The sequence below is a fragment of the Methylobacterium jeotgali genome, from assembly GCF_022179345.1.
In the GTDB taxonomy this organism is placed as follows: Bacteria; Pseudomonadota; Alphaproteobacteria; order Rhizobiales; family Beijerinckiaceae; genus Methylobacterium; species Methylobacterium jeotgali.
In genome coordinates this window covers 1-43,173 of the sequence record NZ_BPQR01000017.1, presented here as the reverse complement: position 1 = coordinate 43,173, position 43,173 = coordinate 1, and the positions used below count along the sequence as shown (strand labels likewise).

General features: G+C 72.1%; 44 protein-coding genes and 1 pseudogene. 9 read left to right on the top strand and 36 right to left on the bottom strand.

Annotated elements, in window-relative coordinates; genetic code table 11:
• Positions 1–56: 56 nt before the first annotated feature.
• The 9 genes from MFF04_RS05560 to MFF04_RS05520 form a co-directional block, all read right to left on the bottom strand.
• Entirely contained in the window at positions 57–860 is an 804-nt protein-coding gene (locus MFF04_RS05560) for an MBL fold metallo-hydrolase (protein ID WP_238274455.1), read from the bottom strand.
• Positions 861–903: 43 nt separating this feature from the next.
• Complete coding sequence (locus MFF04_RS05555) at positions 904–1,710, bottom strand: TatD family hydrolase (protein ID WP_238274454.1); 807 nt, start codon at positions 1,708–1,710, stop codon at positions 904–906.
• A gap of 20 nt (positions 1,711–1,730) precedes the next feature.
• Positions 1,731–3,323: a methionine--tRNA ligase gene (metG, locus tag MFF04_RS05550; RefSeq protein ID WP_238274453.1), complete on the bottom strand. Its 1,593-nt coding sequence runs from the start codon at positions 3,321–3,323 to the stop codon at positions 1,731–1,733.
• Positions 3,324–3,379: 56 nt separating this feature from the next.
• Complete coding sequence (locus tag MFF04_RS05545; RefSeq protein WP_238274452.1) at positions 3,380–4,423, bottom strand: DNA polymerase III subunit delta'; 1,044 nt, start codon at positions 4,421–4,423, stop codon at positions 3,380–3,382.
• Positions 4,413–5,114 (bottom strand): dTMP kinase, encoded by a 702-nt coding sequence (gene tmk, locus MFF04_RS05540; RefSeq protein ID WP_238274451.1) that lies wholly within the window; start codon positions 5,112–5,114, stop codon positions 4,413–4,415. Before tmk ends, MFF04_RS05545 begins: the two co-directional genes overlap by 11 nt.
• The gene (locus tag MFF04_RS05535; RefSeq protein ID WP_238274450.1) at positions 5,111–6,322 is read right to left on the bottom strand and encodes a D-alanyl-D-alanine carboxypeptidase family protein; all 1,212 of its coding nucleotides are present in this window, start codon (positions 6,320–6,322) and stop codon (positions 5,111–5,113) included. Before MFF04_RS05535 ends, tmk begins: the two co-directional genes overlap by 4 nt.
• A gap of 125 nt (positions 6,323–6,447) precedes the next feature.
• Positions 6,448–7,776, bottom strand: a complete 1,329-nt coding sequence (locus MFF04_RS05530) for a septal ring lytic transglycosylase RlpA family protein (RefSeq protein ID WP_238274449.1) — start codon at positions 7,774–7,776, stop codon at positions 6,448–6,450.
• 411 nt (positions 7,777–8,187) lie between these two features.
• Positions 8,188–8,529, bottom strand: coding sequence for a ribbon-helix-helix domain-containing protein (locus tag MFF04_RS05525; protein WP_238274448.1), 342 nt, complete (start codon positions 8,527–8,529; stop codon positions 8,188–8,190).
• Positions 8,513–9,151: a division plane positioning ATPase MipZ gene (locus MFF04_RS05520; protein ID WP_238274447.1), complete on the bottom strand. Its 639-nt coding sequence runs from the start codon at positions 9,149–9,151 to the stop codon at positions 8,513–8,515. The genes MFF04_RS05525 and MFF04_RS05520 overlap by 17 nt, the downstream gene beginning before the upstream one ends.
• Before the next feature lie 373 nt (positions 9,152–9,524).
• Between MFF04_RS05520 and MFF04_RS05515 the strand changes: the two genes are divergently transcribed.
• Complete coding sequence (locus tag MFF04_RS05515; protein ID WP_238274446.1) at positions 9,525–10,097, top strand: diguanylate cyclase; 573 nt, start codon at positions 9,525–9,527, stop codon at positions 10,095–10,097.
• A 38-nt stretch (positions 10,098–10,135) separates the two neighbouring features.
• On the opposite strand, the gene ntrC is transcribed toward MFF04_RS05515, so the two are convergent.
• The 3 genes from ntrC to dusB are packed head-to-tail and all read right to left on the bottom strand — an operon-like array spanning position 10,136 to position 13,775.
• Positions 10,136–11,599: a nitrogen regulation protein NR(I) gene (gene ntrC / locus MFF04_RS05510; protein WP_238274445.1), complete on the bottom strand. Its 1,464-nt coding sequence runs from the start codon at positions 11,597–11,599 to the stop codon at positions 10,136–10,138.
• An 8-nt stretch (positions 11,600–11,607) separates the two neighbouring features.
• Positions 11,608–12,753, bottom strand: a complete 1,146-nt coding sequence (locus MFF04_RS05505) for a two-component system sensor histidine kinase NtrB (RefSeq protein ID WP_238274444.1) — start codon at positions 12,751–12,753, stop codon at positions 11,608–11,610.
• A complete protein-coding gene (gene dusB / locus MFF04_RS05500; RefSeq protein WP_238274443.1) occupies positions 12,750–13,775 on the bottom strand; it encodes a tRNA dihydrouridine synthase DusB in 1,026 nt (341 codons plus the stop codon). The genes MFF04_RS05505 and dusB overlap by 4 nt, the downstream gene beginning before the upstream one ends.
• A gap of 168 nt (positions 13,776–13,943) precedes the next feature.
• On the opposite strand from dusB, the gene MFF04_RS05495 reads away from it, so the two are divergent.
• The 3 genes from MFF04_RS05495 to MFF04_RS05485 are packed head-to-tail and all read left to right on the top strand — an operon-like array spanning position 13,944 to position 16,991.
• Complete coding sequence (locus MFF04_RS05495; RefSeq protein WP_238274442.1) at positions 13,944–15,236, top strand: bifunctional 2-C-methyl-D-erythritol 4-phosphate cytidylyltransferase/2-C-methyl-D-erythritol 2,4-cyclodiphosphate synthase; 1,293 nt, start codon at positions 13,944–13,946, stop codon at positions 15,234–15,236.
• A 10-nt stretch (positions 15,237–15,246) separates the two neighbouring features.
• A complete protein-coding gene (locus MFF04_RS05490; protein WP_238274441.1) occupies positions 15,247–15,738 on the top strand; it encodes a CinA family protein in 492 nt (163 codons plus the stop codon).
• Between the two features lie 38 nt (positions 15,739–15,776).
• Entirely contained in the window at positions 15,777–16,991 is a 1,215-nt protein-coding gene (locus tag MFF04_RS05485) for an FAD-dependent oxidoreductase (RefSeq protein WP_238274440.1), read from the top strand.
• A 4-nt stretch (positions 16,992–16,995) separates the two neighbouring features.
• On the opposite strand, the gene MFF04_RS05480 is transcribed toward MFF04_RS05485, so the two are convergent.
• The 6 genes from MFF04_RS05480 to bla all read right to left on the bottom strand — a co-directional run bounded on the left by MFF04_RS05480 (position 16,996) and on the right by bla (position 22,099).
• On the bottom strand, positions 16,996–17,454 hold the full coding sequence (locus MFF04_RS05480; RefSeq protein ID WP_238274439.1) for a type II toxin-antitoxin system RatA family toxin: 459 nt from the start codon (positions 17,452–17,454) through the stop codon (positions 16,996–16,998).
• A 22-nt stretch (positions 17,455–17,476) separates the two neighbouring features.
• Positions 17,477–18,466 (bottom strand): lipoyl synthase, encoded by a 990-nt coding sequence (gene lipA, locus MFF04_RS05475; RefSeq protein ID WP_238274438.1) that lies wholly within the window; start codon positions 18,464–18,466, stop codon positions 17,477–17,479.
• Positions 18,467–18,620: 154 nt separating this feature from the next.
• The gene (locus MFF04_RS05470) at positions 18,621–19,283 is read right to left on the bottom strand and encodes a cell wall hydrolase (protein ID WP_238274437.1); all 663 of its coding nucleotides are present in this window, start codon (positions 19,281–19,283) and stop codon (positions 18,621–18,623) included.
• Positions 19,284–19,431: 148 nt separating this feature from the next.
• Complete coding sequence (locus MFF04_RS05465; protein WP_238274436.1) at positions 19,432–20,208, bottom strand: fumarylacetoacetate hydrolase family protein; 777 nt, start codon at positions 20,206–20,208, stop codon at positions 19,432–19,434.
• A 45-nt stretch (positions 20,209–20,253) separates the two neighbouring features.
• Positions 20,254–21,144, bottom strand: coding sequence for a bestrophin-like domain (locus MFF04_RS05460; RefSeq protein WP_238274435.1), 891 nt, complete (start codon positions 21,142–21,144; stop codon positions 20,254–20,256).
• Between the two features lie 79 nt (positions 21,145–21,223).
• On the bottom strand, positions 21,224–22,099 hold the full coding sequence (gene bla / locus MFF04_RS05455) for a class A beta-lactamase (RefSeq protein WP_238274434.1): 876 nt from the start codon (positions 22,097–22,099) through the stop codon (positions 21,224–21,226).
• 242 nt (positions 22,100–22,341) lie between these two features.
• On the opposite strand from bla, the gene MFF04_RS05450 reads away from it, so the two are divergent.
• Both MFF04_RS05450 and MFF04_RS05445 read left to right on the top strand, forming a co-directional pair.
• Positions 22,342–22,788 (top strand): GAF domain-containing protein, encoded by a 447-nt coding sequence (locus MFF04_RS05450; protein WP_306308064.1) that lies wholly within the window; start codon positions 22,342–22,344, stop codon positions 22,786–22,788.
• Between the two features lie 156 nt (positions 22,789–22,944).
• Positions 22,945–23,100, top strand: coding sequence for a hypothetical protein (locus MFF04_RS05445; protein WP_238274433.1), 156 nt, complete (start codon positions 22,945–22,947; stop codon positions 23,098–23,100).
• A 119-nt stretch (positions 23,101–23,219) separates the two neighbouring features.
• Here the strand turns inward: MFF04_RS05445 and lpdA are convergent, their stop codons facing one another.
• From lpdA to MFF04_RS05410, 7 genes are all read right to left on the bottom strand, one after another.
• Positions 23,220–24,659: a dihydrolipoyl dehydrogenase gene (lpdA, locus tag MFF04_RS05440; RefSeq protein ID WP_238274432.1), complete on the bottom strand. Its 1,440-nt coding sequence runs from the start codon at positions 24,657–24,659 to the stop codon at positions 23,220–23,222.
• Positions 24,660–24,726: 67 nt separating this feature from the next.
• Entirely contained in the window at positions 24,727–26,145 is a 1,419-nt protein-coding gene (locus MFF04_RS05435; protein WP_238274431.1) for a pyruvate dehydrogenase complex dihydrolipoamide acetyltransferase, read from the bottom strand.
• A 50-nt stretch (positions 26,146–26,195) separates the two neighbouring features.
• The gene (locus tag MFF04_RS05430) at positions 26,196–26,474 is read right to left on the bottom strand and encodes a DUF5076 domain-containing protein (RefSeq protein WP_238274430.1); all 279 of its coding nucleotides are present in this window, start codon (positions 26,472–26,474) and stop codon (positions 26,196–26,198) included.
• A gap of 10 nt (positions 26,475–26,484) precedes the next feature.
• A complete protein-coding gene (locus MFF04_RS05425; RefSeq protein WP_238274429.1) occupies positions 26,485–27,936 on the bottom strand; it encodes a pyruvate dehydrogenase complex E1 component subunit beta in 1,452 nt (483 codons plus the stop codon).
• A gap of 71 nt (positions 27,937–28,007) precedes the next feature.
• Positions 28,008–29,090, bottom strand: a complete 1,083-nt coding sequence (gene pdhA, locus MFF04_RS05420) for a pyruvate dehydrogenase (acetyl-transferring) E1 component subunit alpha (protein ID WP_238274428.1) — start codon at positions 29,088–29,090, stop codon at positions 28,008–28,010.
• A 149-nt stretch (positions 29,091–29,239) separates the two neighbouring features.
• Positions 29,240–29,551 (bottom strand): FtsB family cell division protein, encoded by a 312-nt coding sequence (locus tag MFF04_RS05415; RefSeq protein WP_238274427.1) that lies wholly within the window; start codon positions 29,549–29,551, stop codon positions 29,240–29,242.
• A 67-nt stretch (positions 29,552–29,618) separates the two neighbouring features.
• Positions 29,619–29,999, bottom strand: coding sequence for a winged helix-turn-helix transcriptional regulator (locus MFF04_RS05410; RefSeq protein ID WP_238274426.1), 381 nt, complete (start codon positions 29,997–29,999; stop codon positions 29,619–29,621).
• Positions 30,000–30,130: 131 nt separating this feature from the next.
• Here MFF04_RS05410 and MFF04_RS05405 point away from each other — a divergent pair, with 131 nt between their 5' ends.
• Positions 30,131–31,192 (top strand): SDR family oxidoreductase, encoded by a 1,062-nt coding sequence (locus tag MFF04_RS05405; RefSeq protein WP_238274425.1) that lies wholly within the window; start codon positions 30,131–30,133, stop codon positions 31,190–31,192.
• Between the two features lie 26 nt (positions 31,193–31,218).
• On the opposite strand, the gene eno is transcribed toward MFF04_RS05405, so the two are convergent.
• Positions 31,219–32,508, bottom strand: a complete 1,290-nt coding sequence (eno, locus tag MFF04_RS05400) for a phosphopyruvate hydratase (protein WP_238274424.1) — start codon at positions 32,506–32,508, stop codon at positions 31,219–31,221.
• A 114-nt stretch (positions 32,509–32,622) separates the two neighbouring features.
• Here eno and queF point away from each other — a divergent pair, with 114 nt between their 5' ends.
• The gene (gene queF / locus MFF04_RS05395; protein WP_238274423.1) at positions 32,623–33,087 is read left to right on the top strand and encodes a preQ(1) synthase; all 465 of its coding nucleotides are present in this window, start codon (positions 32,623–32,625) and stop codon (positions 33,085–33,087) included.
• A 6-nt stretch (positions 33,088–33,093) separates the two neighbouring features.
• On the opposite strand, the gene MFF04_RS05390 is transcribed toward queF, so the two are convergent.
• From MFF04_RS05390 to MFF04_RS05365, 6 genes are all read right to left on the bottom strand, one after another.
• Positions 33,094–33,612, bottom strand: coding sequence for a hypothetical protein (locus MFF04_RS05390; RefSeq protein ID WP_238274422.1), 519 nt, complete (start codon positions 33,610–33,612; stop codon positions 33,094–33,096).
• 130 nt (positions 33,613–33,742) lie between these two features.
• Positions 33,743–34,051, bottom strand: a complete 309-nt coding sequence (locus MFF04_RS05385; protein ID WP_238274421.1) for a hypothetical protein — start codon at positions 34,049–34,051, stop codon at positions 33,743–33,745.
• Positions 34,052–34,518: 467 nt separating this feature from the next.
• Entirely contained in the window at positions 34,519–35,382 is an 864-nt protein-coding gene (kdsA, locus tag MFF04_RS05380; protein WP_238274420.1) for a 3-deoxy-8-phosphooctulonate synthase, read from the bottom strand.
• Positions 35,383–35,391: 9 nt separating this feature from the next.
• Positions 35,392–35,910, bottom strand: a complete 519-nt coding sequence (locus MFF04_RS05375) for a hypothetical protein (protein WP_238274419.1) — start codon at positions 35,908–35,910, stop codon at positions 35,392–35,394.
• Positions 35,911–35,950: 40 nt separating this feature from the next.
• Positions 35,951–36,355, bottom strand: a complete 405-nt coding sequence (locus tag MFF04_RS05370; RefSeq protein WP_238274418.1) for a hypothetical protein — start codon at positions 36,353–36,355, stop codon at positions 35,951–35,953.
• A gap of 117 nt (positions 36,356–36,472) precedes the next feature.
• Positions 36,473–38,020: a Do family serine endopeptidase gene (locus tag MFF04_RS05365; RefSeq protein WP_238274417.1), complete on the bottom strand. Its 1,548-nt coding sequence runs from the start codon at positions 38,018–38,020 to the stop codon at positions 36,473–36,475.
• A gap of 207 nt (positions 38,021–38,227) precedes the next feature.
• Between MFF04_RS05365 and sugE the strand changes: the two genes are divergently transcribed.
• On the top strand, positions 38,228–38,560 hold the full coding sequence (gene sugE, locus MFF04_RS05360; protein WP_238274416.1) for a quaternary ammonium compound efflux SMR transporter SugE: 333 nt from the start codon (positions 38,228–38,230) through the stop codon (positions 38,558–38,560).
• On the opposite strand, the gene MFF04_RS05355 is transcribed toward sugE, so the two are convergent.
• The 4 genes and pseudogenes from MFF04_RS05355 to MFF04_RS05340 all read right to left on the bottom strand — a co-directional run.
• Positions 38,557–39,273 carry a DUF2459 domain-containing protein gene (locus tag MFF04_RS05355; protein ID WP_238274415.1) on the bottom strand — a complete coding sequence of 239 codons (717 nt, stop codon included), beginning with the start codon at positions 39,271–39,273 and terminating at the stop codon, positions 38,557–38,559. The genes sugE and MFF04_RS05355 overlap by 4 nt on opposite strands.
• A complete protein-coding gene (locus MFF04_RS05350; protein WP_238274414.1) occupies positions 39,270–41,993 on the bottom strand; it encodes a valine--tRNA ligase in 2,724 nt (907 codons plus the stop codon). Before MFF04_RS05350 ends, MFF04_RS05355 begins: the two co-directional genes overlap by 4 nt.
• A 117-nt stretch (positions 41,994–42,110) precedes the next feature.
• Positions 42,111–42,674, bottom strand: coding sequence for a PopZ family protein (locus MFF04_RS21915; protein WP_283206348.1), 564 nt, complete (start codon positions 42,672–42,674; stop codon positions 42,111–42,113).
• Positions 42,675–42,787: 113 nt separating this feature from the next.
• Positions 42,788–43,173, bottom strand: a pseudogene (locus MFF04_RS05340) (TolC family outer membrane protein); the annotation flags it as partial.

The window sequence follows — 43,173 nt, the reverse complement described above, 5'->3', positions numbered from 1 at the left end:
CAGAACCGAAGGGTCAACACCGTTTTTGACAAGGACGTGAAAAAACCGGCGCCCGCTCAGCAGGCGACCTCTGCGACGAGACCGTCATAGGCGGGCTCCACCCCGGCCGGCAGGCGGCGCGCGAGGCTGCGGTAGTCGAGATCGGTGTGGAGATTCGTGAGGATGGCCCGGGCCGGTCGCACCCGCTCGACGAGCGCCAGCGCGTCCGAGACCGAGTAGTGGGTCGGATGGGGGATATCGCGCAGGGCGTCGATCACGAGGAGATCGAGCCCGTGGAGCGCGTTCTCGCTCGCCGGCGGGATCAGGCTGACATCCGGCACATAGGCGACGGCTCCGAACCGGAAGCCCAGCGCGGCCTCGTTGCCGTGCTCCAGCGGCAGCGGCAGCGCCTCGATCCGGCCCCCCTCTCCGTCGAGGCGGACGCTCGTGCCCTCGGGCAGGTCGCGCATCTCGAGAATCGGCGGGTAGTCGCTCGTCGGCGCCTGGGTGAAGCAGTAGCCGAACCGGGCCTCGAGCAGGCTCCGTGTCAGGCCGTCGGCGTAGACAGGGATGCGCCGGCGCATCTGGATGACGAGGGGGCGCAGGTCGTCGATGCCGTGGGTGTGGTCGGCATGGGCGTGGGTGAAGAGCACCGCGTCGAGCCGGTCGACGCCCGCGTCGAGGAGCTGCTCGCGCAGGTCCGGCGAGGTGTCGACGAGAAGCGTGGTGGCGCCCCCCTCCCCGCGCCGCTCGACGAGGACCGAGCAGCGCCGGCGGCGGTTCCTCGGCTCGGCCGGATCGCAGGCGCCCCAGCCGGAACCGACCCGCGGCACCCCTCCCGAGGAGCCGCACCCGAGAATGCGCAGGCTCAGCGTCGCCATCCAGACCTCCGGTCCCGTTGGTACGGGAGAGGCGCCCGCCCTGTCACGCCCCTTCGCTCGACGGCCCGCTCGCCAACCGTGCCTTGGAGAACAGCCGAAAGAAGTTCTCCGTGGTGAGGCGGGCGAAGGCCTCGGGCTCGAGCCCGAGGGTCGCGGCGAGCGAGCGGGCGGTGTCGGCGGTATAGGCCGGCTCGTTGGTGCGCCCGCGATGGGGCTCCGGCGCCAGGAAAGGCGCGTCGGTCTCGACCAGGATACGGTCGTGCGGCACCGCGCGGGCGATCTCGCGCAGTTCGTGCGAGCGCCGAAAGGTGACGATGCCGGAGAAGGAGACGAAGAGACCGAGCTCGACCCCGACCTCGGCGAGCCGACGCCCGGAGGAGAAGCAGTGCAGCACTGCCCGGAAGGGTTTTCGGCTCATCTCGTCGGCGAGCACCCGCTCCATGTGCGCGTCCGCGTCGCGGGCGTGGATGACGAGGGGCAGGCCGCTGAGCCGGGCCGCCTCGATATGGGCGCAGAGCACCTGCTCCTGCACCTCCGCCGGGGCGGCGTCGGCGTAGTGGTAGTCGAGCCCCGCCTCGCCGATGCCGACGCAGCGCGGGTCCGTGGCCAGCGCCGCGATGGTCTCGGCCGGCACGTCGGGCTCCTCGGCGGCCCCGTGCGGGTGGGTCCCGACCGTGTGCCAGACTTGGCGGTGCGCGTGCGCGATGGTTCGGTAGGTCTCCGCCTTGGCGACGCGGGTCGAGATCGTGAGCATGCCCGCGACGCCTGCGGCCTCCGCGCGGGCGATCACGCCGGGCAGGTCCCCCGCGAAGTCGGGGAAGTCCAGGTGGCAGTGACTGTCGACGAGCATCTCGGGTCCGGTCGCGTGTCTCAGGCGGCGGGCGGCGCCTCGGGCCGCTCGAAGCGCGGGAAGACGGGGCTCGGCGCCGGGAGTTCAGTGCCCGGCACGAGGCGCCCGCCCTCTCCGACATCGGCGAGCATCCGCGCGTCCTCCGGCACGGCCAGGAGATCGAGGAGGCGGCCTGCCGCCTCCGGCACGAAGGGCTGCACCAGGATCGCGACAGCGCGCACCGTCTCGATGGTGACGAAGAGGACGGTCTCCATCCGCGCCGGATCGGTCTTGCGGAGCTTCCAGGGCTCCTCGCCGGCGAAGTAGCGGTTGGCCTCGGCCACCACGGCCCAGATCTGCGCCAGCACCGTGTGGAGGGCGAGGTCCTTCATGGCCTCCCGGGCCCGCTCCGGCAGGGCGTCTGCCGCCGCGAGCATGGCGCGGTCGGCCTCGCTGAGGGGGCCGGGCCGCGGCACCCGGCCCTCGCCGTTCTTGGCGATCATGGAGAGCGAGCGCTGGGCGAGGTTGCCGAGATCGTTGGCGAGGTCCGCGTTGATGCGGGTGATGATCGCCTCGTGGTCGTAGTTGCCGTCGCCGCCGAAGGGCGCCTCGCGCAGCACGAAGTAGCGCAGGGCATCCGCGCCGTAGGTCGCGACGAGGTCCATCGGGTCGACGACGTTGCCGAGCGACTTCGACATCTTCTCGCCCTTGCTGAGGAAGAAGCCGTGGGCGAAGACGCGCTTCGGCAGCGGCAGGCCCGCCGACATCAGGAAGGCCGGCCAGTAGACCGCGTGGAAGCGCACGATGTCCTTGCCGATGACGTGCAGGTCCATCGGCCAGAAGCGCCGGCGCGGGTCGGATTCGTCGGGAAAGCCGCAGACGGTGAGGTAGTTCGTCAGCGCGTCGACCCAGACATACATGACGTGGCCCGGCGCGTCGGGCACCGGCACGCCCCAGTCGAAGGTGGTGCGGCTGACGGAGAAATCCTTCAGCCCGGAGCGCACGAAGCTCGCGACCTCGTTGCGGCGTGTCTCGGGGCCGACGAAGTCCGGCTGCTCCTCGTAGAGCTTGAGCAGGCGGTCGCCGTAGGCCGAGAGGCGGAACAGGTAGTTCTCCTCCTCGGTCCACTCGACGGGGGTGCGGGTCTCGCGGGCGCGGCGCCCGCCGTCCGGCCCGATCTCGGTCTCGTCCTCGCCGTACCAGGCCTCGTCGCGCACCGAGTACCAGCCGACGTACTTCGACAGGTAGATGTCGCCGTTGGCCTGCATGCGCCGCCACAGCGCGCGGGCGGCGTCGTAGTGCTCGGGCTCGGTGGTGCGGATGAAGCGGTCGAAGCGGCAGCCCAGCGCCGCGACCATGGCGCGGAATTTTTCCGACATGGCGTCGACCAGGGCGCGGGGCGTGGTGCCGTCGCGGGCTGCCGTCTGCTGGATCTTGAGGCCGTGCTCGTCGGTGCCGGTGGTGGCCAGCACCTCGTAGCCGTCGAGGCGGTGGAAGCGGGCGATGGCGTCGGTGGCGATCGCCTCGTAGGCGTGGCCGATATGGGGGGCGCCGTTGGGGTAGGATATCGCCGTGGTGAGGCTGTAGGTGCCGCGGTGGCCGGCGCGGCCCTCGGCGGGAGTGTCGGCGCTCACGTCAGGGCATCCCCGGATCGGCGGTTCATCGGATCCCGGGTTCCTGTGATCCCGGGTCAGGCTCCTTGGAGCGCCTCGGCGAGATCGCCGAACAGGGACAGGACCACCGGACGGCGATCGAGGTTGTAGATCGCGGCCTCCCGGGCGGCACGGCCGGACTTCTCACACACCTCCGCCAGCGCCGCAAGGCGAGCGGGGGGCTCGTCCCGGCGCCGGTCGATCTCGGCGGAGACGAAGCGGAAGGCGGTGTCGAGGGCTGTCTCGAACAGGGCCTCGGCGTCGCGGCCGGAGAGCCGCTCGGCGAGCTTCAGGGCACGCCGCCGGTCGGGCCGGGCGAGCAGGCTCTCGACCTCGCCGACGACCTCCAGGGTCTTCGGATCGAGCATGGCGAGCGCGCGGGCCACCGAGCCCTCGGAGAGGGCGAGCGCGCGGGCCAGGCGCTCCGGCTCCGGCTGGCGGAAGGGCGCCGGCAGTCCGGCGATGGCCTCGGCGACGGCGGCCTCGGGGAGCGGGCGCAGAGGCAGCATCCGGCAGCGGGAGCGGATGGTCGGCAGGAGGCGGCCCGGCGCGTGGGAGACGATCAGGAACAGGGCCCGCTCCGGGGGCTCCTCGATCATCTTCAGGAGGGCGTTGGCGCTGTTGGCGTTGAGGTCCTCGGCGCTGTCGACGATGCAGACGCGCCAGCCGTCGTTCCCGGCGGTGGTGCCGAACAGGTCGAGGGCCGCGCGGGCGGCCTCGACGCCGATGCGCGTCGGCATCGCCTTGGCGCCCGCCGGCCGGTGACGGCGGAGCACGAGGAGATTCGGATGCGACAGCGCCGCGACCTTGCGCGCGCCGGGATCGGCAGGGTCGACCTCGAGCCCCTCCCCCGAGGGCCGGACCGCGAGGAGCCGGCGGGCGACCCGGTAGGCCAGCGTCGCCTTGCCGATGCCGCGGGGGCCGCCGATCAGCCAGGCATGGTGCAGGCGCCCCTCCCCGATCGCTCCCGCGAAGGCGCGCTCGGCCGCCCTGTGGCCGATGAGACGGGTCTGCCTGCGGGGACGCGGCACGTCCGGCAGGTCGCCGGGCTCGGCGTCGTCGGGCTCGATCTCAGGCGGCATTGTTTCGGACTTCGCCGGGGTTTCTGGTCTCGCCAAGCGCCAGCAGGGCCGGCAGGCGATCCGCCACCGCCTCGCGCACCGCCGCCTCGACGGCGTCGGGGGGGAGGCCCGCGTCGATCACCGCGCAGCGCGCCGGCTCGGCGGCGGCGATCGCGAGGAAGGCCTCCCGCAGCCGCGCGTGGAAGGCCAGCGCCTCGGCCTCGAAGCGGTCGGCCTCGGCACCCTCCCCGCCCGTATCGGCGGCGCGGGCACGGGCGCGGGCGAGGCCCGTCTCCGGGGGAAGGTCGAGGATCAGGGTCAGGTCCGGGGAGAGGCCCCCGAGGGTGACGCGCTCCAGCGCCGCGATCGTCCCGGCGTCGAGCCCCCCGGCGGCGCCCTGGTAGGCGCGGGTGGAATCACTGAAGCGGTCGCAAAGCACCACGGCGCCGCGCTCCAGGGCGGGCCGGATCAGCCGGTCGAGATGGTCGATGCGGGCGGCGCTGAACAGGAGCGCCTCGGCGAACGGTCCGTAGGGCTTGGCCGCGCCCGAGAGGAGCGCCGCGCGGATCGCCTCGGCCCGCTCGGTGCCGCCGGGCTCGCGGGTCGCGACCACCTCGCGGCCCGCCGCCCGCAGGGTGCGGGCGAGGCGCTCGACCTGCGTCGACTTGCCGACCCCCTCCCCGCCCTCGAAGGTGACGAGGCGGCCCCTCACGAGGCGCTGCCGCCCTTCTTGAAGGCGCGCCGCACGAGACCGGTGCCGACCTCCAGCGCGGCGTCCAGCGCCCGCTGCGGGATCGAGCCGGCCTCGACGGTCTCGCCGGCATAGAGCGGCTGGTCGAGGGCGAGGGTGTCGCCGCGCATCACCCGGAGGCGCCCGACCTCGCGGCCCTGCTCGACGGGGGCGGTCAGCGGCCCCTGGTACACGACCTTCGCGGTGACGCGCTCCTGGGAGCCCCGGGGCAGCAGGAGCCGCACCGGCTTCTTGGCGACCACGGGAACGGAGCCCTTCTCGCCGCCGTAGACCGAGACCTCGGCCACGGTCTCGCCGGCGGCGAAGACCTGCCGGGGCTCGAAGGCGCGGAAGCCCCACTCCATCAGCTTGCGGGCCTCCGCCGCCCGGTCGCGGGCGGTCTTGAGGCCGGAGACCACCATGATGAGGCGCTGGCCGTTCTGCACCGCCGAGGCCGCGAGCCCGTAGCCGGACTCTTCGAGATAGCCGGTCTTGAGCCCGTCGGCGCCGATGTCGAGGGTGAGCAGCGGGTTGCGGTTCTGCTGCTTGATCTTGTTCCAGGTGAACTCGCGCTCGGCGAAGATCTTATACAGGTCCGGGTAGCCGTCGATCAGGTGCAGCGACAGCTTGGCGAGGTCGCGGGCCGTCACCTTCTGGTCGGGGGCCGAGTAGCCGGTGGCGTTGCGGAAGGTCGAGCGGTCGAGCCCGAGCGCCTTCGCCTTCTGGTTCATGAGGCCGGAGAAGGCTTCTTCCGAGCCGGCCATGTTCTCGGCGATGGTGATCGCCGCATCGTTGCCCGACTGCACGATGAGGCCGCGCAGCAGGTCCGACATCTTGATGCGGCTGTTGACCTGCGCGAACATCGAGGAGCCACCGCCCCCTGCCCCGCCCCGCTTCCAGGCGTCCTCGGTGACGGTGAACTCCGTGTCCATGGAGAGCCGCCCGCTGGTGAGGGCGTCGAAGACGACCTCGGTCGTCATGAGCTTCGCCATGCTCGCCGGGGAGAAGGGCTCGTCGGCGGCCTTCTCGTAGAGCACCGAGCCGGAAGCGGCGTCGATCAGGATGGCGTGGGGCGCGGCGGTCTGGAAGACCTGGGCGGCGGCCGGCAGCGCCAGCGCGGCCAGCACCAGCAGGGAGGCGGCGGCGCGGCCCGGCAGCGAGAGGGCTCGGGCAACGGATGGCACGCGCATCGGGTCTCTCGTCACTGCGCCGGCCGCCGCGGAGGGCGCCGGCCTCGCTCCCACGCGGACGAGCTTACCCCGGTGCGCGCCTGAAATCGAACGCGAATTCGCCGCGGACCGGCCGAGGGCCCCGCTCAGTTGTCGATCCCGGCGAAGCGCGAGCGGCGGGCCGGCGCGGGCTTCGTCTGGGAGGCGGAGTCGCGGAGGGCGGGCCGGCGCGGCGGCTCGGCCGGCAGGGAGGCCAGACGGGCCATCTGCTGGCGGGCGGCGGCGGGCATCGCGGGGGCCTTCGATGCCTGGGCCTGGGATGCCTGGGCCTGGGATGCCTGGGCCTGGGATGCCTTCGACACCGCCTTGGCCGGCTCTCGACCCGAAAGGCCCGGATTGAGCCCGGCGACCTTGATCGCCTCGCCCTGAATCCCTCGGGCCTTCGCGCCGGTGGCCTTTCCGGAAGCCGCACTGCGGGACGGCGGCGCGAGGGCGGCGACGCGCGACGGCTCGGCCCCCTTCGTCTTGTCCGGAGCACCGGATCTGCCGAGCTCCGCCACGGCGAGCGGGCGTCCCGTCGCGTGCGGCAGCACCGGCTTGAACGCGCCCTCCCGGCGGGCGCCGGGCTGGAGCGCGGGGGGCACCGCCACGGTGGCTCCGGCGAGCTGGATCGGCGCGGCGCGGCGCGGGGCCGGCGCCGCCTGGGCGGGCTCGGCGGATTCCCCTGGCTGGAAGGCGAGCGGGGCGCGGCCGCGGGCGAGTCCGTCGCCGGCCCCGGTGTCCCGGTCCGGCCCGAGATCGGCCAGCATCACCGGCGAGGCGCCGCCGATCGGGGCCGGGCGGCCGTCCGTGCGCAGGGTGGCCAGCAGCTTGCGGTCGTCGCTGCCGGCGACGGAGGCCTTGCCGACATACTCGACGCGCACCTTAGAAGTGCCGCGCCGGTGGAACTCCAGCGCCTCGGCCACGGCCTCGGACACGTCCATCACCCGGTCGGCGTGATAGGGGCCGCGGTCGTTGACGCGCACCACCATCGAGCGCCCGTTGGCGAGGTTCGTGACGCGGGCGTAGCTCGGCAGCGGCAGGGTCGGGTGGGCGGCGGCGATGGAGTGCCGATCGAAGACCTCGCCGTTGGCGGTCATGCGGCCGTGGAAGGCGCTGCCGTACCAGGAGGCGAGGCCCTCGCGGACGTAGCCGCGACCCTCCTCGCGGGGGACGTAGGTGCGTCCGGCGACCACGTAGGGCTTGCCCGAGAAGCGCCGGCCGCCCCCCTTCGGAATGACGTCGCCCTCGTTGTAGAGGCGCGGGCTCGCCTTGACCCCGTATTTCGGATCGATGCCGCTGCCATTGGCGGCGAGCTTCTGGGCGGGGTTGGTGCTGCAATTGGCGGTGGCGAGCGCGATGCCGGCCACGGCGAGGAGGCGCCCGATCGGGAAGCCCTCCCGGCCCGCGAAACGGGCCCTGGTCGAACGCAGCATACGCGGACCCAACCGGCGCCCCTGGAACGCAACAGGCCCGGACCGGCGGGGGAGGCGCCGGCGGGGCACGCGGGAGGCGGGACCTGACCCGGCCCCATCCCCCCGCGACGCTTAAGATCGTCGGGGTCGCGTAAAGGAAAGCTGAACGCTGCGGAGCCTGTGGGGCGCGGATATGCGAGAAGCCATCCGCCTGCCCTCCCATCGCACATGAGAGAGCCTGCGCAAAACATTCTACAGAAAGGATTTTCTCCGTCTGGACCGGCACTCGCCACGTTGCGGGTGGCGCCTCGTCCTCATGCGGCGCCTGAGGGCCGGCCGGATCCGATGCAGGCTCTCAGCGTCCGCGCGCAAGCCTCGGATCGGCCTCGCGAAAAGGCCGCCGGCGATGGATCCGGCGGCCTTGAGAGGCGGTCAGCGCTGAGCCGCCTCGTTGAGCTGCTCGATGGAGCGGGCGCCCCGCTGCTTGAAGAGCAGGTCGAGCGCCTCGAGCATCAGCCCGTGCATCTTGGCGCGCTCGGCGTAGGCGAGGTCCCGGAGCTGGTCGTAGACCGGCGGCTCCAGGTAGACCGACATCTGCCGGGCGCGCTCCTTGAGGGTGGCGTTGGCGCGCCGGGGCGTCGCCGCGGAGCCCTGGGGCGGGGCCTCGAAGGGCACCACCTCGCCGGCCGGGACCCTCGCCGGCAGCGTCCCGCGGACCGGAGGGGCTGCGGCGGCGACGATCGAGGCGAGGCTGAGCTTAGGCGGCTTTGACATGCCGGGCCACCTGCGTGCGCTTCTCGATCCAGGTCCACAGGCGGCGGATCTCGCCGGCGGCCTGGCCCTTGGGGTTGAACTCGGTCACGCCCTGGCCGAGGCCGATGGCGTCCTGGTGGTCGGTGCGGGCGACGATGTTGACGTCGGGCAGCACGCCGAGCACGGCGAGGCCGTCGGCGGCGTCGCGGATGCGGTAGGAGCGCGGCGGCGTCTGGTTGAGCACGAAGGCGAACTTCTTCTCGAGGCGGTAGATCGCCGCCAGCGTCGGCTTGAAGGCGCGGAGATCCGCCGGGGTCGGCCGGCAGGGGATGACGCAGAGGTCCGCCGCCCGGATCGCCGAGAGGGTGCCGGTCGAATCGACGCCGGGGGTGTCGATGAAGACGTAATCGTAGGCCGATTCGCGCAGGCGGGCCATCACGGCGTCGATCTGCGTGGCGTCGATCTGGGCGACCTCCGGCCCCTCGGCGGTGCGGTGGTCGAGCCAGTCGGAGATGGTGGCCTGGCGGTCCATCTCGAGGATGCAGACCGAGCGGCCCGCTTCCTGGGCGGCGACGGCCAGCGAGATGCACAACGTGCTCTTCCCGCTGCCGCCCTTCTGCGTGACGAAGGTGATGGCTTTCATCGGAGCGTCCCTTGCGGCGAAATGGGCGTGGACGTGGCGTGAGGACATTCGGGTGCCTGGGGCATCCGGACCCGTCGGAGGGCGATCCTGTGACCCAGGGATGCGCTGATCCCGTTCTCGGCCAACATGGTTAACGGCCCGTAAACGCTCCCCCGATCCGTCGATCCTGTGATGCCGGGACGACAGGAGTGCCCCTCCTAATCCAGCAGAAAGTCTCATGGCGGCGGAGCAATCTGACGTTGCCCGATCGTCTCGCGAATGCTTAATTGCCGGCGAATCGTGCCTTGTTCGAAGCGTGCCGCGTACCGGATTGGCCAACCTCAGGTGTCCGGCGCGGACCACGACGGCTCTGGCTACGGTCCTCAGGCCAGCCATGGCGGACGGATTGATCCACTTCCTCTCCGAAGACCCCCACAGCCCGCTCGACGCTTCCGGAATCGTGGGCGACTGGGTGCACGACGCCCCGTCGAGCCGCATCGCCCTCTCACGGGGATCGGCCGCGCGTCTGGGCCTCGAGGAGGAGGCGTCCGCCCACGGCGTCCCCCTCGCCGTCTTCCTCGACCGGCTGCGGCCACAGGACCGCCCCCTGGTCGAGGCGGCCCTCGCCGCGGCCGGCGGCATCGTCGAGATGCGCTTCGAGACCGGTCCCTCCGACGGCGGAGGCGGCCGCAGCCTCGTCATGCGCGGGCGGATCGAGACGGACGGGGCGGGCGGGCCCACGAGCGGCAGCGGCGTCGTGATCGACGTCACCGAGGAGCGGGACGCCGAACGCCTTCACGAGCAGAGGCGGATCAACCGCCTCGCGGACCACGCCATCGCCATGCGCGGCATGGTCGAGGGCATGCAGCGCCCGCGCCTCGGCGACCTCATCGACGAGATGCTGACCGAGATCGCCTTCGAGATCGCCCGCCTGCTGCGCGCCGAGCACGAGCAGAGCCAGGCCTGAGCGCGGATCATAGGATCGCAGGATCCTAGGACGCCCCCTCAGCGGGCCGAGCGGAAGACCTGGAGGTCGAGGTCGCGGACCTTCTTGCGCAGGGTGTTGCGGTTGACGCCGAGGAGCTCCGCGGCCCGGATCTGGTTGCCGCGGGTCGCTGCCAGCGCCGCGCCGATCAGCGGCCCCTCGATCTCGCGCAGCACCCGGTGATAGAGGCCGGGCGGCGGCAGGGTGTCCCGGTAGCCCGAGAAATAGTCGCTCAGGTGCCGCTCCACCGCCGCCGACAGGCTCTCGCTCTCCCCAGCTCCCTTGCGGGGCTCGGCCCCGGCGGACGCCGGAGCCTGCGCCAGGGGCAGGGTGTCGAGCTCGGCCTCGATCACCGGGCCGGTGATGGTCTCCTGCGGGTAGAGGGCGGCGAGCCGCCGGACGAGGTTCTCCAGCTCGCGGACGTTGCCGGGCCAGCGGTAGCGCTTCAGGCGCTCCATGGCGTCGGCGTCGAGAGTCTTGCGGGTCAGCCCCTCGCGCTCGACGAGAAGGAAGAAGTGCCGGGCGAGGTCGGGCACGTCCTCCGAGCGCTCGCGGAGCGCCGGGAGGCGCAGCGGCACGACGTTGAGGCGGAAGAACAGGTCCTCGCGGAAGATGCCCTGCTGGATCGAGACCCGCAGGTCCTTGTTGGTCGCCGCAATGATGCGGACGTTGGTCTTGATCGGCACCCGCCCGCCCACCGTCGTGTACTCGCCCTGCTGGAGGACGCGCAGGAGGCGGGTCTGGGCCTCCATCGGCATGTCGCCGATCTCGTCGAGGAAGAGCGTGCCGCCCTCCGCCTGCTCGAAGCGCCCGGCCGAGCGCTGGAGCGCGCCGGTGAAGGCGCCCTTCTCGTGGCCGAACAGCTCCGACTCGATCAGGTCGCGGGGGATCGCGGCCATGTTGACGGGCACGAAGGGCCCCGCGCGGCGGCGGCCGTAGTCGTGGAGCGCCCGGGCGACGAGCTCCTTGCCGGTGCCCGACTCGCCGGTGATCATCACGGTGAGGTCGGTCGGCATCAGCCGGGCGAGCGCCCGGTAGATCTCCTGCATGGCCGGCGAGCGCCCGACCAGCGGGATGTCCTCGTTCTCCGGCCCCGCGCCGGGCGCGGGCGCCCCGCGGGGACGAGACAGCGCGCGCCCGACGATGGCGGTCAGCTCCTTCAGGTCGAAGGGCTTGGGCAGGTACTCGTAGGCGCCCTTCTCCGAGGCGCGGATCGCGGTCATGAAGGTGTTCTGCGCGCTCATCACGATGATCGGCAGCTCCGGCCGCACCCGCTTGATGCGCGGCAGCAGGTCGAACACGTTCTCGTCGGGCATCATCACGTCGGTGATGACGAGGTCCCCCTCCCCCTGCGCCACCCAGCGCCAGAGGGTGGCGCAGTTGCCCGTTGAGCGCACCTCGTAGCCCGCCCGCGACAGCGCCTGGTTAAGCACGGTGCGGATCGCGGCGTCGTCGTCGGCGACGATGATGTTGCCGTTGGGCATGGCTGGGCTCAGGGCTCCACGACCGATTCGCGCCCGTCCCGGGCGCTCGACATGGGAAGGAGGAGGCGGAAGGTGGTCCGGCGGGGGACGGGATCGCACTCCACGATCCCGCCGTGGTCCCCAACGATCTTGGCCACCAAAGCAAGTCCCAGGCCGGAGCCCGAGACCTTGGTGGTCACGAAGGGGTCGAACAGGTCCGGCAGCAGCTCGGCGGTGACGCCGGGCCCGTTGTCGCGCACGCCGACCTCGATCGGCAGGCTCACCCGCTCGCGAGAGCCCGGCACCTGAAGGCGCAGGCCGGTGCGGAAGGCGGTCGACAGGGTGATCTCGCCATCGACCGCGTCGGCGCCGATCGCCTCGGCGGCGTTCTTCACGAGGTTGAGGATGACTTGGATCAGTTGATCCCGGTTTCCAAGGACAGGCGGCAGCGAGGGGTCGTAGGCCTCCACGAAGCGGATGCGGCGGGCAAATCCCGACTGCGCCGAGCGCTTCACCTGGTCGAGGACGCCGTGGACGTTGACGGGCCCGCGCTCCACGGGGCGCTCGTCGCCGAACAGCTCCATGCGCTCGACGATGCGCACGATCCGGTCCGACTCGTCGCAGATCAGCCGGGTCAGGAGCCGGTCCTCCTCGGCCCCGGACTGCTCGAGGAGCTGGGCGGCGCCGCGGATGCCGGCGAGCGGGTTCTTGATCTCGTGGGCGAGCATGGCGCCGAGCGCGACCATCGAGCGGGCCGCGCCGCGATGGGTGAGCTGGCGGTTCATCTTGTCGGCGATGGTGCGCTCCTGGAGCATCAGCACCACCGCCTCGCTGTCGTCGGCGAGCGGGGTCGCGAACACGTCGACGCTGCGCTCGGTGCCGGAGCGGGGCTGCACCAGCTCCACCCGGTACTCGCTGACGCTGGCGCGCCGGCGGCGCACCTCGGCGACGAGCGCGATGATCGGCGAGGCGAAGGGGATGAAGTCGCGCAGCCGCCGCCGCTGCATCAGCCTGGCGGAATGATCGAAGAAGCTCTCCGCCGCGTGGTTGCAGTGGAGGATGTGCTCGTCCGGACCGATGGTCAGCACCGGCAGCGGCAGGGCGTTGAGGACCGCCTCTGAGGTCGGAAGCGCGGACGGTCCCGTCCCCGTGCCGCCGTGCCGCTCCCCGCTCATGCCGCGGCTCCGATGGCGGCCGGGGCCGCCGGTGCGAGTAAGGCCCGGCGCAGGAGATCGCGGGCGAGGCCCGGGTCCTGCGTGGTGAGGAGCCGCGTCTGGTCGGCGGGCCCGAGGCCGGAGCCGGCCGCCTCGACATAGGCCGCGAGATGCTTGCGGGCGTGCCGGATGCCGATCGCCGGCCCGTAGAGGGCGAGGAGCCCGGCGTAATGCTCGAGCGCGATCTCGGCCCGCCGCTCGGGCGCGAGCGGCGGCACCACCCGGCCGGCGAGGCCGGCGGCGATCTCGCCGACCAGCCAGGGCCGGCCGACCGCCGCGCGCCCGATCATCACGCCGGCCGCGCCGGAGACGGCCAGGCATTCGCGCGCCTCGGCGAGGCTGCCGACGTCGCCGTTGGCGATCACGGGGATGCGCACCGCCTCGACGACGGCGCGGATCGCCGCCCAGTCGGCCCGGCCCTTGTAGAACTGCTGGCGGGTGCGGCCGTGGACGGTGACGGCCGACAGGCCGAGACCTTCCGCCCGCCGGGCGAGCTCGGGGGCGTTGAGGCTGGCGTGGTCCCAGCCGAGGCGCATCTTGACCGTCACCGGCACCGCGACGGCGCCGCGCACCGCGGCGAGCAGACGCTCGGCATGGTCGAGATCGCGCATCAGGGCCGAGCCCGACTCGCCCCCGGTGACGGTCTTGGCCGGGCAGCCCATGTTGACGTCGATCACCCCCGCGCCGTTGGCCTCGGCGAGGCGGGCGGCCTCCGCCATCGGCTCGGGGGCGCAGCCGGCGAGCTGGACCACGTGCGGATCGACGCCGGAGCCCTCCGCGCGCAGGCGCGCCTCCGCGCCGCCGCGGGCGAACTCGGCCGCCGCCACCATCTCCGAGACCACGGCGCTCGCGCCGAGGCGCCGGGCGATCCGGCGCATGTGCAGGTCTGTCACGCCGGAGAGCGGTGCCAGCAGCACCGCTGCCGCGCCGGCCGGAGCGGGCTTTCCCTCGCGGAGAAAGCTCAAATAATCATCACTCGACATTCTGCACAACAAATAGCCAATTCGCGCCGCGACGCAAGCGGCGCCGCGATTTGATTTCGCAGTCTCCCCCCCTTAAACGGCGAGCCTGGGGCGACGCCTGCCCGCGCCACCCGCCCGCGCTGCCAGCCCAGGCCGGTCGATGGCCGTGGGCGCGGAAATAGGGACTTCATGTCGAGCACCGGCTTCACCGTCGCCGCCGTCGTCGTAGCGGCCGGACGCGGCATTCGCGTCGGCGGCGGCCTGCCGAAGCAGTACCGCCGGGTCGGCGGGCGCACCGTCCTCGCCCGCACGCTGGCCGCGCTCGCCGCCCAGGAGACGATCGACCGCATCCAGACGGTGATCGCCGCCGATGCCGGCGCCTTCTTCCGGGAGTGCCTGGAGGACCTCGATTCGGCTGCCCGCGCCAAGCTCGCCGAGCCCGTCGCGGGCGGCGCCACGCGCCAGATCTCGGTGCGGGCCGGGCTCGAGGCGCTGGCGGCCTCGGCCCCCCCCAAGGTGGTGCTCGTCCACGACGCGGCCCGGCCCTTCATCGACGCCGCTCTCGTCGCGCGGGCGATCGAGGCCGGCCGCGCGCACCGCGCCGCGGTGCCGGGCATCCCCGTCACCGATACCGTCAAGCGGATCGAGCCGCTCGGCGATGGCATCGGCCGCGTGATCGAGACGCCGCCCCGCGAGGCCCTGCGCGCGGTTCAGACCCCGCAGGCCTTCGTCTTCCCCGCTCTCCTCGACGCCCACCGCGCCGCGGCCGAGGCCGGGCTCGACGGCTTCACCGACGACGGGGCGCTCGCCGAGTGGGCGGGCCTGCCCGTCGTCGTGTTCGAGGGCGACGTCGCCAACCGCAAGATCACCCAGGCCTCCGACCTGATCGAGGCCGACCGCGCCCTCTCCGGGGACGCCCAGCCGGCCGGGAGGGCCGCCATGACCCAGTACGTGACCCGCCTCGGCACCGGCTTCGACGTGCACGCCTTCACCGAGGGCGACCATGTCTGGCTCGGCGGCGTGCGAATCCCCGCCGACCGCGGCGTGCTCGCCCATTCCGACGGCGACGTGGCGCTGCACGCGCTCACCGACGCTCTGCTCGGCGCCATCGCCGACGGCGACATCGGCACCCACTTCCCTCCGTCGGACGAAAAGTGGCGCGGCGCCTCCTCCGACCAGTTCCTGGCGCATGCCTGCGGGCTGGTGCGGGCGCGGGGCGGGCGCATCGACCATCTCGACATCACCGTGCTCGCCGAGGCGCCGCGGATCGGCAAGCACCGCGAGGAGATCCGCGCCCGCATCGCCGCGATCGCCGGGGTGCCGCTCTCGGCCGTCTCGATCAAGGCGACGACCACGGAAAAGCTCGGCTTCGTCGGCCGCGCCGAGGGGCTCGCCGCCCAGGCCGCGGCCACGGTGCGCCTGCCGGAGGAGACCGAGGACACGCTCGACGCCCAGGCCGAGACGGCCATGCGCCAGGGCTGAGCCGGCGGGCATGATCGAGGACCCCGTCCTCCTCGCCCAGGCCGAGGCGCTCGTCGCCCGCTACGCGGCGGCGGGCCGGCGGATCGCTACCGCCGAATCCTGCACCGGCGGCCTCGTCGCCGGGCTGTTGACCGCAGTGCCGGGCTCCTCCGCCGTGCTGGAGCGGGGCTTCGTCACCTACTCGAACGCCGCCAAGGTCTCGATGCTCGGCGTGCCCGAGGCGACGCTCGCCGCCCACGGCGCCGTCAGCGAGGCGACCGCCCGCGCCATGGCCGAGGGCGCGCTGGCCCGTTCCGAGGCGGATGTCGCCGTGGCGATCACCGGCATCGCCGGCCCCGGCGGCGGCAGTGCGGAGAAGCCCGTCGGCCTCGTGCATTTCGGTCTCGCCCGGTACGGAGGTCTCGTTGGCCATCGGGAGTGCCGCTACGGCGACCCGGGCCGCGGCGAGATCCGCCGCCTCGCCGTCGCCGAGGCGCTGGGGCTCCTCGAAGCGGCGCTGTGAGCGGGTTCGCCGCCCGCTCCGACCGGGAAGGTCATGCGATGAGCGGGAATGCGCAGAAGGTCTGCATCGTCGGCGGCGGCCCGGCGGGGATGATGGCGGGCTTCCTGCTCGCCCGCGCCGGCATCGAGGCGACGGTCCTCGAGAAGCATGCCGACTTCCTCCGGGATTTCCGCGGCGACACCATCCATCCCTCGACGCTCCAGGTGATGGAGGAGCTCGGCCTTGGCGAGACGTTCCTCGCCCTGCCGCATCGGCGCGTCGAGACGCTCTCGGGCGTCGTAGACGGCCGAAGCTTCCGGATCGCCGACTTCCGGCACCTGCCCGTGCGCCACCGCTTCATCGCGATGATGCCACAGTGGGACTTCTTGAATTTTCTTGCGACCGAAGGACGTCGGCACCCGAAGTTCATGCTTCGGATGAGCACGGAGGCGACCGGGCTCGTCGAGCGGGACGGCCGCGTCGACGGGGTGCGGGCGCGGGGCCCGGAGGGCGAGACCACGGTCGAGGCCGATCTCGTCATCGCCGCCGACGGCCGGCACTCGGTCTTGCGCGGCGCCTCCGACCTCCCGCGGAAAAGCTTCGGCGCGCCGATGGACGTGCTCTGGTTCCGTCTCTCCCGCCGGCCCGACGACCGGGAGGAGACGGCCGGGCGGTTCGGGCGCGGCGGCATCCTCGTCGCCATCGACCGGGGCGAGCACTGGCAATGCGCCTTCGTGGTGCCGAAGGGTGGCGAGGCGGCGCTGCGGGCCCGGGGTCTCCCGGCCTTCCGCGAGGCGGTGGCGGCGCTGGCGCCCTACCTCGCCGACCGCGTCGACGAGATCGCGAGCTTCGAGGCGGTGAAGCTCCTCACCGTCGCCGTCGACCGGCTGACCCGCTGGCACCGGCCGGGGCTTCTCTGCATCGGGGACGCGGCGCACGCGATGTCGCCGGTGGGCGGCGTCGGCGTGAACCTCGCCGTGCAGGACGCGGTGGCCGCCGCCAACCTCCTCGCAGCCCCCCTGCGCGAAGGGCGCCTCACTGATGGTGACCTCGCCCGCGTCCAGGCGCGGCGGATGCCAGCGGTGCGGGCGACGCAGCGTCTGCAGCGGATGATGCAGGACCGGGTGATCGCCGGGGCGCTCGACGCCACGGCGCCGCTGAAGCCGCCGCTGGCGCTACGGCTCCTCGACCGGGTGCCGCTCCTCCAGCGTCTGCCCGCCCGCATCGTCGGGCTCGGCTTCCGTCCCGAGCATGTCGCCGCGCCGGCGGCGTGAGCCCTCAGGCCGCGCCGTAGATGCGCTCGGCGCGGGCCTCGAAGGCGTCGGTGAACTTGCGGAAGGCGTGGTCGAACATGCGGCCCATCAGCAGGCCGAGGGCGAAGCTCTTGAACTCGTAGTTGATGAAGAAGTCGACGAGGCAGCCGCCGTTCTCGGCCTCCTTGAAGGCCCAGCGGTTCTCAAGGTGGCGGAAGGGCCCGTCGATGTACTCGGCGAGGATCCTGCGCTCGCCGGGATCGAGGGTGACGCGGGTGGTGAAGCGCTCGCGGATCGCCTTGTAGCCCACCGCCATCTCGGCCACGAGCACTTCGGCCCCCTCCTCCTTGCCGGGCTGCCGGCGCAGGACGCGCAGGGCCTCGCAGAGCGGCAGGAACTCCGGGTAGCGCTCCACGTCCGCCACGAGGTCGTACATCTGCTGCGGCGTATGGCGCACCGCGCGGGTGATCCGGAAGGAGGGCATCGGGCGCGGGGTCAGCCGAGGGTCAAACCCCGGCGGGCTCCTTCGCGAGGCGGGCGAGACGGGCCGCCCTCAATCGCGAAAAATCCTCGCCGGCGTGGTGGGACGAGCGGGTGAGCGGCGTCGCCGAGACGAGCAGGAAGCCCCGGGCGTAGGCCGTGGTCTCGAAGCCCTTGAACTCCTCCGGGGGCACGAACCGGACGACTTCATGGTGCTTCTTGGTCGGCTGGAGGTACTGCCCGATGGTGAGGAAGTCCACATCGGCCGAGCGCAGGTCGTCCATCAGCTGGACCACCTCGTTCCGCTCCTCGCCGAGACCGACCATGATGCCGGACTTGGTGAAGATCGTCGGGTCGAGCTCCTTCACCCGCTGCAGCAGCCGCAGGGAGTGGAAGTAGCGGGCGCCGGGGCGCACGGTGAGGTACTTGCCCGGCACCGTCTCGAGGTTGTGGTTGAACACGTCGGGCCTGGCCGCGACCACGACCTCCAGCGCGCCGTCCTTGCGCAGGAAGTCGGGGGTCAGGATCTCGACCGTGGTGCCGGGGCTCGCCTCGCGGATCGCACGGATCGTGCGGGCGAAGTGCTCGGCGCCGCCGTCCTTGAGGTCGTCGCGGTCGACCGAGGTGACGACGACGTGGTGCAGCCCGAGCTTGGCCACCGATTCGGCGACCCGCTGCGGCTCGTCGGCGTCGAGGGGGCCCGGCAGGCCGGTGCGCACGTTGCAGAAGGCGCAGGCCCGCGTGCAGGTGTCGCCCATGATCATGAAGGTGGCGTGCCGCTTCTCCCAGCACTCGCCGATGTTGGGGCAGCCCGCCTCCTCGCAGACGGTGACGAGCCCGTGCTGGCGCACGATGCGGCTGGTCTCGGCATAGGCCGGCGAGCCCGGCGCCTTGACCCGGATCCAGTCGGGCTTGCGCTGCACCGGCGTGTCGGGACGGCGGGCCTTCTCCGGGTGTCGCGGGCGGACCGCCGCCGGGCGGCGGTCGTTGTTCAGGAGATCGAGGACGACGGCCATCGGGGCCCTGGCGCGGCGGAGCGGGCTTTCGAGGACATCCGGCGGCGCGGCCGGAGGCTCCCATCCGACTTAAGGACTCGGCCACGGCACCGCAAACCCCGAGGCCCGCTCGCCTTGTCGCGGGGACGACAGGCGCGCCCGAGTGTCGCCCGGCCTAGCGGAACGAGGCCGAGGTGAAGCGGGTCGTGGCGTCTGCGGGCAGGGTCAGGGCGACGGCCTGCGTCGCGGCCGTGAAGGGCACCAGCGAGCCTTCCGCCGTGCGCACCACGGCGTGGGGCACGGGCGCGGGCAGGTAGCCCTCGCGGTCGCTCTTCTCGTAGAAGGCGTTGCCGCCGGCCTTGGCCACGTAGTGCATGTTGTCGTAGCCGAAGGTCAGCCCGGCGGTGTGGAAGTGCAGCGCCTGCCCGACCTCCGGGTGGCGGTGGCCGGCGAGGAGCAGGTTCGCCACGCGCTCGATGCGGGGCCTGTCGGCCTCGCGGACGGGCTTCGTGAGGACGCCCGGCGCGAACTGGCGCTTCTGGCCGACGACCTCGCAGATGCGGCCGGGATAGGCCGGGGCGTCGAGGCGGTTCATCACCACGGTGCCGACGGCGAGCAGGCCCTCCTCGTCGCTGCGGTTCGATTCGAAGTACATGGCCCGCTCGAGGCAGGCCTTGTCCTCCGCGGTCGGCGCGGCGACGACCTTGGCGGTGGCGGGGGTGGCGATGGAGCCGGTGGTCAGCTCCTGGGCGGGGAACAATCCGCAGCCACCGCCGGAGACGCCCACCAGGGCGAGAGCGAGAACCGCACCGATCTGACCGTTCCGCGTCGCCGGCATGAAGCCCCCTCTCGCTGAGCACCCAAAGGATCCGAGTAGGGTCAGGGTGCTGAGCGAAGGGTTAAGGCGCAACCCGGTCCGGCCGAAGCGTGGCCGGAATCCGGGAGCGGTGCGGCATCCCCGCCACAGGCTTGACGGGACGGTCGAATCAGCCGGCGAGGAAGCGGTTGCGGAGGGACCCGATGCCCTCGATCTCGACGGAGACCTCGTTGACCGGCTCCTTCATGGTGCCGACCCCCAGCGAGGTGCCGCAGCAGATCACGTCGCCGGGCAGGAGCGTCATGTCCGCCGAGATCAGGCTGACGAGCTTGGCCGCCGGGAACACCATGTCCGAGATCGGATAGTTCTGGCGCTCCTGCCCGTTGAGGATCGTGCGCACCACCAGGGTCTCGGGCTTCACGTCGGTGGCGATCACCGGACCGAAGGGGCCGAAGCCGTCGAAGCTCTTGGCCCGCGTCCATTGCGGGAAGTTCGGATCGGCGTTGAGCACGTCCGAGGCGGTGATGTCGTTGACGCAGGTGTAGCCGAAGATCGCGGCCTCGGCCTCGGCTTCCGACGCGTTGGCGATCCGCCGGCCGACGACGATGGCGAGCTCGCCCTCGTAGACGACGCGGCCGCCATACGCGGCGGGCCGCGCCACGTCCGTGTCCGGGTCCTGCACGCAGGAGACCGCCTTGAGCAGGTAGAGGGGGGTCTCCGGCGCCGAGACGCCGAGCTTCCGGCCCAGCGCGTGGAAGTTGTTCCACAGGGCGATCATCTTCGAGGGCACGCAGGGCGCGAGCACCGCGACCTCGGCCCGCGCCACGCGCTCGCCGGTCGCCTCGGGGGCGGCGAACATGTCGCCCCGGTGCACGGCGATCGCCTCGCCCTCGACGAGTCCGAATCCCGTCTCCCCGCCCCTGCGGAATCGGATCCAGTGGGCCATGACGCTTCCCCTTCTCGCGCGCTCCCTCGGCGCTTGCCGAGCCCGCTAGCCCGGCGGACGGCCCGAGTCGAGGGGCGCGGCCGGCGCCGCAGGGGGAGACTCGGGCCGGGCGTCGGGAACGGGGGCCGGAGACGGCGCGGCGGCCGGTGGCGGCGGCCGCGCCACGACCCGCGCCAGGGCGGCGCTCAGGGGCTTGGCGCTCACCGGCAGCGGGCCGTCGAAGGGGCGCTCGTGCAGGGCGATCAGCCCGAGAGTCGAGGTCATGGCGATGGAGAAGACCGTCATCGCCGTCACCTGAGCCCGCGGACTCTCGATATGGACGAGGGCGAGCGCCAGCAGGGTCAGGCTGGCGAGGATCACGAGGGCGAGCCACTTCGTCTCGTCGCTGTTGCTTTGGGCGAGGCTCAGCCGGTCGGATCGGGCGGCGCGCAGGCGCAGCACCAGGTCGAGGAGCGCCGTCTGGCTGGCCGCGCCGGCATCCGCTCCGACGCTCGGCACCACCACCGCCTGGAGCAGCAGGGCGAGCGCCTCGGCGGCCTTGGGCGAGGCCTGCGCGGTCTGCATCTGATGCCACTCGTCGCCGGTGACCGCCCGCAGGTAGGCAGCGAGATGGGCGCGGATATGCGCCATGTCGGAGACGGTGGCGAGGCTGAGATCGTAGATCGCCACGGCGGTGTCGCCCTCGGTCTGGACCGTGCGCACTGCCTGCCGCTGCCGCTCCCAGGCGTCGTTGGCCACGAAGCCGGTGAAGAGCGCCAGCAAGACCGAGATGCTGCTGAAATAGGGTGCGACGAGGCCGGTGAGGCGCAGCCACCGCCCGCGCGTCAGGGGGAGCGTGGCGACGAGGCGGATCATCCCCACCACGCCGGCGAGAAGCGCCCCCAGCAGGGCGAAGATCAGCCAGACCGGCTGGTCGAGCCAGAAACCGAGAATCAAGAGCCTCTCCCGTGCCGGCCCGGAGGCGGGCCCCGCCCGGGACGATATGCACCAGCCGGAGGCCGGTGCCTACGACCCGCTATCGGTGCGAGGCCACCGCGCGGCCGACCTCCGCGAGGCTCGCGTTGCGGCGCTCCTGCGGCGCATCCGTCTCCGTGAGGTAGGCGGCCACCAGGATCGGCGCGGCGCCGCCCGGCGGCCAGAGCAGCCCGACATCGTTGGTGGTGCCCCTGTCGCCGGAGCCCGTCTTGTCGCCGACCTGCCATGCCGGCGGCAGCCCGGCGCGCAGGCGCGCTCCGCCGGTGCGGTTCGCCCGCAGCCACGCCACCAGGGTCCCGCGCGAGGCGCTCGTCAGGGCCGTTCCGAGGGCGAGCCGGTCGAGATCCGCCAGCATCGCGGCGGGCGTCGTGGTGTCGCGCGCATCGCCCGGACGCGCCTCGTTCAGATCCGGCTCGATCCGGTCGAGGCGGGTCACCGGATCGCCGAGGCCGCGCAGCCAGGCGTTAAGCCCTGCGGGGCCGCCGAGGCTCGCCAGGATCAGGTTGCCGGCGGTGTTGTCGCTGAGCGTGAGGGCCGCCTCGCAGAGGGCACCGAGCGCCATGCCGCCCTCGCCCACCCGTGCTTTCGTCACCGGGGAATAGTCCACGAGGTCGGCAGCCGTGTAGGGGACGCGCCGCTCCAGGCTCTCCCGGCCGGCATCGACCCGCGCCAGCGCCGCGCCCGCCGCGAGGAGCTTGAAGGTCGAGCACAGCGGGAAGCACTCGTCCGCCCGGTGCCCCACGGTCAGGCCCGTTCCGGTGTCGCGCATGGCGACGCCGAGGCGGCCGCCGCTCGCGCGCTCGATCTCGCCGAGCCGGCGCGCGAGGGCGGCCGCCGGATCGTCGGCCCGGCCGGCGGCCGGAGGCAGGAGCAGAGCGGCTCCGAGGGTGGCCAGGGTCCGGCGTCGGTCGAGCATCGGCATCCTCCCGTCGGTCGTTTCGCGGCCGGGCGATGGCAGGTGCCGGCGGCGACTTCGTGGCCGGCGCACGGTCCGGTCTCCGGCGGCATCCGAGATCGCGGAACCACCGGCGGGGCTCCCGTGCATCGCATCGGGCGAGATGCTATGCTCGGCCCATGGTTCATGCAGGCCCCCCCGGGCTGACGCCCGCGGATCATCCGGACTCGAGGCTCGAGGATGCCCGAGCCCTCCTGTCGGGCGTGTCGTCGCTCCAGGAGATGGTGACGGTCCTTCGCGACACCGCCCGCGAGATCGCCGGCGCGGACGGCATCGCCGTGGTCCTGCGAGAGGGCGAGTTCTGCCACTACGTGGCCGAGGACGCGATCAGGCCCCTGTGGCAGGGGCGCCGATTCCGGCTGAAGGAATGCCTCTCGGGCTGGGCGATACTCAACGCCCGCTCGGCGGTGGTCCCGAACGTCGACACCGACCCGCGCCTGCCGGCCGCCGCCTATCGGGCGACCTCGATGCGCAGCGTCGTCATGACGCCGATCGGCGCGCCGGTGCCCGTCGCGGCGCTGGGCGCCTACTGGTGCGCCTGGGTCGAGCCCGGCGCGGACACAGTGCAGCGGCTGCAGGCTCTCGCCGACCTGGCGACCGCGGCGCTGGATCGTCTGCAGGCGAAGCCGCCGGAGCAGATCGCCAGCTGAGGCGCCGGCGCTCCTTAACGCCCCGCTCACCATGCAAGGGTGCCATCCGCGAGATCGCCCCATCCGCGTGCGGCAGCGCACCCGGACCGCGCGTCATCGGCCTTAGGACCGGGACCGTCGCCTTCCCGACCCGGCGACCGGAGAAGGTCCGGCCCGATGGCCCTCAAGAAGCTGTTCCTGGTGCTCGCGCTCGTCGTCCTGATCGTGGACGGGCATGCACCGGGCGCCCGAGAGCTGCGCAATCCGGATGCCGAGGGCGGGACCGCCATCGGCCGGCTGGCCTCACCCCACACCAAGCGCCCGGGAGCTTGAGCGCCATGATCCTCGCCATCCGCAAGGCCGGCTTCGGGCTCGCCGTGAGCAGCGTCTTCGCGACCGCCTTCACCCTCGTGGCGATGGGCTACTAAGCCCGCCGTCCCAAGGCACGTCCCCTACGTGTGGATGACCCGCCCGTAGGCGTCGAGCACGCTCTCGTGCATCATCTCCGAGAGCGTCGGATGCGGGAAGACCGTGTGCATCAGCTCTTCCTCGGTGGTCTCCAGCGTCATCGCGACGACGTAGCCCTGGATGAGCTCGGTGACCTCGGCGCCGACCATGTGGGCGCCGAGAAGCTGCCCGGTCTTGGCGTCGAAGATCGTCTTGATCAGCCCGTCCGGCTCGCCGAGCGCGATGGCCTTGCCGTTGCCCGCGAAGGGGAAGCGGCCGACCTTGACGGAAAAACCCTGCTCCTTGGCCTTGGCCTCGGTGAGGCCGACGCTGGCGATCTGCGGCTGGCAGTAGGTGCAGCCGGGGATCTTGCCCTTGTCCATCGGGTGGGCGTGGAGCCCTTTGATGGTCTCGACGCAGATCACGCCCTCATGCTCGGCCTTGTGGGCGAGCATCGGCGGGCCGGCGACGTCGCCGATGGCGTAGACCCCCGGTACGTTGGTGCGCCCGAGCCCGTCGGTGGCGACGATCCCCCGCTCGATGGTGACGCCGAGCTTTTCGAGCCCGATGCCCTCGATGTTGCCAACGACGCCGACCGCCGAGATCAGCTTCTCCGCCGTGATCTTTTGCGATTTGCCGTCGCCGGTCTCCACCGTCGCCGTGACCGAATCCGCGCCCTTCTCGACCTTCGTCACCTTGGCGCCCGTCAGAATCTTGATGCCCTGCTTCTCGAAGCGCTTGCGGGCGAGGCCGGCGATCTCCGCGTCCTCGACGGGCAGGATCTGCGGTAGCAGCTCCACCACCGTCACCTCGGCGCCCATGGTGCGGTAGAAGGAGGCGAACTCGATGCCGATGGCGCCCGAGCCCATCACGAGCAGCGACTTCGGCATCGCCTCGGGGACCATGGCCTCGTAGTAGGTCCAGATCTGCTTCTTGTCGGGCTCGATGCCGGGGATGGCGCGGGGGCGGGCGCCCGTCGCGACGATGATGTGGCGCGCCTCGTAGGTGCCCGCGCCCTTGGCGCCCTTCGGGGCTTCCGCGCGCTTCGTCTCCCTGACCGCGACCTTGCCCGGCGCGTTGCCCTTCGGCGCGGACTCGATCGCCGCCTCGCCCCAGATCACGTCGACCTTGTTCTTCTTGAGCAGCATGCCGACGCCGCCGTTGAGGCGCCCGGAGACGCCCCGCGAGCGCTTGACGATGGCGGCGGCATCGAAGCCGACCTTCTCGGCCGAGAGGCCGTAGTCGGCGGCGTGCTGCATGTAGTGGTAGATCTCGGCCGAGCGCAGCAGCGCCTTCGTCGGGATGCAGCCCCAGTTCAGGCAGATGCCGCCGAGATGCTCCCGGTCGACCACCGCCGTCTTGAGCCCGAGCTGCGCCGCGCGGATCGCCGCGACGTAGCCGCCGGGACCGGCACCGATGATGAGGACGTCGTAGGCGTCGGACATGCGCGTCTCCGCGGGCGCCCTCAGGGGCGCGGGGCCGTTCGGTCGTGGTTCGGGGGCGGGGTGCGGCTCACACCAGCATCGCCATCGGGTTCTCGATCAGCGCCTTGAAGGCCGAGATCAGCTCGGCCCCGAGCGCGCCATCCAGGACCCTGTGATCACAGGAGAGGGTGACGGACATCGCCTGGATGATGGCCGGGGCCCCGTCGCGCACCACCACCCGCTGCTCGCCGGCGCCGACCGCGAGGATCGTCGACTGGGGCGGGTTGATCACCGCGGTGAAGTGCTTGATCCCGTACATGCCGAGGTTCGACACGGCGGTGACGCCGCCCTGGTACTCCTCGGGCTTGAGCTTCTTGGCGCGCGCGCGGGCGGCGAAATCCTTCATCTCGTTGGAGATGGTCGAGAGCGTCTTGCGGTCGGCCTGGCGGATCACCGGCGTGTAGAGCCCGCCGTCGATGGCCACCGCGACGCCGACCTCGGCGTTGTCGAAGCGCAGGATGCGGTCCTCGGCCCAGACCGCGTTGGCGGTCGGCACCCGCATCAGCGCGAGGCCCATCGCCTTGATGACGAAGTCGTTGACCGAGAGCTTGTAGAGGGGCTTGCCGTCCTTGCTCTTGCCGGCGCCGTCGTTGAGCTGCGTGCGCAGCTTGAGGAGCGCGTCGAGCTCGCAATCGACGGTGAGGTAGAAGTGCGGGGCGACCTGCATCGCCTCGGTGAGGCGCTTGGCGATGGTCCGGCGCATGCCGTCGAGGGGCACCTCCTCGTAAGTGCCGGCCTTGAAGAAGCCCTTGACCTGATCGGCGCTGAGACCGGCGGCCTTGGCCGCCTGCGGAGCCGCAGCCTCCTTGGCGGCGGGCTTCTCCGGAGCCTTGCCGGTGTCGGCCTTTGCGCTCGCCTTCGCATCTCCCTTGGCCGTGCCGGAGGCCAGCGCCTCGCGCACGTCCCGCTCGATGATCCGCCCGTGGGGGCCGGAGCCCTTCACGGCGGCGATGTCGACGCCTTCCTGCTTGGCGATGCGGCGGGCGAGCGGCGAGGCGAAGACGCGGCTGCCGTCCGCGCCCTCACCGGACTTCGCGGCGGTCGCCGGTCCCTGCGGGGCGGTGTCGACGCGGGCGTACTCCTTGTGGCCGCCGCCGGGGGTGGTGTTCTCGGCACCGGCATCGGGCTTCGGAGCCGGCGCCTCCTCCGGCGCCTCGGCCTTCGCGCCGCCTCCGGCGGGCGCCTGCACGGAGGCCGGGTCCTCACCGTCGGCGGCGATGAGCGCGATGAGGTCGTTGACGGGCACGTCCGCGGTGCCCTCGGGGACGAGGATCTTGGCCAGCACCCCCTCGTCGATGGCCTCCACCTCCATCGTCGCCTTGTCGGTCTCGATCTCGGCGAGCACGTCGCCGGACTTCACCGAATCGCCCTCCTTCTTCAGCCACTTGGCGAGGTTGCCCTTCTCCATGGTCGGCGAGAGGGCGGGCATCAGGACGTTGATGGGCATCGGCGGTTTTATCCTGATCTGGCAGCGGCCTGGCGTGGGCTGTTGCGATCCTAGTTCAAGGGACCTTCCGCTCCCGGAAGCCCCGCCTCCAGCCCGGCGCGGATGCGCTCGAAGGCCTCGTCCTCGCTGAGATCGCTCTCCAGCGCATAGATGCGGGCGGCGTGGCGGGCGAGGTCGATGAGGAGCCGGCCCCAGGTGTAGGGGTCGTCGAAGGAGCGGCGGAGCGCGATGCTCACGGCGCCGTCCACGACGCTCGCCCGCAGCACCTCGATGCCCCCGTTCTCGAGGGCGTCGGGGGGGACGGCGAGTTCCTGGAAGCGCTCGGCCATCGTGGGCGGCTCAGCGGTAGCAGACGGCCTTGGCCGCCTCGACCACCTCGGCGACGTTCGGAAGCGCCAGCTTCTCGAGGTTGGCCGCATACGGCATCGGCACGTCCTTGCCGGTGATGCGCAGGACCGGCGCGTCGAGGTAGTCGAAGGCGTCGACCATGATGCGCGCCACGATCTCGGCGCCGACGCCGGACTGCGGGAAGCCCTCCTCGACGGTGATGCAGCGACCGGTCTTCTTCACCGATTCGACCACGGTCGCCGAATCCATCGGGCGGATGGTGCGCAGGTCGATCACCTCGGCCTCGATCCCCTCTTCGGCCAGCACCTGTGCGGCCTTGAGGGCGTAGGTCATGCCGATGGCGAAGGAGACGATGGTGACGTCCTTGCCCTGCCGGTGGATCTTGGCCTTGCCGATCGGCAGCACGAAGTCGTCGAGCTTCGGCACCGGGAAGGACTGGCCGTAGAGGATCTCGTTCTCGAGGAAGATCACCGGGTTCGGGTCGCGGATCGCGGCCTTGAGCAGGCCCTTGAAGTCTGAGGCCGTGTAGGGCGCCACCACCTTGAGACCGGGCACGTTCGAGTACCAGGCGGCGTAGTCGTGGCTGTGCTGGGCGGCGACCCGCGCGGCGGCGCCGTTCGGGCCGCGGAACACGATCGGGCAGCCGAGCTGGCCGCCGGACATGTAGAGGGTCTTGGCGGCCGAGTTGATGATGTGGTCGATCGCCTGCATGGCGAAGTTGAAGGTCATGAACTCGACGATCGGCTTCAGGCCGGCGAGCGCCGCGCCGACGCCGATGCCGGCGAAGCCGTGCTCGGTGATCGGGGTGTCGACCACCCGGCGCTTGCCGAACTCCTGGAGGAGCCCCTGCGTGACCTTGTAGGCGCCCTGGTACTCGGCGACCTCCTCGCCCATCACGAAGACGTCCTCGTCCCGGCGCATCTCCTCGGCCATGGCGTCGCGCAGGGCCTCGCGGACCGTCTGCGTCACCATCTCGGTGCCTTCGGGGAACTCCTCCATCACCGCGGCGGGGGCGGCGCTGGAGATCGTGGCCGGGGCGGCCGGCGCCTTCGGGGCATCCTCGGTGGTCTTGGCGGAGGCCGCCGGCCTGTCGGCCTGCCCCTCCGCCTGCATCGTCGGGGTCGGGGCGGGCTGGCCGGCGCCGTTCGGCTTCGGCGCGGATTTGCCGCCGCCGGCCGCGGCGGCGGCGGCGACATCCTCGCCCTCGCCGGCGATGATCGCGATCGGGGTGTTGACGGCGACGCCCTCGGTGCCTTCCTCGACCAAAATCTTGGCCAGCACCCCCTCGTCGATGGCCTCCACCTCCATCGTCGCCTTGTCGGTCTCGATCTCGGCGAGCACGTCGCCGGACTTCACCGAATCGCCCTCCTTCTTCAGCCACTTGGCGAGCTTGCCCTCCTCCATGGTCGGGGAGAGGGCGGGCATCAGGAGGTCGGTCGCCATGGGCGGGGCAGCTCAGCTCTGTCGGTGGCGGGCGCGGGCGGACGGGCGCGGGGAGCGTCCGGCGGGAAACCTCAGGCGCGGGCTTCGAGGAGGATGTCGGTCCAGAGCTCGGACGGATCGGGCTCGGGGTCGTGGGTTGCGAACTCGGCCGCGTCGTTGACGATCTCGCGGACCTTAGCGTCGGTGGCCTTGATCTCGGCCTCGTCGATGCCGTGCTGCTCGATCAGGCGCTTGCGGACCATCTCGATCGGGTCGTGCTCCTCGCGCATCTTCGAGACCTCGTCCTTCGAGCGATACTTCGCCGGGTCGGACATCGAGTGGCCGCGGTAGCGGTAGGTCTTCATCTCGAGAATGTAGGGGCCCTGGCCCGAGCGGGCGTGCTCGATGGCGCGGGAGGCGGCCTCGCGGACGGTGCGCACGTCCATGCCGTCGACGGCCTCGCCGGGGATGCCGAAGGAGATGCCGCGCTTCGAGAAATCGGTCTGCGCGGAGGCGCGGTCGACCGAGGTGCCCATGGCGTAGCGGTTGTTCTCGATCACGTAGACGACCGGCAGCTTCCAGAGCTGGGCCATGTTGAAGCTCTCGTAGACCTGGCCCTGGTTGGCGGCGCCGTCGCCCATGTAGGTGAGGCTGACCTTGCCGTTGCCGCGGTAGGCGTCGGCGAAGCCGAGGCCGGTGCCGAGCGAGACCTGGGCGCCGACGATGCCGTGGCCGCCGAAGAACTGCTTCTCGCGGGAGAACATGTGCATCGAGCCGCCCTTGCCGCGGGAGTAGCCCCCGCGCCGGCCGGTCAGCTCGGCCATCACGCCCTTCGAGTCCATGCCGCAGGCGAGCATGTGCCCGTGATCCCGGTATCCCGTGATCACCTGATCCCCGTCCTCGGACGCCATCTGCATCCCGACGACGACGGCCTCCTGGCCGATGTAGAGGTGGCAGAAGCCGCCGATCAGGCCCATGCCGTAGAGCTGGCCCGCCTTCTCCTCGAAGCGGCGGATCATCAGCATCTCGCGATAGGCGTGCAGGTCCTCCTCGCGGGTGAACTGCGGCGCGTTCGGGAGGCCGGCGGATTGCGGCGCGGTCTTGGATTCGGCCGCGGCGGCCTGTCCGGATGTGGTCTCGGGCTTGGCCTTGCCCGCCTCGCTTCCGGCATCCATCGGCACCCTCCCGCGAACCTTCGACCTTTGGACGAGGTTCTAGGACAGGCCTTTCGGGAAAGCGAGGGCCGGTCGGCTGACAGCGTACCGAAGCTGTCAGGGCGCTGGCGACGGGCTCGCAGGAAGGCCGGCGCCGCCCGGAGGCCGGCTCAGGGATCGATGACGACCACGTCGTTGGCGTGCACGCGCCCGAGCACGAGCCGGGCACGCTCCTCGAGGAGGTCGCGGTCGATCTGGTCGCTGCGCAGGAGCGAGACCCGGTGCTCCCACATGCTCCGCTCGTCCTTCGCCGCGGCGAGCTCCTTCGAGAGGCCGTAGGCCTGGATCTTCAGGGCGCGCTTGGCCTCGAGGCCGCGATTGCCGTTCTCGGCCTGCGAGACGAAGTAGCCGACCACGAGCGCGGACACGCTCCAGAGGACGAGCGGGAACACGACGGCTCTGACGCGGCGGCGGACGACCATGCCCGCACGATGCGCCGGGACGGTTAACGGCACGCTAAGGGATGCGCCGAGGAACGCACTCGGCCGGCTAACGGCGGCTCGACTTCGGGCGGGCGACGAGCGCGTCGAGAGCATCCGCGTTGGCCCGCGCCCAGTTGTAGAGAAGGTCGATCGGCTCGACGAAGCGGCGGCCGAGGGGCGTCACCGCGTACTCGACGGCGGGCGGCACGGTGCCGTGGTTGTGGCGGCTGAGAAGCCCGCTCGCCTCCATCTCGCGCAGGGTCTGGATCAGCATCTTCTTCGAGATGCCCGGCAGGCTCCGCTCCAGCACGCCGGTCCGGGCCGAGCCGCCGAGATGAGTCGCGAGCACGTGCAGGACCATGCTCGTCCACTTGGCGTCGAAGAGCGCCAGTACCCGGCGCGGCGCACAGTCCTCGCGGATCATATGGTCGGGCGTGCCGGGCTCCATCGCGACCTCCGGTGTGGCCAGCCCAGTCACCGGGAGGTGACTATGACCCGTTCGGGTACCGTCTGGCCGGCCCCATCTGGGCCGCCATCTCCCTCCGGGCAAGTGGACCGGGCCAGAGGAGAGAGCGGACCATGGCAGAGACGGCTTTGATCGTCGGCGCGAGCGGGATCGTCGGGAGCGCCACGGCGCGTCGGATGGCGGACGAGGGCTGGCGGGTGCTCGGCCTCGCGCGCCGGCCCCTGCCGCAGCCGGGCGTGACGCCGGTGGCGGCGGACCTTCAGGATCCCGCCTCGCTGCAGGCGGCGCTCGCGGAACACCGACCGGATGTGGTGGTGCTCGCCACGTGGTTGCGCCAACCGACCGAGGCGGAGAACATCCGCGTCAACGCCGGCATGGTGCGCAATCTCCTCGATGCGCTGTGTTCCGCGGGGTCCGTGCGCCACGTCGCCCTCGTGACGGGGCTGAAGCACTATCTCGGCCCCTTCGAGGCCTACAGCGCAGGCCACCCGCCAGAGACGCCGCTGCGCGAGGACCAGCCCCGGCTCGACCTGCCCAACTTCTATTACGACCAGGAGGACGCGGTCTTCGCCGCGGCCGCGCGCGACGGCTTCACCTGGAGCGTCCACCGGCCGCACACGATCATCGGCCGGGCGGTCGGCAACGCCATGAACATCGGTGGCACCCTTGCCGTCTACGCCACGCTCTGCCGGGAGACGGGCCGGCCGTTCCGATTTCCCGGCTCCCAGATGCAGTGGGACGGCCTCAGCGACCTCACCGACGCGCGATTGCTCGCGAGCCACATCCTCTGGGCCGCGACGACGCCAGCGGCGGTCAACCAAGCCTTCAACGTGGTCAACGGCGACGTGGTGCGCTGGCGCGGACTCTGGGGGCGGCTCGCCGAGTGGTTCGATCTCGCCCCGGCGGAGTTCGACGGGGAGACCCGTCCCCTCGAACCGCAATTGGCCGATGCCGGACCGGTCTGGCGGGAGATCGCCGCCCGCGACGGGCTCGCCGAGCCCGACATCGGCCGGCTGGCCTCCGCCTGGCACACGGACCTCGACCTCGGTCGGCCGATCGAGGTGGTCACCGACATGTCGAGGAGCCGCCGGCTCGGCTTCACCGGATACCAACCGACCGAGGACGCCTTCCGCGACCTGTTCGAGGCGATGCGGCGGGACCGGCTGATCCCGTGAGCGGGCGAGGCGGCCGAGGCCCCCCCTCAGCGGCCCGCGAGCTGGCGGATCGCGCCGCGGCCGGCGTAGCGACCCTGCGGGCCAAGCCCCTCCTCGATACGGATGAGCTGGTTGTACTTCGCCAGTCTGTCGGAGCGGGCGAGCGAGCCGGTCTTGATCTGCCCGCAGTTGGTGGCCACCGCAAGGTCGGCGATGGTCGAGTCCTCGGTCTCGCCGGAGCGGTGGGACATCACCGCCGTGTAGCCCGCCCGCTGCGCCATATCGACGGCGGCGAGCGTCTCGGTGAGCGAGCCGATCTGGTTGACCTTCACGAGGATCGAGTTCGCCGTGCCCTCGCCGATACCCCGCGACAGGCGCTCGACGTTGGTCACGAACAGGTCGTCGCCGACGAGCTGGCAGCGGTCGCCGATGCGGTCGGTCAGCAGCTTCCAACCGGCCCAGTCGTCCTCGGACATGCCGTCCTCGATCGAGAGGATCGGATAGTCGGCGACCAGCTTGGCGAGGTAGTCCACCTGCTCCTCGATGGAGCGGGTCTTGCCCTCGCCCTCGTAGGCGTAGGCGCCGTTCTTGAAGAACTCGGTGGCGGCGCAGTCCAGCGCCAGCACCACGTCCGTGCCGGGCTTGAAGCCGGCGGCCCGAACCGATTCCATCACGAAATCGAGGGCCGCCTCCGCCGAGGGCAGGTTCGGGGCGAAGCCGCCCTCGTCGCCGACATTGGTGTTGTGGCCAGCCTTCTTCAGGGCGCCCTTGAGGGTGTGAAAGATCTCGGCGCCCATGCGCACCGCCTCGGTGAGCGAGCCGGCGCCGACGGGCATCACCATGAACTCCTGGAAGTCGATCGGGTTGTCCGCATGCGCGCCGCCGTTGACGATGTTCATCATCGGCACGGGCAGCACCCGGCCCTGGACGCCGCCGACGTAGCGGTAGAGGGGCAGGCCGGAAGCCTCCGCCGCGGCCTTGGCCACCGCGAGCGAGACTCCGAGGATGGCGTTGGCGCCGAGGCGGCTCTTGTTGGGCGTGCCGTCCAGCGCGATCATCGCCTCGTCGACGGCGACCTGATCCTCCGCGTCCATGCCGCCGACCGCGTCGAGGATCTCCCGGCTAACCGCCTCGACGGCTTTGCGCACGCCCTTGCCGCCGAAGCGCGCCTTGTCGCCGTCGCGCAGCTCCATCGCCTCGTGGGCGCCGGTCGAGGCGCCGGACGGCACCGCCGCGCGGCCGAAGGAGCCGTCCTCGAGGAGCACGTCGACCTCGACGGTCGGGTTGCCGCGGCTGTCGAGGATCTCGCGGGCGGCGATGTTGGTGATCGCGGTCATGAAGCATCCTCCGGGAACGGCGCGCGCGGGGCTTATCCGCCAAGGCCGGCCCTTGGGCAAGGTGCCGCGGGCGGCCGCGTGTCTTGGCGCGGGCCTCGGCGTATAGAGCCGCCCATGAGCATTGAGACCACCGACCCCACCCTCCAGCTCGGGCAGCCGACCGCCCTGCCCTCCCGGCCCGAGGAGGCCCGGCTCGACCGGGTGCCGAACCCGCACGCCGACACGGACTATCTCGCCCGGTTCACGGTGCCGGAGTTCACCTCGCTCTGCCCGGTGACGGGCCAGCCCGATTTCGCGACGCTGATGATCGACTACGTGCCCGACGCCTGGCTCGTGGAGTCGAAGTCGCTCAAGCTCTATCTCGGCGCCTTCCGCAACCACGGTGCCTTCCACGAGGACTGCACCGTGGCGATCGGCAAGCGGCTCTGCGCGCTGCTGAGCCCCCGCTGGCTGCGGATCGGCGGCTACTGGTATCCACGCGGCGGCATCCCGATCGACGTGTTCTGGCAGACCGGCCCGGCGCCGCAGGCGGTCTGGGTGCCGGACCAGGGCGTGCCGCCCTATCGCGGCCGGGGCTGAGACCGCTCAGACCGTCTCGGCGAGCAGACGCATGGTGCGGGCGATGAGGCGCTCCTGGGCCGGGATCGGGCCGCCATGCACCACGGCGACCGCCTCCAGCATGCCCTCGAGCTCGTCGCGCTCGCCCGCATCGAGCTTCTCCCGCAGGAGCGGGATCAGGTGGCTCACCGCCTCGTTGGGGTCGCGCACCTGCGCGGCGGTATGGCGGATCGCGATGAGGCGCGTGCCGAGATCGTCGCCGGGCTCCAGGATCCGGCGCATCTGCGCCTCGACCGCCGCGTCCTGGTCCGGGGTCGGCGTCCCGCGGGCCAGCGCCACGAGCTGCATCAGCACGCCGGCCGCCTCCGCCGGGTGCCGAATCGCCTTCAGGGGCGCCGCCCGGCTACTCGCCTGATTCTCGAGGCGCTTCCGGGTATTGCGGCGGTCGCGCAGGGACTGGTCGATGTATTCGAGGCCGTTCCCGTACATCAGCCAGTAGATCAGGCCGGTCATGATACCGCCGACGATGATCCCGATGATCGGCATGAGGCTCGCGTCTCCGTGATCGGCGGCACCTCATGCAAAAAGGCGCCCGGCGAGGCAACCTCGCAGGCACATGAAAAAGGGGCGGCCGGATCGCTCCGGCCGCCCCTCGGGAAGAACGGTGGTCGAGGGCTCAGTAGCCGTAGCCGTACCCGTAGCCAGCGCCGTAGCCCGGCGCGTAGCCGTAACCGTAGGTCGGGGCGTAGCCGTCGCGGTAGTAGGCGTCGCGAGCGGCACCGGCCGCGATCGCGCCGGCAGCAAGGCCCGCGATGCCGAGGCCGACGGCGGCGCCCGTGTTGATGCCGCGGCGGCCGCCGCGATAGGCGTAGCCGCCGTGGTAGTGGCCATGGCCATAGTAGCCGCGCGGACGAGCGTCGGCGGCGGTGCTGACCAGGGTGCCGAGGGTGAGAGCGGCGGCGGAGATCGCGACGAGCTTGCGCATGCGCAGTCCTTTCCGGAAGTTGCGTTCGGTTGCCGGGTCAACGTACGCGGCCCAGCCTGGTTCCGGCGGTGCGCCGGCGCGCATCGCGGCTCGGCCTCCGCAAGGAGGCCCGGAACGTACGAAGGCCCGCCGACCGGACGGTCGACGGGCCTCGTCGCAGGGTCCACGCTCGTCGGCGCGAAGGGAGCTTCCCGCCCCACGGCCCGTGCCGCAGGGGAACTCGACCTTCTCGGCCTAACGGCGAGCCACTATCCCTGCCGGTGAGTGTCGGGCGGCGTGTCCCCGCCGTCTTCGGCGGCACGCATTGAACGGGAGACGATGCCGTGATGCGTCATGGCCAACCTCCTCTCTTCTGCCGAGGCGCCGGTCGTTTGCCGGCGTCGGGAAGGTCAGGCTAGGTCCGTTCGAGGCCGGCTGGCAAGAGGTTTTCGAGAGGTTTCTCGAAGCGGCGCGGGCGGCCCGCCGGCTCAGTCAACGAACCCCTTCGCGAGGCGGTCGAAGCCGGCGAGCCGCGCCAGCAGCGCCGGCATCTCGGCGAGCGGCACCATGTTGGGCCCGTCCGAGGGCGCCCTGTCGGGGTCGGGATGGGTCTCGATGAACAGCCCCGCGGCGCCGACCGCCACGGCCGCCCGCGCCAGGACGGGCACGAACTCCCGCTGCCCGCCCGACGAGCCCCCCTGCCCGCCCGGCTGCTGCACGGAATGGGTCGCGTCGAACACCACCGGCAGCCCATGCGTGACCTCCGCCATGATCGGCAGGGCGCGCATGTCGGTGACGAGGGTGTTGTAGCCGAAGGAGGCGCCGCGCTCCGTCACCAGCACGTTCGGATTGCCGGCGCCGGTCACCTTGGCGGCGACGTGGGCCATGTCCCAGGGCGCCAGGAACTGGCCCTTCTTGATGTTGACGACCCGGCCGGTAGCGGCGGCGGCGAGCAGCAGGTCCGTCTGCCGGCAGAGGAAGGCCGGAATCTGGAGGATGTCGCAGACCTCCGCGACGGGGGCGCACTGGCTGGCCTCGTGGATGTCGGTGACGACGGGCAGGCCGAGTCTCTCGCGGATCTCGGCGAAGATCGGCAGGGCGCCGGCCAAGCCGATGCCGCGGGCGGCGCCGCCCGAGGTGCGGTTCGCCTTGTCGAAGGAGGCCTTGAAGACGAGGCCCATGCCGAGGGCCTGCGTCATCTCCTTGAGGGCGGAGGCGATCTCCAGGGCGTGCGCCCGGCCCTCGAGCTGGCAGGGGCCGGCGATCAACGACAGGGGCAGGTGGTTGCCGAAGGCGACGTCGCGCACGCGCACGACGGGGCCGGGGGTCGGAGCGGGGGTCGGGTTCGCCATGGGGCGGGTCTAGCCCGGCGGGGGCGCGGGCGGAAGGGCGGCCCCTCGGCGGGGAAGCGCGGCGAGGACGCAGACGCTGAGATCACCGGCGAGTCCGTCCTGCCGGGGACCGGTCTCGCAGCGCATCCGCAGCCGCCCGATCCGCCCCTCGCGGGGGGCGCCGGAGAGGAGCGACGCCTGGTGGAGGTTCAGCGCCAGGATCTCGGCGGCTCCGGCCTCCGCACCCGCCAGCCCCGAGGCGGCGAGACCGGCGAGGACGAAGAAGCCCGGCCGCGGCTCCCGGTCGAGGGAGCCGAGCACGATCCGGGGCGGAGTACGGCAGTCGAGGCTCATGCGGTCCGCGTCCGCGGCGCGGAACACGGCGAGCGACCCCGTCCGGCCGGCGAGGGAGGCGCCGGTGGCGCGGATCAGGCGGACGGCGAGGGCGTCGCAGCCCGGAGCTCGATCCCGGTCCGCCGCGACGGCGCCGGAGGAGGCGCTCCCGAGGAGAAGGGCGAGGAGAGCGGTGCGAAGGAGCCGGTCGCGCATGGTCCGATGCTTCTAGCCCGGACGCGGCGGCCGCGGAAACTCAGCGGCCTCCGCAGGGCGCGGCGCGGACGCGGAGCACGCGGGGCAGGTTCAGGGCGTGCGCGCCGGAGGTGTCGGTGACGGTGCCGGTGAGCGCCCCGCTCCCGGCCACGCCCTCGAAGGCGACGGGCCCCGCACCCGTCTCCGCCGTGAAGGCGAGCGTCCCGGCGGCCTCGTCGAAGCGCACGAGGGTCACGGAGGCCGGAGCCGCCCCCTCGTAGAGCACGGCGTTGCCGTTCGGGGAGCGGCGCAGGGTGATGCGGTGCCCCCGCGTCTCGCGGGTCTCGGCCTGCTCGCAGAGATCGGCGTAGATCGTGGTCCCCGACGACCAGGGCCGCGCCTCGCCCGCCGTCGGCAACGCCACGAGGAGGAGGAGCGGCAGGCGGCGGTGCAGGGCAGAGGACATGGGACCTCGGGACGGCGGGTGGCACGGCAGGGCCGCCGGACGACACGCAAGAAACGGGCGAGACGAGAAACGGCTCCCGTCCCGCCCGGACTTGGACTCAGGCCGCGGGCTTCGGGCTCAGCCCGCGTTCTTGCCGAGCGCCACCGCCACGAAGCGGGTGCCCCCCTTGGCGCTCTTGACGCGCATCAGCACCGCCTTGCGCCCGCTCGTCTCCGCCGAGCGGACGCGCTCGGCGACGTCGGAGGGCTTCGAGACGCTGGAGCCGCCGACATCGAGGATGACGTCGCCCCGCGCGATGCCCTTGGCCGCCGCCGGCCCGTCCGGGTCGACATCGACCACCGCGACGCCCTCGTCGCTCAGGCCCACCTCGGAGGCCGGCGCGAGGCCGAGGCCGAGGCGCGTCTGCCCGCCGCCGAAGCCGGAGGAATCGGAGCCGCGGTCGGCGACGCGGGTGTCGGTCGGCAGGCTGCCGAGCGTCACCGTGGCGGTCTCGGACTTTCCGCCGCGCAGGTAGGCGACCTCGATCTTCGAGCCGGGCTTGAGGCCGGCGATGCGCCGCGACAGCTCGCGGGCGTCGTTGACCGCGGCGCCGTTGACCGACTCGATCACGTCGCCGGACTTGAGTCCCGCCTTCGCGGCCGGCGTTCCGTCCTCGGCGTGGTCGACGAGCGCCCCCTTCGCCTTGGGCAGGCCCAGGCCCTCGGCGATGTCCTTGGTGACGGGCTGGATCTGCACGCCGAGATAGCCCCGGGCGACCTTTCCGTCCGTGCGGAGCTGATCGACCACCGCCTGCACGGTCTCGGCGGGGATCGCGAAGGCGAGGCCGACGCTGCCGCCCGACGGCGAGGCGATGGCGGTGTTCACGCCCACGACCTCGCCGTTGACGTTGAAGGTCGGGCCGCCGGAGTTGCCCTTGTTGATCGGCGCGTCGATCTGCAGGAAGTCGTCGTAGGGGCCTGCCCCGATGTCGCGCCCGCGCGCCGAGACGATGCCCGCCGTCACGGTGCCGCCGAGGCCGAACGGGTTGCCGATCGCCACCACCCAGTCGCCGACCCGCGGCGCGCTCCTGCCGAACTGGACGTAGGGGTAGCTGCCCTCGTCCTTGATCTTCAGGAGGGCGATGTCGGTCTTCGAATCCTTGCCGATCACCTTGGCGTCGAGGGTGCGGCCGTCGTCGAGCGTCACCTGCACGGTGCTGGCGTGGTCGACGACGTGGTTGTTGGTCACGACGTAGCCGTCGCCCGAGATGATGAAGCCGGAGCCCACGGCACCGCGGCCCTCCCGGCGCTGGGGGGCGCCGTTGCCGAAGCTCTGCGGGCCGCCCTCGCCGAAGCGGCGGAAGAACTCGCGCAGCTGCGGGGGCACGTTCTGGAGGTTCTGCCCCCGGCCGGGGCCGTCCTCGTCGTCGCCGGCCGAATCGTCGAGCTTCACCTTCACCGAGACGACGCCGGGCTTCACCTTGTCGACGATGTTGGCAAACGAGCCCGGCGGATGCTCGGGGGCCTCGATCGGGGTCTTGGGCAGGGCCTGGGCGAGGGCTGGCGTCGAGGGCTGGACGAAGCCCGCCCCCAGCGCCCCGCCGGCGACGAGGGCAGCCGCAGCGACGGAGGCCATCGCCTTGCGGTCGAAGCGGCGGGCGGCGGAACGGGACGGCTCGGTCTGCATGGATGTCTCCGGTGCGTTGGGCTGACGGTCTGCGGGCACCCCGGAAAGGCGTGCCGCGGAGGATGCCTTCCTAGGGTCCGGGGCCTCACGCGCCGGTGGCGGCGAGGTTACGGTTTCGTCAGGTGCGCGGGTGGCGGGCGCCGGCGGAGCGCCTATCTCGGCCGTATCGCGCGCCTGCGGCGCGGCATCATCGCGGAGCGGAAGAGCATGGCGGCAGCGGCCGGCTGGGCCTGGGGCATCCTGTTCGTGGCCGGACTGTTCGAGGTCGGCTGGGCGATCGGGCTCAAATACGCCGACGGCTTCACCAAGGTGATCCCATCCGCGCTGACGCTCGCGAGCATGGTGCTGAGCGTGGTGCTGCTCTCGATCGCCGTGCGCACCCTGCCGCTCGGCACCGCCTACGCGGTCTGGACGGGCATCGGCACCATCGGCACGGCGGCGCTGGGGCTCTACCTGTTCGACGAGCCGGCGACGGCGGCGCGGCTCGCCTGCATCGGGCTCATCGTCTGCGGCATCGTCGGCCTGAAGCTCGCGAGCTAGCCGCCCCCGCTCGGCGGCAGCGGATGCAGCCCCGAGCGCCACGCGAGGTCACGGATCAGCCCCGCGGGATGGCTCGCGGGGATCGGCGCGACCGGCACCCCGGCGGCGTTGAGAAGCCGCGCCGCCCAATGGTTGCAGAGGTTGCGGTACGAGAAGCGGCCGGCGCCCGCGTAGAACAGGCTCGGCCCGTAGAGGCCCGGCCCCTCCGCTACCGGCTGGCCGTCCGCGAGGCGGAAAGCGCGCTCGAGCCGCGCCAGGAGGCGGGCGAGCCCCGCCTTCGAGACCGGCACCGGCACGATCTCGGCAGCGGGGAAGGCCCCCCGCACGTCCTCCGGCAATCCGACCACCTGCACGACGCCCTCGCGCCCGCCCGGCGTGAACAGGGCGGCAAGCGCCAGACCCCAGTCGACCTCGCGGAGCGTCGGCGTCGCCCGGTAGAACCGGGCCTCGCCCCAGCCGAACTCCAGCCGTTCGTAGGCGCGAAAGCGGACCGCGACGCTGCGGAGCGCCGCGCCCGCCCCCTCGCCTTCCAGGGCCGCCCGCGGCAGCACGAGGCCGGAGTGCCAGCCGTGGCTGACGAGGTGGATCGTCACCGCCTCGGCCGGCGGCGCCGGGAACAGGCCGGGGTCCCGCGGCAGCGCCGTCGTGACCACGGCCAGCACGAGGATCACGAGAAGGGCCGCCGCGATGCCGGCGAGCCGCCGCAGCCTCACGCCGCGTCGCTCAGGCGTCCCAGCGCCTCGCGCAGCTTGACGAGGCGGGCGGCCTCGGCCTCGCGGCGCTCGCGCTGCTCGTCCACCACCTCCTCCGGGGCGCGGGCGACGAAGTCAGCGTTGCCGAGCTTGGCGTCGAGCTTGCCGATCTCGCCCTCGGCCTTGGCGGCCTCCTTCTTCAGGCGCGCGACTTCCGCCGCGAGGTCGACGATGCCCTCAAGCGGCAGCGCCGCGACGCTGCCGCGCACGAGGAGCTGCACGGCGTTCCTCGGCGCGGCCTCCGCGAAGCCGATCTCGGAGAGCCGGGCGAGGCGGATCAGCGTGTCCCGCCAGGTCTCGATCCGCGCCTTCACCGCCGCGTCGGCGCCGACGAGGACCAGCGGAATCTGGGCGCCGGCCGGCACGTTCGTCTCGGAGCGGGCCGAGCGCACCTCGGAGACGAGGTCGACCACGAAGCCGATCTCGGCCTCCGCCTCCGCATCCGTGAGCCCTTCGAGGCGCGGCCAGGGGGCGAGCGCCAGGAGTCCGCGCTCGGGGCCAAGGTCGGCGCCCTTGATCGCCCAGAGCTCCTCGGTGAGGAAGGGCATGAACGGGTGCAGGAGCTTGGCGATCTGGTCGATCATCCAGGCGACGGTTCCTTGCGTCTCCGCCCGCGCCTGCGGGCTCGCCCCCTCCCCCTGGAGCACAGGCTTGGCGAGCTCGAGATACCAGTCGCAGAACACGTTCCAGACGAAGCGGTAGGCGGCCGCCGCCGCGTCGTTGAAGCGGTAGGCGGCGAGCGCCGCCTCGACCTCGGCCACCGCGCGGGCCGCCTCCCCCACCGCCCAGCGGTTGAGGACCTCGCGCGCGGCTTCCGGACGGTAGCTTGGGTCGAGCCGGCAGCCGTTCAGCTCGGCGAAGCGGGCGGCGTTCCAGAGCTTCGTCGCGAAGTTGCGGGAACCCTCGACCCGGTTGACCGCGAGCTTGATGTCGCGCCCCTGCGCGGCCATCGCGCAGAGGGTGAAGCGCAGCGCATCGGCCCCGTACTGCTCGATCAGCCCGAGGGGGTCGACGACGTTGCCCTTCGACTTCGACATCTTCGCCCCCTTCTCGTCGCGCACGAGGGTGTGGAGGTAGACGGTGTCGAAGGGGACGCGGCCGGTGACGTGCAGGCCCATCATCATCATGCGGGCAACCCAGAAGAACAGGATGTCCTTGCCGGTCACCAGCGTGTTCGTCGGGTAGAAGCGCGCCAGCTCCGGCGTCTCCTCCGGCCAGCCCAGCGTCGAGAACGGCCACAGCGCCGAGGAGAACCAGGTGTCGAGGACGTCCGCGTCGCGGGTGAGCGTCACGGCGCGGCCGTGCTTGCCTTCCGCCTGCGCCAGCGCCCCGGCCTCGTCGGCGGCGACGTAAGGCGTGCCCTCCCCGTCGTACCAGACCGGGATCTGGTGGCCCCACCAGAGCTGGCGGGAGATGCACCAGGGCTCGATGTTCTCCAGCCACTGGAAGAAGATCTTTTCCTGGTTCTCCGGCAGGAACTTCGTCTCGCCGGCGCGAACGGCCGCGAGCGCGCGGTCGGCCAGCGGCTTGACGTTCACGTACCACTGCTCGGTGAGGTAGGGCTCGATGACGACGCCCGAGCGGTCGCCGTGGGGCACGGCGTGGGTGTTCGGCTCGACCAGCCGCAGGCGGCCGCGCGCCTCCATCAGGGCGACGACCCGCTTGCGCGCCTCGAAGCGGTCGAGGCCGTGCAGCGCCAGCGCCTCGGGCTCCGGGTCAGCGCCGGCCAGGAACTCGGCGTTGCCCTCGATCAGGATGCGCGCCTCGGCATCGAGGACGTTGATGGCGGACAAACCGTTGCGCCGCCCGACCTCGAAGTCGTTGAAGTCGTGGGCCGGGGTGATCTTGACGGCGCCCGTGCCCTTCTCCGGGTCCGAATAGGTGTCGGCGACGATCGGGATCAGCCGGCCGACCAGCGGCAGGCGCACGCGCTTGCCAACGAGATGCGTGTAGCGCTCGTCCTCCGGGTGGACCGCGACGCCGGTGTCGCCGAGCATGGTCTCGGGGCGCGTTGTGGCGACGGTGATCGTCTCGCCGGTCTCGGCGCCGGCCTCGTCCACGACCGGGTAGTCGAAGTGCCAGAGATGGCCCTTCACCTCGACCTGCTGGACCTCGAGGTCCGAGATCGCGGTCTGGAACTTGGGGTCCCAGTTCACGAGGCGCTTGTCCCGGTAGATCAAGCCCTGCGCGTGCAGGTCCACGAACACCTTCACCACGGCGGCCGAGAGGCCCTCGTCCATGGTGAAGCGCTCCCGCGACCAGTCGCAGGAGGCGCCCAGCCGCTTCAGCTGGTGGACGATCGCGCCGCCCGACTCCGCCTTCCAGGCCCAGACCCGCTCGACGAAGGCCTCCCGGCCCATCGCCCTTCGGTCGGGCTGCTGGCGCTCCATGAGCTGGCGCTCCACCACCATCTGCGTGGCGATGCCGGCGTGGTCCGTGCCCGGCTGCCAGAGCACGTCGCGCCCGCGCATCCTCTCGAAGCGGGCGAGCACGTCCTGGAGCGTGTTGTTGAGGGCGTGGCCCATGTGCAGCGTGCCCGTCACGTTCGGCGGCGGGATCATGATGCAGAAGGGCTCGGCGCCGGCCCGCTCGGGGCGGCCGGCGCGGAAGGCGCCCGCGCTCTCCCAGGCCGGCCCGACGCGGGCCTCGACGGAGGCGGGATCGAAGGTCTTGTCCATCATGGGCTTATGCGGGGCTCGGGCGCGTCCTGCGGGGATGGCGCCCGCTTTCAACCCGTCGCGCCCGCGCGTCAACACGCGCGCGACGCCACCCTGCCCCCGGAACGGTCCTGCCGGGCCTCAGCGGCCGCGGGAGACCCGCTCGATCTCAGCGCGGACCATGCGCTCGACCATCACCGGCAGGTTGTCGTCGAGCCACGCCTTGAGCATCGGGCGCAGCATGTCCTTGACGAGATCCTCCAGGGTGCGGGCGTTCTGGCTCAGCACCGTGTGGGCGAGCATGTTGAAGGCCTGGTTCACGCTGGCGTCGGTCGCCTCCGAGGTGAGCCGGGGGGCGGGCTCTTCCTCGATCATCGGCTCGGGACGCACCGCCCTGGGGGCAGGCTGCGGCGGAGGCGGAGGGGGCGGCGGATCGGGCTCGACCTCGAGGCTGTCGAAGTCGATCGCGTCGAAGTCGATCGTCTCCTCGGGCTCGGGCTGCTTGGCCGCGGGCCGCACCGGCTCGGCGACCTCGGCGAGGTCGAGCACGTCGTCGTTCTCGGGGAGCGGCGGCGCGGCGCGCGGGGGCGCCTCCTCGGGCTTGGCCGCCTGATCGTCCGCGATGATGCGCCGGATGGAGGCGAGGATCTCCTCCATCGAGGGCTCGCCGCCCTTGTCCAGAGGCTTGGGACTCGCTGCACTCATCTTCGACGGCGCTCGGGACGGGAAGGAACGTTAAGAGAATCACTATCCCACGCCCGAGACGCCGGACCTAGCGCGCGGGAGACACGTCCAAGGGGAAAATCACCGGTTTCGCCTCAGCGGCCGTCCGGCGTGCGCAGCCCGTACCAGAGGTCCTTGACCTGGTCGTAATGCGTCTTCGGGCTGTAGGCCGCGACCGGCAGGGCCGTGTAGCGGGCGGTGAGCCGGCCGACGGACTGCACGACGCCGTAGGAGAAGATCACCCGGTCCCGCTGGGCGGTGATCAGCGCCACGCGGGCGTTCAGGAGCTCCTGCTGCGCGTTCAGCACGTCGAGCGTCGTGCGCTGGCCGACGCGGGCCTCCTCGCGCACGCCGTTCAGCGCCACCTCGTTGGCCTGCACCTGCGCCTGCGAGGCGATCACCCGCGCCTTCGCCGATTCCAGCTGCCCCCAGGCCGAGACGATCGCCGCCCGGATCTGGTCTCGGCTCTGCTCCACCTGGA

Excerpts from the sequence above, each read along its gene's own strand:
- MFF04_RS05560 (WP_238274455.1), bottom strand. The coding sequence starts at position 860 with ATGGCGACGCTGAGCCTGCGCATTCTCGGGTGCGGCTCCTCGGGAGGG.
- MFF04_RS05555 (WP_238274454.1), bottom strand. The coding sequence starts at position 1,710 with ATGCTCGTCGACAGTCACTGCCACCTGGACTTCCCCGACTTCGCGGGG.
- MFF04_RS05545 (WP_238274452.1), bottom strand. The coding sequence starts at position 4,423 with ATGCCGCCTGAGATCGAGCCCGACGACGCCGAGCCCGGCGACCTGCCG.
- MFF04_RS05535 (WP_238274450.1), bottom strand. The coding sequence starts at position 6,322 with ATGCGCGTGCCATCCGTTGCCCGAGCCCTCTCGCTGCCGGGCCGCGCC.
- MFF04_RS05530 (WP_238274449.1), bottom strand. The coding sequence starts at position 7,776 with ATGCTGCGTTCGACCAGGGCCCGTTTCGCGGGCCGGGAGGGCTTCCCG.
- MFF04_RS05525 (WP_238274448.1), bottom strand. The coding sequence starts at position 8,529 with ATGTCAAAGCCGCCTAAGCTCAGCCTCGCCTCGATCGTCGCCGCCGCA.
- MFF04_RS05520 (WP_238274447.1), bottom strand. The coding sequence starts at position 9,151 with ATGAAAGCCATCACCTTCGTCACGCAGAAGGGCGGCAGCGGGAAGAGC.
- MFF04_RS05515 (WP_238274446.1), top strand. The coding sequence starts at position 9,525 with ATGGCGGACGGATTGATCCACTTCCTCTCCGAAGACCCCCACAGCCCG.
- ntrC (WP_238274445.1), bottom strand. The coding sequence starts at position 11,599 with ATGCCCAACGGCAACATCATCGTCGCCGACGACGACGCCGCGATCCGC.
- MFF04_RS05505 (WP_238274444.1), bottom strand. The coding sequence starts at position 12,753 with ATGAGCGGGGAGCGGCACGGCGGCACGGGGACGGGACCGTCCGCGCTT.
- dusB (WP_238274443.1), bottom strand. The coding sequence starts at position 13,775 with ATGTCGAGTGATGATTATTTGAGCTTTCTCCGCGAGGGAAAGCCCGCT.
- MFF04_RS05495 (WP_238274442.1), top strand. The coding sequence starts at position 13,944 with ATGTCGAGCACCGGCTTCACCGTCGCCGCCGTCGTCGTAGCGGCCGGA.
- MFF04_RS05490 (WP_238274441.1), top strand. The coding sequence starts at position 15,247 with ATGATCGAGGACCCCGTCCTCCTCGCCCAGGCCGAGGCGCTCGTCGCC.
- MFF04_RS05485 (WP_238274440.1), top strand. The coding sequence starts at position 15,777 with ATGAGCGGGAATGCGCAGAAGGTCTGCATCGTCGGCGGCGGCCCGGCG.
- MFF04_RS05480 (WP_238274439.1), bottom strand. The coding sequence starts at position 17,454 with ATGCCCTCCTTCCGGATCACCCGCGCGGTGCGCCATACGCCGCAGCAG.
- lipA (WP_238274438.1), bottom strand. The coding sequence starts at position 18,466 with ATGGCCGTCGTCCTCGATCTCCTGAACAACGACCGCCGCCCGGCGGCG.
- MFF04_RS05470 (WP_238274437.1), bottom strand. The coding sequence starts at position 19,283 with ATGCCGGCGACGCGGAACGGTCAGATCGGTGCGGTTCTCGCTCTCGCC.
- MFF04_RS05465 (WP_238274436.1), bottom strand. The coding sequence starts at position 20,208 with ATGGCCCACTGGATCCGATTCCGCAGGGGCGGGGAGACGGGATTCGGA.
- bla (WP_238274434.1), bottom strand. The coding sequence starts at position 22,099 with ATGCTCGACCGACGCCGGACCCTGGCCACCCTCGGAGCCGCTCTGCTC.
- MFF04_RS05445 (WP_238274433.1), top strand. The coding sequence starts at position 22,945 with ATGGCCCTCAAGAAGCTGTTCCTGGTGCTCGCGCTCGTCGTCCTGATC.
- lpdA (WP_238274432.1), bottom strand. The coding sequence starts at position 24,659 with ATGTCCGACGCCTACGACGTCCTCATCATCGGTGCCGGTCCCGGCGGC.
- MFF04_RS05435 (WP_238274431.1), bottom strand. The coding sequence starts at position 26,145 with ATGCCCATCAACGTCCTGATGCCCGCCCTCTCGCCGACCATGGAGAAG.
- MFF04_RS05430 (WP_238274430.1), bottom strand. The coding sequence starts at position 26,474 with ATGGCCGAGCGCTTCCAGGAACTCGCCGTCCCCCCCGACGCCCTCGAG.
- MFF04_RS05425 (WP_238274429.1), bottom strand. The coding sequence starts at position 27,936 with ATGGCGACCGACCTCCTGATGCCCGCCCTCTCCCCGACCATGGAGGAG.
- pdhA (WP_238274428.1), bottom strand. The coding sequence starts at position 29,090 with ATGGATGCCGGAAGCGAGGCGGGCAAGGCCAAGCCCGAGACCACATCC.
- MFF04_RS05415 (WP_238274427.1), bottom strand. The coding sequence starts at position 29,551 with ATGGTCGTCCGCCGCCGCGTCAGAGCCGTCGTGTTCCCGCTCGTCCTC.
- MFF04_RS05410 (WP_238274426.1), bottom strand. The coding sequence starts at position 29,999 with ATGGAGCCCGGCACGCCCGACCATATGATCCGCGAGGACTGTGCGCCG.
- MFF04_RS05405 (WP_238274425.1), top strand. The coding sequence starts at position 30,131 with ATGGCAGAGACGGCTTTGATCGTCGGCGCGAGCGGGATCGTCGGGAGC.
- eno (WP_238274424.1), bottom strand. The coding sequence starts at position 32,508 with ATGACCGCGATCACCAACATCGCCGCCCGCGAGATCCTCGACAGCCGC.
- queF (WP_238274423.1), top strand. The coding sequence starts at position 32,623 with ATGAGCATTGAGACCACCGACCCCACCCTCCAGCTCGGGCAGCCGACC.
- MFF04_RS05390 (WP_238274422.1), bottom strand. The coding sequence starts at position 33,612 with ATGCCGATCATCGGGATCATCGTCGGCGGTATCATGACCGGCCTGATC.
- MFF04_RS05385 (WP_238274421.1), bottom strand. The coding sequence starts at position 34,051 with ATGCGCAAGCTCGTCGCGATCTCCGCCGCCGCTCTCACCCTCGGCACC.
- kdsA (WP_238274420.1), bottom strand. The coding sequence starts at position 35,382 with ATGGCGAACCCGACCCCCGCTCCGACCCCCGGCCCCGTCGTGCGCGTG.
- MFF04_RS05375 (WP_238274419.1), bottom strand. The coding sequence starts at position 35,910 with ATGCGCGACCGGCTCCTTCGCACCGCTCTCCTCGCCCTTCTCCTCGGG.
- MFF04_RS05370 (WP_238274418.1), bottom strand. The coding sequence starts at position 36,355 with ATGTCCTCTGCCCTGCACCGCCGCCTGCCGCTCCTCCTCCTCGTGGCG.
- MFF04_RS05365 (WP_238274417.1), bottom strand. The coding sequence starts at position 38,020 with ATGCAGACCGAGCCGTCCCGTTCCGCCGCCCGCCGCTTCGACCGCAAG.
- sugE (WP_238274416.1), top strand. The coding sequence starts at position 38,228 with ATGGCGGCAGCGGCCGGCTGGGCCTGGGGCATCCTGTTCGTGGCCGGA.
- MFF04_RS05350 (WP_238274414.1), bottom strand. The coding sequence starts at position 41,993 with ATGATGGACAAGACCTTCGATCCCGCCTCCGTCGAGGCCCGCGTCGGG.
- MFF04_RS21915 (WP_283206348.1), bottom strand. The coding sequence starts at position 42,674 with ATGAGTGCAGCGAGTCCCAAGCCTCTGGACAAGGGCGGCGAGCCCTCG.